The 57,544-nt window shown below is 30.8% G+C and carries 64 protein-coding genes (2 of these 64 only partly in view); 35 read left to right on the forward strand and 29 right to left on the reverse strand.

From position 1 onward, the window contains the following. Window positions 1–175: the 3' portion of a serine hydrolase gene (locus tag FHG05_RS14015; RefSeq protein ID WP_140998728.1), read on the forward strand. 1,688 nt of this gene lie to the left of the window's left edge; the window shows 175 of its 1,863 coding nt (coding positions 1,689–1,863); its start codon lies beyond the left edge, outside the window; its stop codon occupies window positions 173–175. Between the two features lie 50 nt (window positions 176–225). Here the strand turns inward: FHG05_RS14015 and FHG05_RS14020 are convergent, their stop codons facing one another. Further along, entirely contained in the window at window positions 226–2,922 is a 2,697-nt protein-coding gene (locus FHG05_RS14020) for a DNA gyrase/topoisomerase IV subunit A (protein WP_140998729.1), read from the reverse strand. 70 nt (window positions 2,923–2,992) lie between these two features. Beyond that, window positions 2,993–4,849: a DNA topoisomerase IV subunit B gene (locus FHG05_RS14025; RefSeq protein WP_140998730.1), complete on the reverse strand. Its 1,857-nt coding sequence runs from the start codon at window positions 4,847–4,849 to the stop codon at window positions 2,993–2,995. A 216-nt stretch (window positions 4,850–5,065) separates the two neighbouring features. Here FHG05_RS14025 and FHG05_RS14030 point away from each other — a divergent pair, with 216 nt between their 5' ends. Both FHG05_RS14030 and FHG05_RS14035 read left to right on the forward strand, forming a co-directional pair. After that, window positions 5,066–5,548: a hypothetical protein gene (locus FHG05_RS14030; protein ID WP_140998731.1), complete on the forward strand. Its 483-nt coding sequence runs from the start codon at window positions 5,066–5,068 to the stop codon at window positions 5,546–5,548. 270 nt (window positions 5,549–5,818) lie between these two features. Then, window positions 5,819–6,655, forward strand: coding sequence for a zinc-ribbon domain-containing protein (locus FHG05_RS14035; RefSeq protein ID WP_140998732.1), 837 nt, complete (start codon window positions 5,819–5,821; stop codon window positions 6,653–6,655). A gap of 77 nt (window positions 6,656–6,732) precedes the next feature. On the opposite strand, the gene FHG05_RS14040 is transcribed toward FHG05_RS14035, so the two are convergent. Beyond that, window positions 6,733–7,656: a winged helix-turn-helix domain-containing protein gene (locus FHG05_RS14040; protein ID WP_140998733.1), complete on the reverse strand. Its 924-nt coding sequence runs from the start codon at window positions 7,654–7,656 to the stop codon at window positions 6,733–6,735. Between the two features lie 109 nt (window positions 7,657–7,765). Here FHG05_RS14040 and FHG05_RS14045 point away from each other — a divergent pair, with 109 nt between their 5' ends. Then, window positions 7,766–8,335, forward strand: coding sequence for a hypothetical protein (locus tag FHG05_RS14045; RefSeq protein WP_140998734.1), 570 nt, complete (start codon window positions 7,766–7,768; stop codon window positions 8,333–8,335). A gap of 17 nt (window positions 8,336–8,352) precedes the next feature. Here the strand turns inward: FHG05_RS14045 and FHG05_RS14050 are convergent, their stop codons facing one another. From FHG05_RS14050 to ychF, 4 genes are all read right to left on the reverse strand, one after another. Next, window positions 8,353–9,039, reverse strand: coding sequence for a TIGR02117 family protein (locus tag FHG05_RS14050; protein ID WP_140998735.1), 687 nt, complete (start codon window positions 9,037–9,039; stop codon window positions 8,353–8,355). A 206-nt stretch (window positions 9,040–9,245) separates the two neighbouring features. After that, window positions 9,246–9,725: a hypothetical protein gene (locus FHG05_RS14055; RefSeq protein ID WP_140998736.1), complete on the reverse strand. Its 480-nt coding sequence runs from the start codon at window positions 9,723–9,725 to the stop codon at window positions 9,246–9,248. A gap of 68 nt (window positions 9,726–9,793) precedes the next feature. Beyond that, window positions 9,794–10,453, reverse strand: coding sequence for a response regulator transcription factor (locus FHG05_RS14060; RefSeq protein WP_140998737.1), 660 nt, complete (start codon window positions 10,451–10,453; stop codon window positions 9,794–9,796). Window positions 10,454–10,557: 104 nt separating this feature from the next. Next, entirely contained in the window at window positions 10,558–11,652 is a 1,095-nt protein-coding gene (gene ychF, locus FHG05_RS14065) for a redox-regulated ATPase YchF (RefSeq protein WP_140998738.1), read from the reverse strand. A gap of 165 nt (window positions 11,653–11,817) precedes the next feature. Between ychF and FHG05_RS14070 the strand changes: the two genes are divergently transcribed. Both FHG05_RS14070 and FHG05_RS14075 read left to right on the forward strand, forming a co-directional pair. Next, window positions 11,818–14,442 carry a TonB-dependent receptor gene (locus tag FHG05_RS14070; protein WP_140998739.1) on the forward strand — a complete coding sequence of 875 codons (2,625 nt, stop codon included), beginning with the start codon at window positions 11,818–11,820 and terminating at the stop codon, window positions 14,440–14,442. A 170-nt stretch (window positions 14,443–14,612) separates the two neighbouring features. Beyond that, complete coding sequence (locus FHG05_RS14075; protein WP_140998740.1) at window positions 14,613–15,152, forward strand: hypothetical protein; 540 nt, start codon at window positions 14,613–14,615, stop codon at window positions 15,150–15,152. A 47-nt stretch (window positions 15,153–15,199) separates the two neighbouring features. Here FHG05_RS14075 and FHG05_RS14080 read toward each other — a convergent pair whose 3' ends face one another. The 3 genes from FHG05_RS14080 to FHG05_RS14090 all read right to left on the reverse strand — a co-directional run bounded on the left by FHG05_RS14080 (window position 15,200) and on the right by FHG05_RS14090 (window position 17,327). Next, complete coding sequence (locus FHG05_RS14080) at window positions 15,200–16,381, reverse strand: hypothetical protein (protein ID WP_140998741.1); 1,182 nt, start codon at window positions 16,379–16,381, stop codon at window positions 15,200–15,202. A gap of 153 nt (window positions 16,382–16,534) precedes the next feature. Further along, a complete protein-coding gene (locus FHG05_RS14085; RefSeq protein WP_140998742.1) occupies window positions 16,535–16,984 on the reverse strand; it encodes a hypothetical protein in 450 nt (149 codons plus the stop codon). Beyond that, the gene (locus FHG05_RS14090; protein WP_140998743.1) at window positions 16,977–17,327 is read right to left on the reverse strand and encodes a 4Fe-4S dicluster domain-containing protein; all 351 of its coding nucleotides are present in this window, start codon (window positions 17,325–17,327) and stop codon (window positions 16,977–16,979) included. The genes FHG05_RS14085 and FHG05_RS14090 overlap by 8 nt, the downstream gene beginning before the upstream one ends. A 122-nt stretch (window positions 17,328–17,449) precedes the next feature. Between FHG05_RS14090 and FHG05_RS14095 the strand changes: the two genes are divergently transcribed. The 6 genes from FHG05_RS14095 to FHG05_RS14120 all read left to right on the forward strand — a co-directional run bounded on the left by FHG05_RS14095 (window position 17,450) and on the right by FHG05_RS14120 (window position 22,283). Next, window positions 17,450–18,508 (forward strand): acyl-CoA reductase, encoded by a 1,059-nt coding sequence (locus tag FHG05_RS14095; protein ID WP_140998744.1) that lies wholly within the window; start codon window positions 17,450–17,452, stop codon window positions 18,506–18,508. 143 nt (window positions 18,509–18,651) lie between these two features. Next, window positions 18,652–19,722 carry a 3-phosphoserine/phosphohydroxythreonine transaminase gene (serC, locus tag FHG05_RS14100; protein WP_140998745.1) on the forward strand — a complete coding sequence of 357 codons (1,071 nt, stop codon included), beginning with the start codon at window positions 18,652–18,654 and terminating at the stop codon, window positions 19,720–19,722. 68 nt (window positions 19,723–19,790) lie between these two features. Further along, entirely contained in the window at window positions 19,791–20,747 is a 957-nt protein-coding gene (locus FHG05_RS14105) for a D-2-hydroxyacid dehydrogenase (protein WP_140998746.1), read from the forward strand. A 41-nt stretch (window positions 20,748–20,788) separates the two neighbouring features. Then, window positions 20,789–21,418 carry a DUF937 domain-containing protein gene (locus FHG05_RS14110; protein ID WP_140998747.1) on the forward strand — a complete coding sequence of 210 codons (630 nt, stop codon included), beginning with the start codon at window positions 20,789–20,791 and terminating at the stop codon, window positions 21,416–21,418. 106 nt (window positions 21,419–21,524) lie between these two features. Continuing rightward, window positions 21,525–21,953: a DUF6146 family protein gene (locus FHG05_RS14115; RefSeq protein WP_140998748.1), complete on the forward strand. Its 429-nt coding sequence runs from the start codon at window positions 21,525–21,527 to the stop codon at window positions 21,951–21,953. A gap of 6 nt (window positions 21,954–21,959) precedes the next feature. After that, a complete protein-coding gene (locus FHG05_RS14120; protein WP_140998749.1) occupies window positions 21,960–22,283 on the forward strand; it encodes a DUF6787 family protein in 324 nt (107 codons plus the stop codon). Between the two features lie 26 nt (window positions 22,284–22,309). Here FHG05_RS14120 and FHG05_RS14125 read toward each other — a convergent pair whose 3' ends face one another. Genes FHG05_RS14125 through msrA form a run of 3 tightly spaced genes read right to left on the reverse strand, consistent with a single transcriptional unit; the run spans window position 22,310 to window position 23,991 of the window. Then, on the reverse strand, window positions 22,310–22,612 hold the full coding sequence (locus FHG05_RS14125) for a hypothetical protein (protein WP_140998750.1): 303 nt from the start codon (window positions 22,610–22,612) through the stop codon (window positions 22,310–22,312). 54 nt (window positions 22,613–22,666) lie between these two features. After that, window positions 22,667–23,335: a GTP cyclohydrolase I FolE gene (gene folE, locus FHG05_RS14130; RefSeq protein ID WP_140998751.1), complete on the reverse strand. Its 669-nt coding sequence runs from the start codon at window positions 23,333–23,335 to the stop codon at window positions 22,667–22,669. Between the two features lie 14 nt (window positions 23,336–23,349). Then, entirely contained in the window at window positions 23,350–23,991 is a 642-nt protein-coding gene (gene msrA, locus FHG05_RS14135) for a peptide-methionine (S)-S-oxide reductase MsrA (RefSeq protein ID WP_140998752.1), read from the reverse strand. 149 nt (window positions 23,992–24,140) lie between these two features. Here msrA and FHG05_RS14140 point away from each other — a divergent pair, with 149 nt between their 5' ends. Then, window positions 24,141–24,812, forward strand: a complete 672-nt coding sequence (locus FHG05_RS14140; protein ID WP_140998753.1) for an ABC transporter ATP-binding protein — start codon at window positions 24,141–24,143, stop codon at window positions 24,810–24,812. A gap of 5 nt (window positions 24,813–24,817) precedes the next feature. Then, complete coding sequence (locus FHG05_RS14145; protein ID WP_140998754.1) at window positions 24,818–25,582, forward strand: TIGR02757 family protein; 765 nt, start codon at window positions 24,818–24,820, stop codon at window positions 25,580–25,582. A gap of 6 nt (window positions 25,583–25,588) precedes the next feature. Here the strand turns inward: FHG05_RS14145 and FHG05_RS14150 are convergent, their stop codons facing one another. Continuing rightward, entirely contained in the window at window positions 25,589–26,119 is a 531-nt protein-coding gene (locus FHG05_RS14150) for a hypothetical protein (RefSeq protein ID WP_140998755.1), read from the reverse strand. A 249-nt stretch (window positions 26,120–26,368) separates the two neighbouring features. Between FHG05_RS14150 and FHG05_RS14155 the strand changes: the two genes are divergently transcribed. Beyond that, window positions 26,369–26,530 (forward strand): DUF1328 domain-containing protein, encoded by a 162-nt coding sequence (locus FHG05_RS14155; RefSeq protein ID WP_140998756.1) that lies wholly within the window; start codon window positions 26,369–26,371, stop codon window positions 26,528–26,530. A 69-nt stretch (window positions 26,531–26,599) separates the two neighbouring features. Here FHG05_RS14155 and FHG05_RS14160 read toward each other — a convergent pair whose 3' ends face one another. Next, the gene (locus FHG05_RS14160; RefSeq protein WP_140998757.1) at window positions 26,600–27,682 is read right to left on the reverse strand and encodes an endonuclease/exonuclease/phosphatase family protein; all 1,083 of its coding nucleotides are present in this window, start codon (window positions 27,680–27,682) and stop codon (window positions 26,600–26,602) included. A 150-nt stretch (window positions 27,683–27,832) separates the two neighbouring features. On the opposite strand from FHG05_RS14160, the gene FHG05_RS14165 reads away from it, so the two are divergent. The 8 genes from FHG05_RS14165 to FHG05_RS14200 are packed head-to-tail and all read left to right on the forward strand — an operon-like array spanning window position 27,833 to window position 35,820. Further along, window positions 27,833–28,732 carry an ABC transporter ATP-binding protein gene (locus FHG05_RS14165; protein ID WP_140998758.1) on the forward strand — a complete coding sequence of 300 codons (900 nt, stop codon included), beginning with the start codon at window positions 27,833–27,835 and terminating at the stop codon, window positions 28,730–28,732. 10 nt (window positions 28,733–28,742) lie between these two features. Then, window positions 28,743–29,582: an ABC transporter permease gene (locus tag FHG05_RS14170; RefSeq protein WP_140998759.1), complete on the forward strand. Its 840-nt coding sequence runs from the start codon at window positions 28,743–28,745 to the stop codon at window positions 29,580–29,582. A 31-nt stretch (window positions 29,583–29,613) separates the two neighbouring features. Then, entirely contained in the window at window positions 29,614–31,611 is a 1,998-nt protein-coding gene (locus FHG05_RS14175) for a T9SS type B sorting domain-containing protein (protein WP_140998760.1), read from the forward strand. A 3-nt stretch (window positions 31,612–31,614) separates the two neighbouring features. Then, window positions 31,615–31,986, forward strand: a complete 372-nt coding sequence (crcB, locus tag FHG05_RS14180) for a fluoride efflux transporter CrcB (RefSeq protein ID WP_140998761.1) — start codon at window positions 31,615–31,617, stop codon at window positions 31,984–31,986. A 1-nt stretch (window position 31,987) separates the two neighbouring features. Then, the gene (locus FHG05_RS14185) at window positions 31,988–33,010 is read left to right on the forward strand and encodes a DHH family phosphoesterase (protein ID WP_140998762.1); all 1,023 of its coding nucleotides are present in this window, start codon (window positions 31,988–31,990) and stop codon (window positions 33,008–33,010) included. Next, a complete protein-coding gene (gldI, locus tag FHG05_RS14190) occupies window positions 33,007–33,555 on the forward strand; it encodes a gliding motility-associated peptidyl-prolyl isomerase GldI (RefSeq protein ID WP_140998763.1) in 549 nt (182 codons plus the stop codon). Before FHG05_RS14185 ends, gldI begins: the two co-directional genes overlap by 4 nt. Before the next feature lie 40 nt (window positions 33,556–33,595). Further along, window positions 33,596–34,705 (forward strand): peptidylprolyl isomerase, encoded by a 1,110-nt coding sequence (locus FHG05_RS14195; RefSeq protein ID WP_140998764.1) that lies wholly within the window; start codon window positions 33,596–33,598, stop codon window positions 34,703–34,705. 11 nt (window positions 34,706–34,716) lie between these two features. After that, window positions 34,717–35,820, forward strand: a complete 1,104-nt coding sequence (locus FHG05_RS14200; protein ID WP_140998765.1) for a peptidylprolyl isomerase — start codon at window positions 34,717–34,719, stop codon at window positions 35,818–35,820. 53 nt (window positions 35,821–35,873) lie between these two features. Here the strand turns inward: FHG05_RS14200 and FHG05_RS14205 are convergent, their stop codons facing one another. Beyond that, window positions 35,874–36,395 (reverse strand): hypothetical protein, encoded by a 522-nt coding sequence (locus tag FHG05_RS14205; protein WP_140998766.1) that lies wholly within the window; start codon window positions 36,393–36,395, stop codon window positions 35,874–35,876. A gap of 56 nt (window positions 36,396–36,451) precedes the next feature. On the opposite strand from FHG05_RS14205, the gene FHG05_RS14210 reads away from it, so the two are divergent. Then, complete coding sequence (locus FHG05_RS14210) at window positions 36,452–36,895, forward strand: acyl-CoA thioesterase (protein ID WP_140998767.1); 444 nt, start codon at window positions 36,452–36,454, stop codon at window positions 36,893–36,895. On the opposite strand, the gene FHG05_RS14215 is transcribed toward FHG05_RS14210, so the two are convergent. Continuing rightward, window positions 36,887–37,234, reverse strand: coding sequence for an MmcQ/YjbR family DNA-binding protein (locus FHG05_RS14215; protein ID WP_140998768.1), 348 nt, complete (start codon window positions 37,232–37,234; stop codon window positions 36,887–36,889). The genes FHG05_RS14210 and FHG05_RS14215 overlap by 9 nt on opposite strands. A 132-nt stretch (window positions 37,235–37,366) precedes the next feature. On the opposite strand from FHG05_RS14215, the gene uvrA reads away from it, so the two are divergent. Together uvrA and FHG05_RS14225 are read left to right on the forward strand one after the other, a co-directional pair. Next, complete coding sequence (uvrA, locus tag FHG05_RS14220; protein ID WP_140998769.1) at window positions 37,367–40,198, forward strand: excinuclease ABC subunit UvrA; 2,832 nt, start codon at window positions 37,367–37,369, stop codon at window positions 40,196–40,198. A gap of 33 nt (window positions 40,199–40,231) precedes the next feature. Further along, window positions 40,232–40,957: an LOG family protein gene (locus tag FHG05_RS14225; RefSeq protein WP_140998770.1), complete on the forward strand. Its 726-nt coding sequence runs from the start codon at window positions 40,232–40,234 to the stop codon at window positions 40,955–40,957. A 35-nt stretch (window positions 40,958–40,992) separates the two neighbouring features. Here FHG05_RS14225 and FHG05_RS14230 read toward each other — a convergent pair whose 3' ends face one another. Then, entirely contained in the window at window positions 40,993–41,382 is a 390-nt protein-coding gene (locus tag FHG05_RS14230) for a rhodanese-like domain-containing protein (protein ID WP_140998771.1), read from the reverse strand. A gap of 55 nt (window positions 41,383–41,437) precedes the next feature. Further along, entirely contained in the window at window positions 41,438–41,758 is a 321-nt protein-coding gene (gene trxA / locus FHG05_RS14235; RefSeq protein WP_262710455.1) for a thioredoxin, read from the reverse strand. A gap of 163 nt (window positions 41,759–41,921) precedes the next feature. Between trxA and FHG05_RS14240 the strand changes: the two genes are divergently transcribed. From FHG05_RS14240 to FHG05_RS14270, 7 genes are all read left to right on the forward strand, one after another. Next, a complete protein-coding gene (locus FHG05_RS14240) occupies window positions 41,922–43,271 on the forward strand; it encodes a DEAD/DEAH box helicase (RefSeq protein ID WP_140998773.1) in 1,350 nt (449 codons plus the stop codon). A gap of 3 nt (window positions 43,272–43,274) precedes the next feature. After that, a complete protein-coding gene (locus FHG05_RS14245; RefSeq protein ID WP_140998774.1) occupies window positions 43,275–43,847 on the forward strand; it encodes a pentapeptide repeat-containing protein in 573 nt (190 codons plus the stop codon). 215 nt (window positions 43,848–44,062) lie between these two features. Next, entirely contained in the window at window positions 44,063–45,124 is a 1,062-nt protein-coding gene (locus tag FHG05_RS14250; protein ID WP_198172270.1) for a PAS domain-containing sensor histidine kinase, read from the forward strand. Beyond that, window positions 45,117–45,530, forward strand: coding sequence for a response regulator (locus FHG05_RS14255; RefSeq protein ID WP_140998776.1), 414 nt, complete (start codon window positions 45,117–45,119; stop codon window positions 45,528–45,530). Before FHG05_RS14250 ends, FHG05_RS14255 begins: the two co-directional genes overlap by 8 nt. A gap of 21 nt (window positions 45,531–45,551) precedes the next feature. Further along, entirely contained in the window at window positions 45,552–46,103 is a 552-nt protein-coding gene (locus tag FHG05_RS14260; RefSeq protein ID WP_140998777.1) for a DUF4256 domain-containing protein, read from the forward strand. 50 nt (window positions 46,104–46,153) lie between these two features. Next, the gene (locus FHG05_RS14265) at window positions 46,154–46,414 is read left to right on the forward strand and encodes a CBU_0592 family membrane protein (RefSeq protein WP_140998778.1); all 261 of its coding nucleotides are present in this window, start codon (window positions 46,154–46,156) and stop codon (window positions 46,412–46,414) included. 76 nt (window positions 46,415–46,490) lie between these two features. Then, window positions 46,491–47,147, forward strand: a complete 657-nt coding sequence (locus tag FHG05_RS14270) for a hypothetical protein (RefSeq protein WP_140998779.1) — start codon at window positions 46,491–46,493, stop codon at window positions 47,145–47,147. Between the two features lie 257 nt (window positions 47,148–47,404). Here the strand turns inward: FHG05_RS14270 and fabV are convergent, their stop codons facing one another. The 9 genes from fabV to FHG05_RS14315 form a co-directional block, all read right to left on the reverse strand. Further along, entirely contained in the window at window positions 47,405–48,595 is a 1,191-nt protein-coding gene (gene fabV, locus FHG05_RS14275) for an enoyl-ACP reductase FabV (RefSeq protein ID WP_140998780.1), read from the reverse strand. A 2-nt stretch (window positions 48,596–48,597) separates the two neighbouring features. Beyond that, window positions 48,598–49,128 (reverse strand): tetratricopeptide repeat protein, encoded by a 531-nt coding sequence (locus tag FHG05_RS14280; RefSeq protein WP_140998781.1) that lies wholly within the window; start codon window positions 49,126–49,128, stop codon window positions 48,598–48,600. Between the two features lie 9 nt (window positions 49,129–49,137). Next, a complete protein-coding gene (recN, locus tag FHG05_RS14285; RefSeq protein ID WP_140998782.1) occupies window positions 49,138–50,790 on the reverse strand; it encodes a DNA repair protein RecN in 1,653 nt (550 codons plus the stop codon). 28 nt (window positions 50,791–50,818) lie between these two features. Next, window positions 50,819–51,712, reverse strand: a complete 894-nt coding sequence (gene porD / locus FHG05_RS14290) for a type IX secretion system protein PorD (RefSeq protein ID WP_140998783.1) — start codon at window positions 51,710–51,712, stop codon at window positions 50,819–50,821. Then, window positions 51,702–52,919, reverse strand: coding sequence for a bifunctional phosphopantothenoylcysteine decarboxylase/phosphopantothenate--cysteine ligase CoaBC (gene coaBC / locus FHG05_RS14295; protein WP_140998784.1), 1,218 nt, complete (start codon window positions 52,917–52,919; stop codon window positions 51,702–51,704). The genes porD and coaBC overlap by 11 nt, the downstream gene beginning before the upstream one ends. Window positions 52,920–52,922: 3 nt before the next feature. Next, window positions 52,923–53,237, reverse strand: a complete 315-nt coding sequence (locus FHG05_RS14300) for a DNA-directed RNA polymerase subunit omega (protein WP_140998785.1) — start codon at window positions 53,235–53,237, stop codon at window positions 52,923–52,925. Window positions 53,238–53,245: 8 nt separating this feature from the next. Then, entirely contained in the window at window positions 53,246–54,052 is an 807-nt protein-coding gene (locus tag FHG05_RS14305; protein WP_140998786.1) for an outer membrane protein assembly factor BamD, read from the reverse strand. 98 nt (window positions 54,053–54,150) lie between these two features. After that, window positions 54,151–55,029, reverse strand: a complete 879-nt coding sequence (gene dapA / locus FHG05_RS14310; RefSeq protein WP_140998787.1) for a 4-hydroxy-tetrahydrodipicolinate synthase — start codon at window positions 55,027–55,029, stop codon at window positions 54,151–54,153. 1 nt (window position 55,030) lies between these two features. Next, window positions 55,031–55,549, reverse strand: coding sequence for a DUF6913 domain-containing protein (locus FHG05_RS14315; protein WP_140998788.1), 519 nt, complete (start codon window positions 55,547–55,549; stop codon window positions 55,031–55,033). A gap of 49 nt (window positions 55,550–55,598) precedes the next feature. Between FHG05_RS14315 and FHG05_RS14320 the strand changes: the two genes are divergently transcribed. Both FHG05_RS14320 and FHG05_RS14325 read left to right on the forward strand, forming a co-directional pair. Continuing rightward, the gene (locus FHG05_RS14320; RefSeq protein ID WP_140998789.1) at window positions 55,599–56,381 is read left to right on the forward strand and encodes a 5'-nucleotidase C-terminal domain-containing protein; all 783 of its coding nucleotides are present in this window, start codon (window positions 55,599–55,601) and stop codon (window positions 56,379–56,381) included. Between the two features lie 10 nt (window positions 56,382–56,391). Next, complete coding sequence (locus tag FHG05_RS14325; RefSeq protein WP_140998790.1) at window positions 56,392–57,309, forward strand: bifunctional metallophosphatase/5'-nucleotidase; 918 nt, start codon at window positions 56,392–56,394, stop codon at window positions 57,307–57,309. A gap of 6 nt (window positions 57,310–57,315) precedes the next feature. On the opposite strand, the gene FHG05_RS14330 is transcribed toward FHG05_RS14325, so the two are convergent. Next, window positions 57,316–57,544, reverse strand: the final stretch of a protein-coding gene (locus tag FHG05_RS14330) for a lysoplasmalogenase family protein (RefSeq protein ID WP_140998791.1). The gene runs 467 nt beyond the window's last position; the window shows 229 of its 696 coding nt (coding positions 468–696); the start codon falls outside the window, past its right edge; its stop codon occupies window positions 57,316–57,318.

The raw sequence follows: 57,544 nt of genomic DNA on the forward strand, positions 1-57,544 counted from the left end.
TAACGGAGCTCATGGTGGATCAAGATCTTGGTTGGCTGAAATAGGTGGTGGTTATAGTATTGCTATAATTGTAAATAACGCCCCTTCTAATGATTCTAGTTTAAGTAAAATGCTTAACGAATTATCAACGGCTGTGAAAAATGTATCGGCTTATCCGAATTATGATCTATTCTAAAATAAATATGAAAAATAAAAAAGCTGTATTGAGAAATACAGCTTTTTTTATTAGTCTAAACTTAAAGTAATTTGCCCGTCATCTTCCAAATCCGTTTTAATATCTTCAGAAACCGATTCTTCATCGTTTACTTCCATCTTTTCTGGTTCGGGTTCAACCGGTTCTTCAAATGATAAAGATTCCAACATATTAATTTGTTTGATTTTATCAGTGGTTAATTGGTTCCCCAACGCTTTAATACCTTTCACTGCAATAAATTCTTCTAAATTTACTTGAATGGTCTCTTTTTGGACACCTTTAACTTTGGCAAACACAACCTCAGCCATTGGTTTCCAATCGGTAGAAACAATTTCTAATTGAGATTTATCGTGCTCTGTGATAAAAATTTCTTCTTTATTCTCGTTTTCAATTACAAATCGTTTTACGTAATACCGTTCTTTTTCACCATCATAATAAATTGCAGAAATAGGTTTACTTGGTTTCCATTTTTCTAAAACAATCATATCTTCTTCAAAATGAGTTGACAACTCTGGAATAATAGTTTTTACTTTACCGGATTGATTGATGATTAACAAACGATCATTCGGTTTAAATTCGCCTAATAATTCGCCTCTTCCATCTACATTCAAACGTTGCACAGTATCGTCAAACCAAATCTTTCTAGGACGAAGGGTTGAAATTCCTTTTTCTTTTAATTCGATTTTTTTGATTGGATACTTAGAAACCGTATTTCCTTTAGAACCTCTTCCTTTGATTAAAATTTCAGAAAAGTCTAAATCCCATTTCAGTTTTTTGATGCTTCCCACCTGACGTAAAAGTATGGTTACCACTTCTGCTTCCCCATTTGGATTGTGTGAAAAATATAAAATTTGTGAACCAGGTTTTTCTTGGGTAACATGATATTCTTTATCTCTAGTTACACCCGAAACATTAAATCGTTTTATAAAGGTTGCACCGTTCTTTCCATCTCTATAAATTACATTATAAATGGTTCGTTTGTCATTTTTATCGAAAACAGCTATATGGATGATGTCTTTACCAATGAATTTCTTGTCGTCTACTTTAGTAATTACCATGCGACCATCTCTAAGGAAAACAATCACATCGTCGATATCAGAACAATCGGCAACATACTCATCTTTTTTCAATCCTGTTCCAAGGAACCCTTCTTCTCTATTGACAAATAATTTGGTGTTTCGCAAGACTACTTTGGTCGCTTCTATCGTATCAAAACTTCTTAATTCGGTTTGTCTTTCACGACCTTTACCGTATTTGTCTTTTAATTTGGTAAAGAATGCAATCGTAAAATCAATAATATGCTCCAAATCGTGTTTTACCTGTTCCATTTCTGCTTCTAATTTAGCGATAGCATCTTCAGCCTTATCAGAATCGAAACGCGTAATACGTATCATTGGAATTTGCGTTAATTTTTGTAAATCCTCATCATGAATATCACGTACAAAATCTTTTTTAAACGGTTCGAAACGCTTATATAAGTATTCATACAATGATTCTCTATCACCATACAATTTAAAATCGATGTACATTTCTTCACGAATGAAAATCTTCTCTAAAGTTGAAAAATGCCACTTGTTTTCCAATTCATCCAATTGGATCTCCAACTCTCTTTTCAATAACTCCACCGTTCTTTGCGTTGAAATTTTCAGCATATCTGAAACACCAATAAACAACGGTTTATTATTTTCAATTACACAACCTAAAGGTGCTACAGAAGTTTCGCAAGCAGTAAATGCATATAACGCATCAATCGTTTTATCTGGAGAAACACCTGCTGGAAGATGAATTAAAATTTCTACTTCAGCAGCTGTATTGTCTTCAATTTTTTTAATCTTAATTTTCCCTTTTTCATTGGCTTTCAAAATACTATCAATTAAGGTTGATGTATTCGTAGAAAAAGGAATTTGAGAAATGACTAAAGTGGTTTTGTCCAACTGACTGATTTTGGCACGAACTCTTACACGACCGCCACGCATACCATCGTTATAATTAGAAACATCAGCAATACCAGCGGTAGGAAAATCTGGATATAAGGTAAACGGTTTTCCTTTTAATATTTTTATCGAAGCATCGATCAATTCGTTAAAATTGTGTGGCAATACTTTGGTTGACAAACCTACCGCAATACCTTCTGCTCCTTGTGCTAAGAGCAAAGGGAATTTTACGGGTAAATTAATCGGTTCTGCTCTACGACCGTCATAAGAAAGTCCCCATTCAGTAATTTTTGGAGAATATAAAATATCGTGACCTAACTTAGAAATTCGTGCTTCAATATAACGAGAAGCTGCAGCACTATCTCCTGTAAGAATGTTTCCCCAGTTTCCTTGCATATCAATTAACAAGTCTTTCTGACCAATTTGCACCATGGCATCACCAATACTCGCATCACCATGCGGATGATACTGCATGGTATGTCCAACAATGTTCGCCACTTTATTGTAACGACCATCGTCTAACTCTTTCATGGAATGCATAATTCTGCGTTGTACAGGTTTAAAACCGTCTTCAATAGCTGGAACAGCACGTTCTAAAATTACATACGAAGCGTAATCTAAAAACCAATCCTTGTACATACCCGTTACTTTTGTAATGGTATCTTCTGGATTTTCGTTGTTTTCGTAGAAATGATGCCCTGATGTTTTGATGTCATCAAAGCCTTCCGTTTCTTGAGATTCGTTTCCTAATTCGTTTTGCTCGTCTGGGTTTACGTTTTCTTCTTCGTCTTTCATTTATATTTTGGTTAACGGTTAACAGTTAAAAGTTGACAATAAATTGCACTTTTAAACTGTAAGCTGCGAACTATTCCTTTTCAATTACATCCAATTCCACTTTCAAATTATTGATAATAAAATCTTGTCGGTCTGGTGTGTTTTTCCCCATATAAAACTCTAGTAAAGTTTCAATGGAAGTGGCTTTATCCAACATAACAGGATCTAAACGAATATCGTCTCCAATAAAATGTTTGAACTCGTCGGGTGAAATTTCTCCCAATCCTTTGAATCGGGTAATTTCTGGTTTTGGTTTTAATTTTTCAATCGCATTAACCCTTTCTTCATCAGTGTAACAATAAATGGTTTCTTTTTTGTTACGCACACGGAATAATGGCGTTTGTAAAATATACAAATGACCGTCTTTTATTAATTCTGGAAAAAATTGTAAAAAGAAGGTGATTAATAACAAGCGAATGTGCATTCCATCGACATCGGCATCGGTTGCAATAACAATATTATTATAACGCAAATCACCCATATCTTCTTCAATGTTTAAAGCAGCTTGCAACAAATTGAATTCTTCGTTTTCGTACACAATTTTTTTGGTCATTCCATACGAATTCAAAGGTTTTCCGCGCAAACTAAAAACCGCTTGTGTATTCACATCTCGTGATTTCGTAATTGATCCAGAAGCCGAATCTCCCTCCGTAATAAAAAGCGTACTTTCTAAACTTCTTGGATTTTTAGCATCGGTTAAATGCACGCGACAATCACGTAGTTTTTTATTGTGTAAACTGGCTTTTTTGGCTCTGTCTTTGGCCAACTTACGAATACCAGAAAGTTCTTTTCTTTCGCGTTCTGCTTGTAAAATCTTACGTAACAAGGCGTCTGCCGTTTCCGGATTTTTATGTAAGAAATTATCTAGTTTGGTTTTTACAAAATCATTGACAAACGTACGCACTGTAGGTCCTTTTGGTCCCACATCAGTAGAACCTAATTTGGTTTTGGTTTGCGATTCAAAAACGGGTTCTTCTACTTTTACTGAAATCGCAGAGACAATGGATTTTCGGATATCGGAAGCTTCAAAATTTTTATTATAAAATTCTTTAATTGTTTTTACAATCGCTTCTCTAAAAGCACCTAAATGCGTTCCACCTTGCGTCGTATTTTGTCCGTTTACAAACGAATGATATTCTTCAGAATATTGTGATTTACTATGCGTTAAGGCGATTTCAATATCATTACCTTCCAGATGAATAATGGGATACACCATATCTTCTTCTGCAATGTTTTCGTCAAGTAAATCTTTTAATCCATACTCCGATACAAATTTCTCTCCATTGTAATAAATCGTTAAACCGCGATTTAAATAACAATAGTTTTTAAGCATTTTAATGATATATTCATTACGATACTTATAGTTTTTAAAAATAGTCTCATCGGCAACAAATGAAACTTTAGTTCCCTTGCGTTTTGTAGTTTCAACTACTTCTTCTTCTGTTGTTAAATTACCAGCTGAAAATTCTGCTGCTTTTTGCTGGTTATCACGTACCGATTCCACTCTAAAGTAGTTGGACAAGGCATTCACCGCTTTGGTACCCACACCATTTAAACCAACCGATTTTTTAAAGGCTTTAGAATCGTATTTACCTCCAGTATTCATTTTAGAAACTACATCCACTACTTTTCCTAAAGGAATACCACGACCATAATCACGCACGGTCACTAATTTATCTTTTATGGTTACCTCAATGGTTTTACCAGCACCCATAACAAATTCATCGATACAGTTGTCGATAACTTCTTTGAGTAAGATATAAATTCCATCGTCTGGTGAGGATCCGTCTCCCAATTTTCCAATGTACATACCTGGACGCATACGGATATGCTCTTTCCAGTCGAGTGAACGAATATTGTCTTCGGTATATTGATTTTGCTCTAGCATAAACAGATTTTGGATTTTGTGCAATATACTATTTCTCTTTAAAAAATGAAAGTCTGTATTTTATAAGTTATTGACAAAAGGGTTTTAAAACAAAAAAGAAAAAAGAGAAAAGAAAAAAGAGGAAAGAGAAAAGAATTACAATTTGTTTTTTTAATACTTTTGATCAACACTACTGGAATTTGTACCAAGTTTAAGAATGGCAAAAACAGCTTTAAAATGCAGAAAGATTTTGATAAATTAATAAAACTAATTAGTAGTAATAATAATCCAATTGTTATTGAATTACTTTCACATTGTCTAGAAACTGAAATAACGTATTCCACATTTCATAAAGAATCTTGTCAAAACAATAGAGCATATTTAGCAAAGCTCTATCAAGAAAGATGGGATTTTATAAAAATTATGCGTAACAATGAATTCGTCAAAGGATTTGAAGAAGTCGTTCCAGAACTTAACCAAACCAAATTTAACAACATTGGCATCTCAAATATCACTTCAAATTATGGAAGTTATTTAGTATTTACAGATGATAATAAAAAGAATTTTATTGGAATTTTAAAATCAAAAAGAACATTAACAGAGATTAGAGATAAATATCGTCATCATAAAAAATTAGTAGAACAAATGGGCGAGAGTGTATTATATGATTATGAAGAACATGAAATAGTCTTTTATAAAGGGATTATTCAAAAAAAGTAACCTATTAAATTTTTAATTAATCTCCAACTTATATCCTACACCATGAAAATTAAGCAATTTAATTGAAGCATCTTCTTTCAATTTAAGGCATAATTTAGAAATATTGGTATCTAACCTTTTTGCAAAAAACTAAGCGACTTATTATTTATTTTTAACTTGAATGTAGTTTTGTCTTTTACTAGGCATACCCTTTTTGTATCTCACTTTTACAAATAAAAATTTTTTTGTACTATTTTTTTTCTATTTTAGCTAAAATTAAGCCCCTTATTTATGTTATTTCTTTTTGGAACCAGAGCTACAAGAATTCACAGAAAAGTTCTTGAAGACAACACAGAATGTGTCAATTGTAACAATCAAAACACATTAATTGCAACTACCTATTCACGCTATTTTCATATTTTTTGGATTCCGTTTTTACCTGTTGGGAAAACCACCATTTTAGAATGTAGCCATTGTAAAAAATCGTATGCTGAATCAGATTTAAATGAAACTATTAAACAAAGTCTCGTTAAAAGTCAAGAAGCTGATCCACCAAAATCGCCAACGTGGCAAGGCTGTGGCTGTTTACTTATTTTTGCTTTTGTAATATTTTCTACACTATCCATGTTAATTGGTTATCTTTTCAATAAAGATGAAATTGACGAATCTATGGATGATGTTCGATCTGAATATTTACAAGATGATATTGCTAAAACTAGAAACAATCCAGACAAAAAAACCGATTCTCTTTCCTTTTATATAAAGACTTGTGTCGATATTTCAATAGAAGGTATTGATATGGATCAGATTAGATATTACTCTAAAATTAATGAAGACAAGTTACTCATTTTACTAAAAGTAGGAGACATGAAAAAAATTGAACCTTCTTCTCGAAAAGAATTGGTTTATGCCGTTCAGAACTGTCTTGATTTTATCACAAAGGAGAAAAAATATCAAACTTACATAGCTGTTGATGGCAAATGGAATATGCTTTTAGTAAAAACCCCTCAAGGATCAGATTTAGGCGGTAAATTTGCTGATTCTAAACTTTTATTACCTTTTTATGATACAAAATTGAAAGTAAAAGAAAAGAACCAAGATACAGCAACAGAAGATACTGAGGAATAAAATTAAGAGAAACACCAAAATGAATCCTTTTAAAAAACACCTTTTTCTGAAATGCTTAGAAAAAGGTATTTTTTTATTTAATTGATTTCTAATTTATATCCTACGCCATGAATATTCAGTAATTTAATTGTAGCATCCTCTTTCAGTTTTAAACGTAATTTGGAAATATAAGTATCTAAACTTCTTCCTACAAAAACACCATGGTCTTCCCAAACTTTTTTAGTTAATTCCTCACGTTTAATAATTTGATTCGGTTGAGCCATAAAAATAGTCAACAACTCACATTCTTTTTTGGAGAGGCTTATTTCTGTAGTTTCTTTAATCAGTTTGTTTTGTCCATGATAAAATTTATATTTTCCAATGATTGTATAATTTTCATCCTCTTCAAAAGAAACAAGTTTAGCTTTGCGTTTGAAATATACAAGTGCTATAATTCCAAAAAACACGAAAAAGAAACTATACAAAAAGCTAACAAAAGAATTATTGCTATTTGCTTTTTCAGTTTTTTTGGTAAATCGAACATTTATATGATAACAGCTTTTTTTTAATTGTCTTCCACCGCAAGGAATAATGCTTTTTTCTATATTTTGTTCCATTTGGTAACTGTAAGCCACTTCTCTATCTTTACATTGAAGCACTTCAACTAAATAGTTTTTTGGCAAATTGGCTTTTAAAAAACTATTCTTAATTAAGTTTACTAAACTATCAGGTTGTATCGTTAATTCTTCTTCAAACGACAATTGATATTCAAAACTATCTAGAGTAACTACTGGTTTTATTACAGATATTGTATCTTGATTACTTAATAATAATTGATGGCCCACATCGCGTAAAGCCACTTTTATCAAACTAGAAGTATCTCCATTTGATTCCTTTGTACATGAAACCAAACTTAGAAGCAATCCAATTACGATTAAAAATTTAAGGAAATAGGGTGTACAGTTATTCATCATGGGATGCAAATAACATATAATTTTACGAAATTTTACAGCTATTGACACTTTTTTGACATTTTTTTGACACTTTTGGTCTTGTTGAGTTTTAGTTTTACAATATCAATCTTAAACAAATTAGGTTGGTTCAATTTTAATCACTTTAAAAAAATAAAAAATGAAAACATTATTATCTTGTTGCTGCTTTTTGTTATTATTTAGTTGTAAAACAGATCCTGCTAAAACAGAAGCTACTTTAGCATTAGTTCCTAGTGAAGAAATAAACTCTCAAAAAGATTCCGTATTTAATTTTGGTCCAAAACCCGCACCAAATTCATATGATATAAAATTAGATGCCCATCAAACGAGTAACCAAATTTATGAGTTAGAGATTCAAATGCTACTCTATAATAATGCGTATTACGCTTCCACAAATAGTAAAAAAGATTTCAAGGGTAAGTTTACTTTTTTTCTAGATGAAACTCCTTTCTTTTCATTAAAAAGTAATCTTATAGAAACACCTCTTCTAATTACAGAAAATGATTCAGAAGCAACAAATAATCAGTCATCTGATTGGATTCGTCAAAATACCTATTACAAACAACAGTTAGAAATAAAGACTTCAGAAGATTTTATGGTAAGAGGTTATATTCAGTTTACGATTGAACCTCGATGTACTTTAGAAAAAATTCCAGTTATGATTAAATCTGAAAAAGGCAATGTAAAATTTGAAATAGATAGATGTTAAAATAATAGTAAAGGAGTTTATTCATAATGATAAAAGATTCCTTTATCTATAACTGTCCAAAGCGCTGCCTTTTGATTACCCGATTTTAAGGCTTGGTTTGCCCAAGTATTGCACGTGTAAAACAAACTATAACTGCCTTTCGCTTCATAGAAAACATCATATTTTCCGTAAGAATGTGTTCCAATGCGTTGTATATTTTGATTTGTATCAACTGAAAAGCTATCTTCTATGTACGCAATTAACAGTTGGTAATCTTTATCTGTAATTAATATTTTTTTACAATTTTCATTTTCTTCTAATTCTTTATAGAAAGTGATATGCATTGCAGAAGAACTCATTCCTGTTACGGCTTTTATGGCTGTGGATGCTTTTAAGTCTGCCCACGTAGGTGTGTCTAGATAAAATCCTTTATCTCCCCATCCAAAAGCGAGTAACTGTCTTGTACTATCTTGAGCTTTGGTATGTAAATAAGAAATAGATGTGGACCAATTTTTAATACTATTATTTAAAGGTACAATAATATCTGTATGCACTCCATTAGAAAGTATATAAACCGGAATAGTATTATGAGTATCTAAAGATTTATTCTTATTCACAGGAATAATTGAAGTAATAAAAACAATCAAGCCATACAACAATAAAAAAACTGCTATACCTAGGGCTGTTTTTAATAGGAATCGTATGCTTTTTTTGACTACTTTCATTATTCGAATATTTTTTCACAAAACTAAACTAAAAAAACACACTATATTTGAAAGTAATATTTTAAATATAGTGTGTTTTAATAGATATATTATTTTTAGTCGTTAATTCATTACTATATTCTTTACATAATAAAAGAGTATTTTTTTTCTTAATACTATTAAAAAGAAAATTCCATAAGATGGCAGTTTTCTTAAAAATTATTTCCTTAACTTTTAATTCCAAAGTAAAGTACACAAATTGCATTACTACTATCAACAGTTATGAAACGAAATGGAGATGTGTTAGTATCTTTAGCCCAACGCAAAGGATTCGTAAATTTCATAAACTGAAATTTCTTGCTTTGATAGCCATTTTTTGTAAGTTGCTCTACTGCTTCTAAAAAATGTTCCCTATCAAACTGAACATAAATCATTTTAAGCATTTCTGTTTCTTCACAAAAATAGAACCTCATAAAGTCTGCTTTTTCATCTGAACCTTCTGGCTTTATGAAGTTTTTGTTGTAGACGCTTTCAAAATTTCCAGCAAACTCATAATTAAAACTTTTCATCAATTCTGCTACATTATAATACGTAATTTCACTAATTATTCCTGTAGCTATTTCTAGTTTTCCATTAAAAGCTTCTTGCGCTTGAAATTGCATTTGAAAACTTAGAAATAATGTGGTAATAAGTAATTTTTTTCTCATATTGAATCATTTTATATTTAAATGTAAGTTTCAATAATCTGAAAAACAATACCCACAAGTGATGATTTTTATATTAAACGAAAAGCGCTGGCATATTTATGAAGTTCAATAGTCGTTTCTGCTTTTAACTTTTCCTTTATTTTTTTACGATGTGTTTTTGCTGTATTTATAGAAATAAATAGAGTTTTCGCAATTTCATCATTGGTTTTACCTAATGCTAAAAGTTTTAAAACTTGTTTTTCTCTTTCGCTAATTAAAGAAAATTTATGAAGACTTTCCTTCAAAAATAGATGCTCTTCCATCAATTTATCCAAACGATTCACTACGCTGGTTAATTCACTAACGGGTTGTGCTAATGTTAAAACTAAAGAAGGCAATCCATTTTCTTGAAGTATTATTTTATTAACTGATAAATACCAAACCCAAGGTTCGTTATTATTTTTTCTCACTTGTTGAAAATAGGTAAGCGTTGTAGAAATATCATTTTTGGCTATAAACTGCAAATAATCCAAATAATTTCTTCCTGCTTCCTCTTCATTGAAATATTTATAATAATACGTACTCCCTAATTTTTCAAGCTCTTCAAGGGTAATTTCAAAATTATCTAAGCCTTTTTGAGACATATAAACGACCTTTCTAGTAGCTACATCGTTGATAATGACAATACCTGGAATAGCATCAGCTACTTTATGAATATCTATTATTAATTGTTTTTGAATAGCATTCATAGTTTTAAGATAATTTTAACAAATATAAAAAACCGCTGTATCACTACAACGGTTTTTCTATATAATTTCTTAAATTATTTTAAATATCGAAATAAATTTAGATTTTATACATTAAATCTAAAATGCATTACATCTCCATCTTTTACAATATATTCTTTTCCTTCTACTCTTAATTTTCCAGCTTCTTTAACTTTAGCTTCAGAACCATAGTTGGAATAATCTTCAAATGAAATAACCTCAGCTCTAATAAATCCTTTTTCAAAATCTGTATGAATAACTCCAGCAGCTTTAGGAGCTGTATCACCAATTTTTATAGTCCAAGCTCTTACTTCTTTCACTCCTGCTGTAAAATAAGTTTGTAAATTTAATAGTTTATAAGCGGCACGTATTAAAACTGCTGAACCTGGTTCCGACAATCCCATATCTTGTAAAAACATTTGACGTTCTTCATAACTTTCTAATTCTGTAATATCAGCTTCTGCACCTACAGAAAGAACAATCACCTCTGCATTTTCGTCTTTTACTAACTCTTTTACTTGTTCAACATATTTATTTCCTGAAACGGCTGATGCTTCATCCACATTACACACATATAAAACAGGCTTTAAAGTAATCAACTGAAATTCTTCCATTAATTCCGCTTCATCTTGATTTTGAGCCACAACAGTACGAGCCGATTTACCTTGTAATAAGGTTTCACGAATACGATCCAATAAGGCTTTTTCTGCTTGAGCTTCTTTATTTCCTGTTTTAGCAGCACGATTGGTTTTTTCTAATCTTTTTTCAACTGTTTCAAGATCTTTTAATTGTAATTCAATATCTATTGTTTCTTTATCACGAATCGGATTTACATTTCCGTCAACATGCACAATATTATCATTATCAAAACAACGCAATACGTGAATAATAGCATTACACTCTCTAATATTTCCAAGAAATTGATTCCCTAAGCCTTCTCCTTTACTTGCTCCTTTTACCAATCCTGCAATATCCACAATATCAACAGTAGCCATTTGTACTCGTTCTGGTTTAACCAACTCTTCTAAACGAACAATTCTTGGATCAGGCACATTTACAACACCAATATTAGGTTCAATTGTACAAAATGGGAAGTTTGCACTTTGTGCTTTTGCATTTGATAAACAATTAAAAAGTGTTGATTTTCCAACATTAGGTAAGCCTACAATTCCTGCTTTCATAGTATATTTTTTATAACTAATTCATTTTAAAGTTTGCAAATATACTTTAAAAGTTATAAAGTCTCAAAGTTGCTGTTATTTTAATAATTTATTATTTCAATTACAAAAAAGAATTCCGTTTTTTTTAAACTATATTTACACTTACAAACAAATAAACAGATTTTTATGAAAAAACTAACATTATTATTAATGTTTACAGGATTTCAATTGCTCTTTTCTCAGAAAGAAATCTCTGGAACTGTAACGGATGAATTTGGCGAACCTATTATTGGAGTTAACGTGATTGAAAAAAACACTTCGAATGGTGTAGTAACCGATTTTAGTGGTAAGTATAACATTACGGTCAACGAAGGTGCTGTATTAGTATTTAGCTACATCGGATTCAAAACGACGGAAAAAACGACGGAAAAAACTATTGTCGATGTCATTTTAATGGAAGGACAACAATTACAAGAAGTTCAAATTGTAGGTTCTAGAAGTCCCAAAAGAACTGTCACCGAATCGGCTGTAGCTATCGATGTTATTGATGTAAAAGACGTAACTACCCAAAGTGGTAAAATTGAAATTAATCAATTGCTTCAATATGTAGCACCTTCCTTTAACGCAAATAAACAGTCGGGTTCTGATGGTGCTGACCATGTTGACCCTGCTTCTTTAAGAGGATTAGGACCTGATCAAACATTAGTGTTAATCAATGGAAAAAGAAGACACCAATCTTCTTTAATTAATCTTTTTGGAACTCGTGGAAGAGGAAACACAGGAACCGATTTAAATGCCATTCCTGCAAATGCAATAAAGAGAATTGAGATTCTTAGAGATGGAGCTTCAGCGCAATATGGTTCCGATGCCATTGCTGGTGTAATTAATATTGTATTAAAAGATAATACCGAAGGAGTTTCTGGAAATATTACCTATGGTGCTTACAATACAAACGCACAAGGCGATTTTTTACCTGGAACTGCTAATACAGAAGGATACCGTTTGGATGAAAACGGGAATGGAAATTCCTTTGGAAAAGACAAAAAACTAGATGGTGAGTCTTTAAAAGTAGCAACTAATTATGGAGTAAAACTAGGTGAAAAAGGTTTTGCAAATTTTACTTTAGAATATTTAGACAAAAATAAAACCTTACGTCCTGGATACGATTTTAGAAAAGGTTTTGGTGAAGCCGAAATTAATGGTTTTAATTTTTTTGGAAATATAGCTACCCAACTTTCTGAACGAACAGAATTATACATTTTTGGTGGAAGAAATTATAGAAATACCGACGCGTATGCATTTACTAGAAACGATGGTGAAAGAGTCGTAGAGAGCATTTACCCTGGTGGTTTCACGCCTAGAATTACTTCAGTAATCTTTGACACTTCGATTGCAGCTGGAATAAAGACCAAAACCAATAACGGCTGGAATATCGATATTAGTAATACTTTTGGTAAAAACCTTTTTCATTATACTATAAAAGGAACCCTAAATGCTTCTTTAGAAGAGGCTTCTCCAACTGAGTTTGATGCAGGTGGACATAGTTTAAGCCAAAATACGTTAAACTTCGACTTTTCAAAAAATTATGAAGCAATCTTAGAAGGTTTGAACTTTGCTTTTGGAGCAGAATACCGTACAGAGCAATTTAGCATATTTGCGGGGGAAGAAGGTTCTTATGCTACTTATGATGTAAACGGACAAGTAGTAACAGATCCTGCGAACCAAACTATTCCAGTGGATCCTATTTCAGGTAATCCAAGACCAGGTGGTTCACAAGGTTTTCCAGGTTATAGCTTGGCTAATGAATTAGTAAAAGACAGAAGTAACATTTCTTTATATGTTGATTCAGAACTAGATGTTACACAGTCATTTTTAATAAGTGGTGCCTTACGCTTTGAAAACTATAGTGATTTTGGCTCCACAATAAATGGTAAATTAGCTTCTCGATTGAAACTTACTGATAAAATCAATCTAAGAGGATCAATAAGTTCAGGCTTTAGAGCACCTTCTTTAGCGCAAATTTATTATAATTTAAGGTTTACCAATTTTAATTCTTCTGGAGCAACAGAAGTATTATTATCACCAAATAATAGTCCGGTAACAAGAGCTTTTGGAATTGAAAAATTAAACCAAGAGAAAGCCATAAATAGCTCTTTAGGAGTAACAGCTAATTTTGGTGATTTCACCACCACAATTGATGGTTACCTTATTAATGTAAAAGACCGCATCATTTTAACTGGTTATTTTGATGCTTCAGCTTTAAATATTGGAGTTTCTGAAGCGCAGTTTTTTGCCAATGGGGTAGATACAAAAACATTAGGCTTGGATTTAGTTGTTGCTTGGAAAAAAAATATAGGCAATGCTTTTTATACGGCAACATTAGTAGGTAATATAAATGACATGAAAATTGATCGTGTTAACAATGGCTCTTTAGACGAAGAAACTTTTTTTGGTAAGAGAGAAAAAGCGTTTCTACTAGCTTCAGCTCCTTCCAACAAGTTTGCATTAAATCTAACCTATAAAAAAAATAAATTTGACAGTGGACTCGCTTTTACTCGTTTTAGCAAAGTAGTTTTAGTAGATTACTCAAATGAAGATGATGTGTATGATGCAAAAATTGTTACAGATGTTACATTAGGATATCAATTTACAAAAAACTTAAAATTATCAATTGGTAGCAATAACTTATTAAACGTATACCCAGATAAGCAAGATGAAATTGGAGACACGGAAGCTGGAGGGTATTGGGATTCTGTACAAATGGGTTTTAGTGGCGCTTATTATTATGCAAGATTAGGTTTTGATTTTTAAAAACCTTTTCCATAACTATTTAAAAGGTTACTTCATAGAAGTAACCTTTTTTGTTACATATAAGAAATATAGTAGCAATCTAATAATTATATAAAAAGGAAAAAAAATGATGTAACACAGTTAGCATGAGTTCATAGTAGCTTTGTACCATAACATTAAAAAATGAAATCATGAAAAATCTATTTTTAACATCGGTATTTTTAGTAGCCACTTTATCGATATCGGCTCAAAATAAAAACGTGCAAAAGGAAACGGAAACAGTAGTAACTACTGTAAAAGATTCGAAAGGAGAAAAGAAAATTGTAAAAACTGTTGAAACAAAAGAAGTTCAAAATGTAGAACTTGAAATGTCAGAACAAAAAGGAATTAACATTCCAATGAAAGAGGAAGCTAAAGTAGATGTTACCAAAACTACTAAAGTAAAAGTTGACGGAGAAACTAAATATGTAGATGTTGATCGCTCTGCTTATTACAACAGTGAAAATGGAAAAAAATACCAAATTATTCAAAAAGGTAATGGATATACAATGCTAAATCCTTCTCAAAATGAAGCCGGTGTTTTAAGAAAAACTTCTAACAACAATTATATTTACAGAAGCGATGATAGAGTATCTTTTGGGTATTTTGACGCAGATGGCAATCTAATTTTAGAAACTTTTGATTACAAAAATGATAAAATTACGATGGAAAAATTTGTGGTTCAAAGATAAAATTGAATCCATAGAATAAAAAAAGCGAATCGTTTGATTCGCTTTTTTTATTGTGTCTCTTCGTATGCTCCAGTTAAACCATCAATAAAGTCTTGTTCTTCTTGGGTTAAAACCAAACCAGAGTCGATATTCCAAAAATCAGTAAGAATAGTATTAGAACGATTTAACAAGGTTTTATCTTTAAAAACTTGTTTTGCATCATAAGTGAACAATCGTTTTGTAAATTTATTGGTTACAAAATAATTTCTCACTTCTGTTTTTATCATTTCTTTATCTTGTTTCGCTAAAAAACCAATTTCTTCTTTGGCATAAACCAAATAATACTCTTCATTTCCTTTTACTCTGTAAGTCATTTTAAAGGCAGACTTATAAACATTTTTCTTCCCAGAAATACTATAATCAGCATATTGCTCAGCTCTTTCAGGTTCAATAAAATTATCTATTTCTATAATAATTCTTTTGGTATGATCGTATAAAATAGTATAGTGAAACAAATATCCTTTAGCTTCTTCCAAAGGTTTTATAATTAACTGATAATAATTTTCATTTTCTGGATATGACTTAATTTGAAAATCATATATTTTTTTTACTTTATTATCCAGAACCTCATCTAGATATTTAAACTGGTAATAATTCTCCATTAAATTATTCAAATTATACCCATAAATATCTTTATCTGTTTTTTCATTAAGAATTCCCAAAACCCTATTTTGCTCGACTAAAATATCGGTTTTAATAGACGATTTATCTTTTAAAATTTGAAAATTAACCAAGCCATCATTATATAAAATATTAGCATCGTTCTTCTTAAAAAATTCTCTAATATAAACTCTCAAATTAGAGGGAACTGACAATTTCTCTTTCGAATTATCTACAATTTTCTTTAAAATATCTTGGGGATGATCTTTAGTTAAAATAATTTCGGGTAATTTATTTACCGTATTCTCCAAATAAATAACATTCTCTTCCTCATTAAGCGTAATAGACTTTACAATAAATTTTTTATAAGAGGAATGACTCACTTCTAAATAAGAAGGCCGTTTTAATAAAATTTTTACCATTCCATCTGCATTCGAAATAAAACTTTCCTTTGTACGAAGAATGGTAAGCGTAACTTCATCTACTGGAAGTTGACTCTCTATATCTCTAAATACAATGGTGATTTCTTTCTCTTGAGAAAAAGATTTTAGACAGCATATAATCAAAAAAAGAAAATAAATTCTTCTCATCGGCAATAACAATTTTAACAAAAATAGGAATATTTAAATAAACGCAAGCTTTTTAAATCTAAAAACAACATTTTCTGCTTTTTAGTATACAGCAATTAAACTTTGAATTCAAATTAATTTTTAAAGTTATTATACAAAATATTTTATCAAACATCATTTAAAAAAAACCTTAATAGTTCCTGTCATAATTAATAACAGTAATCCAATTAATATTAAATCAGGGATTTGTAACCAATAATAAAATAATTTATTTATTTTCACTTTATAACAATTATTAGTATCTACAAACAACTCAACCTTATCTCCTGCATTTAAGGAATTAAATACAATTTCTCCTCCTTCACTAAATTCCATTTTTTTATCTCCACAATAAAACGCTATGACTGGTAAATATTTATCTACATATTTACATCCTCCACCTCTTGACGAACATTTTTTTAAGGTAATTTTTTCAATTGCTATTACTTTTCCTTGAATTAAATTAAAGTCTTTTATTTTTATATATTTATACAAGGAAAAAAGAAAAAAAACTAGAAAATAACCTATTAGGAATTTTCTTCTAAAAAAGAAAAACTCCTCATGAGAGGAGCTTCTTTTATTCATTATGTAGAAAAGATTGCCTATTTAACAAGGTTTCTTCCGATTCTACGTAGTCTTCATCAGGCACACAACAATCTACTGGACATACTGCCGCACATTGTGGTTCTTCATGAAATCCTTTACATTCCGTACATTTACTTGGAACAATATAATATACATCATCCGATAATGGAATTTGAGCCGCATCTGCATCAACTTCAGTTCCATCCGGTAAAATTATTTTACCTGATAATTTAGTACCATCTTTATATCTCCAATCATCTGCACCTTCATATATAGCTGTATTTGGGCATTCTGGTTCGCATGCTCCACAATTAATACACTCGTCTGTTATTTTTATTGCCATATTTTTAAAACTTAAAAGTTAGTAACCTACAGTAGAAGTTTTTATAAATCTAACTAAATAGTCTAACTAAATCATTATTTTTGTGCAAAAATACAACGTAAACCCTTAAAAGCAAAAAACAAATGTTACAAAATGAAATAAAAGAATGTTTTATTGAATTAGGCCTATTTTTAGAACAATTTTCAACTGAAAATTTTACCAAAAATGATACTGTAAAAAACAACTCTTTATTTTATAATCAAATGGTAGATTTAATTGATTTATCGCAATCTCATAACGGTTGGTTTACCAAAGAAAATGTTTGTTTTTCATTAGCTTCATGGGCGAAAGCGTTAACTAAAGAAAACATTGAAAAATGGTTATCTGCTTATAACTTTAGCAATATAAAAGTAAAAAAAGTAGGCCTCATTTTAGCTGGAAATATCCCTTTGGTTGGTTTTCATGACTTTTTAAGTGTTTTAATTACCGGACATAAAGCCTTAATTAAAACTTCTTCAAATGACCAACATTTAATTCAATTTTTATCGAAGTACTTAATAAGCTTAGACCAAAGATTTCAAGATAGAATTACTTTTGTGGAAGGCAAATTAGAAAATTTTGATGCTGTAATCGCTACAGGAAGTAATAATACAGCACGTTATTTTGAATTTTATTTTAAGGAAAAACCAAGTATTATCAGAAAAAACAGAAACTCTGTAGCGATTCTAACTGGTAAAGAAACACCAGAAGATTTAACACACTTGGGAGAAGATATTTTTAAATATTTTGGTTTAGGTTGTAGAAATGTTTCTAAAATTTTTATTCCAAAAAATTATTCGTTTGATTCTTTTTTTAACGCCATGTTTACATATCAGGACGTTATAAAATATGACAAATACGCCAATAATTACGATTATAATAAAGCCGTTTATTTAATGAGTAACTACAAATTATTAGATAATGGCTTCCTGACTTTAAAAGAAGATGAAAATTATGCCTCCCCCATTTCATCTGTATTTTATGAACATTACGAAAACGAAAATGAGGTCGCTGAAAAACTTCAAAAAGATGTCGATAAAATTCAATGTATTGTGAGTAAAAATCCAATTTTGAAAAGTATTCAATTTGGTCAAACTCAAAAACCAAATCTTTGGGATTATGCCGATAACATTGACACAATTGCGTTTTTAACAACAATATAATACATTTACTACAACGTTATTGTTAATAACATTGCGTAATTAATAATAAAAAGAAATGCTATTATAATCTGTATTTCCGAAATTTGCTAACACTATAAAATCACAACTATTTTCAAATTCATTTTGAAATAAAATTATTACCAATGAAAAAACACAATTACAGTGCAGGTCCTTGCATTCTCCCTCAAGAAGTATTTGAAGAAGCTTCAAAATCAATTTTAAATTTCAACGAAAGTGGCTTATCCATTTTAGAAATTTCCCATAGAAGTAAAGATTTCGTAGCTGTAATGGAAGAAGCAAGAGCTTTAGTACTTGAGTTATTAAATTTAGAAGGCAAAGGATATCAGGCCTTATTTTTACAAGGCGGTGCTAGTTTAGAATTCTTAATGGTTCCTTATAACCTAATGAAAACTAACGGAAAAGCTGCTTATTTAGATACTGGAACTTGGGCAAGTGGAGCAATTAAAGAAGCCAAAGCCTTTGGAGAAACTGTAATTGTAGCTTCTTCCAAAGATGCTAATTACAATTACATCCCAAAAGACTATAGTATTCCAACAGATGCTGATTATTTCCATTGTACTTCCAACAATACAATTTTTGGAACTCAAATGAAATCTTTTCCTAACACAACTATTCCTGTGGTATGCGATATGAGCTCTGATATTTTTTCAAGATCGCTTGATTTTTCAAAATTTGACTTGATTTATGCAGGTGCTCAAAAAAATATGGGTCCAGCAGGTACAACATTAGTGGTTGTTAAGGAAGAAATTCTTGGAAAAACAGGAAGAGCTATTCCAAATATCTTGAACTACGAACAACATATTGCTAAAGAGAGCATGTACAATACGCCAGCGGTTTTTGCCGTTTACACTTCTTTATTAACTTTAAAATGGTTGAAAAAATTAGGTGGCATCAGTGCTATTGAGAAAATAAATGAAGCAAAAGCAAATTTATTATATACTGAAATTGACAGGAACCCGTTGTTTAAAGGAACAGTCTTAAAAGAAGATAGAAGCGCTATGAATGCAACATTCTTATTGGAAAATCAAGACCATCAAGAACTTTTCGATAGCATGTGGAAAAAAGCAGGTATTTCTGGAATTAATGGTCACCGTTCTGTAGGTGGTTATAGAGCTTCTATGTATAATGCTTTACCTTTAGATAGTGTACAAGTATTGGTAGACGTAATGAAAGAGTTAGAAAAAAACAGTTAATAAATTACATATCTGATTTTTACATTTATTTGAAAAGTAAAAATCAAAATTATAAAAGAATAAAAACAATGAAAGTATTAGCGAATGATGGTATTTCAAAAGCAGGTATTAAAGTTTTAGAAAAAGCAGGATTTGAAGTCATTACCACAAAAGTAGCCCAAGAACAAGTAGCAACCTTTATCAACACGCATGATGTTAAAGTAATTTTAGTACGCAGCGCGACTAAAGTAAAACAAGATATAATTGACTCCTGTCCAGGTTTAAAAATCATTGGACGAGGTGGTGTTGGTATGGACAATATAGATGTTGATTATGCTAGAAAACAAGGAATTCATGTGATTAACACGCCTGCTTCTTCAAGTGAAAGTGTTGCTGAACTTGTATTTGCGCATTTATTTACTGGAGTACGATTTCTTCATGACTCTAATCGAAACATGCCTTTAGAAGGAGATACTAATTTTAATGGCTTGAAAAAAGCGTATGCCAATGGTATCGAATTAAAAGGAAAAACTTTAGGAATTATAGGTTTTGGAAGAATTGGTCAAGCGGTTGCTAAAATGGCTTTAGGATTAGGTATGAAAGTTATTGCTTCAGATAAATATGTGGGCGAAGCTGTTATTCGTGTTGATTTCTATAACGGTCAGTTTATTAATGTGGATATCAAAACTGAACCTATGGACGAGCTTTTAAAGCATTCAGATTTTATCACGTTACATGTACCTGCTCAAGATGGATATGTTATTGGTCGCGAAGAATTAAAACTAATGAAAGAAGATGTGGGTATCGTAAATGCTGCTCGTGGTGGAGTTATTGACGAGGTAGCTTTAGTAGAAGCTTTAGACGAAGAAAAAGTTTTATTTGCAGGATTGGATGTTTTTGAAGACGAACCAACACCCGCAATGAAAGTATTGATGCACCCAAAAATCTCTTTAACACCTCATATTGGTGCCGCTACTATGGAAGCACAAGATCGCATTGGAACAGAATTAGCGGAACAAATTATCAGCTTGTTGAAAAACAATTAAAAAAATCACTAACTTTAACATCCAACTCAAATAACAATAACATGTCTGGAATTTTAGATTTATTAAACAGCGATTTAGGAAAACAAATTGTAAGTAACGTTAGTGAAAAAACAGGAATAAATCCTTCTCAAGCGAGCAATGTAGTTTCTTCTAGTTTACCTGCTCTATTAGGAGCTATGCAAGGAAACTTGCTTTCTGGAAACGGTGCTGAAGGGCTAATAAATGCTGTAACTAGTGGAAAACACGACGGAAGCATTTTAGAAAACTTAGGAGGTTTTATTAATGGAGGTGATTTCACTGATGGATCTAAAATTTTAGGTCACTTATTAGGAGACAAATTAGGTGCAGTTGAAACGGGTATTAGTGAAAAAACAGGTGTTTCTAGCAGTATTATTTCAAAAATATTACCCATGTTAGCTCCAATTATTATGGGTTATTTGGGAAAACAAACTAAAAACAAAGGTGTATCTGACGGTGAAGGTTTAGGAGGTATTTTAGGAAGTTTATTAGGAGGAAGCACCGATGGCAGCTCTCTTGGTGGTAGCTTATTAAATTCGGTATTGGATCAAAATAACGACGGAAAAGTAGATGTTAACGACGCCATTTCTGCCGTAACTAAGAAAAAAGGTGGCTTAGGCGGTTTATTAGGAAGTTTATTTGGCAAAAAATAACATATGAATCATTCAAATATGTTAAAAGCATCGACTATGTCGGTGCTTTTTTTTATCTTTATAACAGAATAAGGAGTAATTCTCCCCTTTTTAATAACTATTTATCTTGAAACAATATTTTATCATATTAGTTGGTATTTTAGGAATTGCAATTGCTTGTGATACTACTAAAGATATTGCTTCAACAGATAAACCAAAATTAGAAAGTGACACCATTCATATTGCAAATGATAAAATTGAATATGAAGTAACGATTATTGATGCTGGATTTCAATCTTGGTTCAATACAAATGCCAGACCAAGAAATTTTTATTCACAAAATTATTTGGAAGCTAGAAATAGAGTTTGGGTACTAGAATGGAATCGCAGAGCCATGAATCCCTATCAATTCAATCCCAATTTATACGAATTACAAATTAATTACGATAGCAACATCGATTATGGATATGAAGTAAATTACATGATTTACAACTATCTTGTCTATTTTCAATTAAAAAACAAGCAACGTCTTGGAATGTTTATGCCACGAATTTAACACTACATGAATAAACTGAAACAACGCTGGAATATCACTTCCAATTGGCAACTTCTTATCATTTTTATTGTATTTGCTATAACGGGTTCAACTGCTGCTTATATTTCCAAACCTATTACAAATGCCTTAGGAATTACTAAAGAAAATATGTCCTTATGGTTGTATTGGCCTGTTCGATTGCTGCTTATTTTTCCTTTATACCAAGTCTTGTTAGTTTTAATTGGTACGCTTTTCGGACAATTTCAGTTCTTTTGGTGGTTCGAAAAAAAGATGCTCCGTGGAATGAAATTAGGCTTTATTGCCAATTTTTTAGATAATAAATTGAAATAAAAAATCCCGAATAATTCGGGATTTTTTTATTCTTCTTTTTTTATTACATATTGATAAATCCAAGTAATGGTAAACGTAGGAATAAAATCGATAAAAGGAAATGCTTCTTCTATAAATCCAATAATTCCCGCTACTTTTCCCGTCATTCCTTTGTACATATATAGTAAAAGTAAACCTGAAATAGGTGCCCAAATTACATCTGTAATTTCAGCAAATAAAGGAACAATGTAGGAAAGCATGCCTATTAAATCAAATAAAATACTCAAGAGTAATTTTGATTTTTTGCTAGACGTTTTCGGTTTAGTTATGATTTGAGCTTCTTCAGCCATTTCAAAAAAATTAAAAATTAATCTATTGAAAGATAACAAAATAAATGCCAAAAACTATTCTTTCTTAATTAATTTATAAAAATCATCTCGAAACGCTTTCTCTTTAAAAACGCCTCCATATTGCAACGTAGAAGTAAAACTACTTTCATCTTTAATCCCTCTACTAGAAACACATAAATGGGTTGCTTCAACCACAACAATAACATCTTCTGTATTTAGAACCGTTTTCAATTCATTAAAAATTTGCATAATCATGCGTTCCTGAACTTGTGGCCTTTTTGCATAATAATCTACAATTCTATTCAATTTAGATAATCCAATTACTTTTCCTGAAGATACATAACCAATGTGTGCTTTTCCTACAATAGGTAAAAAATGATGCTCACATGTTGAATTAAAACTAATATTGGCTTCCACTAACATCTTATCATAATGATAGGAATTATCAAAAACCGAAATTTTTGGCTTATTGGCTGGATTTAATCCTGAAAATATTTCCTGAACAAACATTTTAGCTACTCGATGCGGAGTGCCTTTTAAACTATCGTCTGTAAGATCTAAACCTAATTCTTTCATGATTACAGCAAAATGCTCTTCAATAACTTCCATTTTCGCTTCGTCTGATTTATCAAAAGCATCTTTTCTTAATGGCGTTTCAGCCGAAGTCATTTGATGATTATCTCCTATAATCTCAAATATTTCTTTTTCAAGTTGCGTATTCATTTTCTTTTCCTTTCTTATTTCAATTTCGATTTGTAATATTTTCTCAATTTCTCCAATTTTGGAGCAATTACCATTTGACAATATCCTTGCAATGAATTTTGGTTGTAATAATCTTGATGGTATTCTTCTGCTGGATAAAACTCACTTGCAGCGGTTACTTGGGTCACAATGGGATTGGTATATAATTTCTCTTTGTTAAGCCATTCAATATAATGCTCTGCTTTTTGTTTTTGTTCCAAAGAGTAATAAAAAATCTCACTTCTGTATTGGGTTCCAGAATCAGCTCCTTGCCTATTCAAAGTAGTAGGATCATGTGTGCCAAAAAATATTTCTAATAAATCTTGATAAGCAACTTCTTTGGGGTTAAAAGTAATTTGAATGGCTTCTGCATGGCCAGTCGCACCACTACACACTTCACTGTAAGTTGGATTTTTCGTCTTTCCTCCTATATATCCAGAAGTTACTTTCTGAACTCCTTTCACTTCTAAAAAAATGGCTTCGGTACACCAAAAACAACCACCCGCAAATGTGGCAACTTCTAAATTTTCGTTCATAGTAACGGCTATTGGTTCTTTAAATTCTTTTGGTTTAAACTTCCCTTCTTGAGAATGGCAAGCTTGTAAAATAAAAAAACTAACTAAAATTAAATATTTCATGTAATTCTTTTTTTTGTTTAACAAATATACTAAATAAGTTAAACAAACATGTATTTTAACTTATATTTATTATTTACGAAAATAAATTGTATCAGGTTTAAAATTCAGAATTAGAAAAAAAATAGTTTCTTTGTACAAATGATTGAAAGATGATTAAGGCAACAAATTTACATAAATATTACGGCAGTCTTCACGTACTCAAAGGAGTTGATTTACATATTAAAAAAGGAGAAATTGTATCTATAGTGGGAGCTTCAGGAGCAGGAAAAACCACTTTATTACAAATTTTAGGAACTTTAGATAAACCGGATGCAGCATCTGGAACTTATTTAGAAATTAATGGTGAGGAAGTAACTCCAATGAAAGACAAAAATTTGTCACGCTTTAGAAACCAACACTTAGGTTTTATTTTTCAATTCCACCAACTTTTACCTGAATTTACAGCTTTAGAAAATGTTTTCATTCCTGGGTTAATTGCCAAAAGAGATAAAAAAGAAGTAGAATCGGAAGCTAAAAAATTATTGGATTATTTAGGTTTATCGCATCGTTTGCATCACAAACCCAGTGAACTTTCTGGAGGAGAACAACAACGCGTTGCAGTCGCTCGTGCTTTAATTAACAAACCCGCTGTAATATTTGCTGACGAACCTTCTGGAAACTTAGACACTAATTCAGCAGAAAATTTGCATCAATTATTCTTTAAGTTGAGAGATGAATTTGGGCAAACCTTTGTAATTGTAACTCACAATGAAGATTTAGCCAATATGGCAGATCGTAAATTAACTATGGTGGATGGTAATATTAAGGCTACCAATGAATAACAATAATGACAAAAGAACAGCTTAAAGAATTTCTAGACGAAAAAGTAACCTTATACAACAATCCTAATTTTATTGAATCAGATCCTATACAAATTCCGCATGCTTTTACCAGTAAAGAAGATATTGAAATTGCAGGATTTTTAGCAGCTACGATTGCATGGGGAAACCGAAAAATGATTATTAAAAGTGCCCAAAAATTAATGGATGCAATGGGTAATGCTCCTTTTGATTTTGTCATGCATCACACTACAACAGATTTAAAAACGTTAGATCATTTTGTACATCGTACCTTCAATAACTTAGATGCAATTACGTTTATTCAATCCTTACAAAACATTTATAAAAATCATAACGGATTAGAAGCTGTTTTTCACAAATTCAGCGAAAAACATTCGATGCAAAAGGGAATTTCTGAATTTAAAAAAGTGTTTTTTGAAATTCCACATGCCTCTAGAACTACTAAACACATTTCAGATCCTTTAAATAATTCAGCCGCTAAAAGAATCAACATGTTTTTAAGATGGATGGTTCGAAATGATAACAAAGGTGTTGATTTTGGAATCTGGAAAAGTATTTCCCCCGAAGCCTTATCTTGTCCACTAGATGTACATTCTGGTAATGTTGCAAGAAAGTTAGAACTCCTTACTCGCAAACAAAATGACGCAAAAGCATTAGCCGAACTAGATACTAATTTAAGAGTACTAGATCCAAAAGACCCTGTAAAATATGATTTTGCTTTATTTGGATTAGGTGTATTCGAAAAATTCTAAGCGATATTATTCTTCATCTTCTTCTTTACTAACCAAAGGATGATCCAAAATTCCTAGCCCTACAATTTTAATAATGTTTACAATAGTATTGTATAACATTAGCACCACCATAATCAATAACGAACTTAAGATACTAGAAATTCCTAAAGAAATATAATACACAAAATTAAACCAGTTGTAAGGCACGCTCTCCGATTCTGTTATAGGTAAATTAAAAATCAAAAAAGTAATTACTGCCGCAACAAACACAAAAGTATCTAGCTTCGCTATTTGCAAAATATGTCGGTAATGATCTTTTTTTAATTTCGATTTGGAACTCGAACTAATTCCTAATAAGGTAAGTAATAGAGCTAGAATCGTAGCAGAAGCTAAAGCGATCGTATTGCATAAAGTATTCATTCCTGTTAGCGAATTACGAATTAAAATTTTGGCCTCATAACCACTTAATTTTCCTAATAGAAAAGTTCCACTTAATATAATAGCTAATGAAATTGCACCTCCTAATAAAGCTCTCTTGGTATATGTACTGATTTTCATCGTTAATAATTTAAGATATTTTACCAACAAAAGTAATGGCTCATTGTTTAAATTCTTTTATACAATATACGCTTTATATTGCAAAATCTTCATTTAAAACCCTAAATAACAACAATATGGTAATAGTATAACGGATTTCAAAAATCTTATAAGGCAGAAGTAGGAGCTTCATTCTAAATTTGTAATAGAAAATGAGAAGAACAATTTCTCATTTTATTTAAACGATTTACAAACTAAAAATTTATTATTATGTTACGTTGGACTATCACATTTATTATTTTAGCAATAGTTGCTGGAATATTCGGTTTCGGAGGAATTGCAGCTGGTGCTGCTAGTATAGCAAAAATTTTATTCTTTATTTTTATTGTACTATTTATTTTATCACTTATTAGTGGGAGAAGCAGAGTTTAAGAAAAAAGAAAAATATTACCTATCCTGTAGATAAATTACTATAAACTAAATTTATCTACAGGATTTATTTTATTCTGTAGCTACAGCATCTCTATCGCCTTCTTCTTTTTTACCTTCTTCAATAATCTCTTCAATTTCTCCATCTTCTGCTACATTAGTATTCTCAGATAGATTTTCCGATTTATTTTCGGTAACGATACAAAATTTACAAAATAAGGGCAAATGATCCGAACCTATTGCTCGCAAAGTTTTAAATTCATTCACTTGTATGGTTTCAGAATGAAAAAATAAATCAATTGGAAAGCGCAATAATCGATATTTCGCATGGAAAGTAGACACAAAACCTCTTCCAATTCGAGGATCAATTAATTGTGATTTTTTCTTAAATAAAACAGAAGAATTGGCCCAAGCTACATTATTAAAATCTCCTGAAACAATAACTGGATAGTTACTTTCTTTTACTTTTTTAGCAACCGATAACAATTCTCCATCTCGTTCCTTAGAATTCTCTTCTTCCGTTGGACTTGGAGGTGGTGGATGAACTCCAAAAAAAGTAAACCGTTTTCCTGAATTCGTTTCTAAGATAATTTCAAAACTAGGAATATCATCTGCTACAAAATAATTGGTTTTAGATTGAATGACATTTAAATGCGTGTAAAAATGCATTCCATAGGTGTTTTCTAAAGTAACTTTATGTGTATTCGGATAATTCGTTTCAATTTTCCTTAAATGTTCTTCCCAATCTTTGTTAGATTCCATAGTTAGAACAATATCTGGATTTACTTCCTCTATTAAACGAATTAATTTATCGTATTCGTTATTAAATTGGTACACATTCACAGAAATAATACTTACTGAATTTTCTTCATTGCTACTATTACATTTATTTTCTTGACTGTATAAAGGAGTGTACGGCAACAATACTTTTAAATTATACCCAATAAAAAACAGCAACAAAAATTGTACTATTCTTGAAAAAACAGTAAAATCCGAAAAAACAAATATGCTTAATAAGAATAAAATAATTAACAAGAAAAGAAGCTGAATTCTACCAAAATCCCATACTCTAAAAAACCAATGTTGGTGCGGAATAAAAGGCAAAATATTAACCACTAAGACAATACAACAAAGTATATATATAACAAATTCCATAGCATATGTGTCTATTGTAAGACTTTATAAAAATACTCATATTTACGACTAAAAAAAATAAAATAAAAGAAATACCTTTTTTTAATCCAAGCTCTTTTTTTGTAACAAATTTTGCGAAGTATCGTCTACTTTTTAATAAAACTTTATATTTTGGAAACAATACTTACAATTACCAATCTCAATAAAATTTTTAATAAGCGCGTACATGCTGTTAAAAATGTGTCATTTGAAATCAAAAAAGGAAATGTCTATGGTATTTTAGGTCCGAACGGTTCTGGAAAGTCAACAACCTTAGGAATTGTCTTGAATGTGGTAAATAAAACTTCTGGTGATTACCAATGGTTTAATGGAAGTTTACCTACACATGAAGCACTTAAAAAAGTGGGAGCCATTATTGAACGTCCCAATTTTTATCCGTACATGACAGCAGAAGAAAACTTGAAATTGGTTTGTAAAATCAAAGGCATTCCTTATTCAAAAGTTTTTGAAAAATTAGAGTTGGTTGGACTTTTAGAACGAAAAGACAGCAAGTTCAGAACCTTTTCTTTAGGAATGAAACAAAGACTAGCTATTGCTTCTGCATTATTAAATGATCCAGAAATTTTAATTCTTGACGAACCTACAAATGGATTAGATCCTCAAGGAATAAGACAAATTAGAGATTTAATTAAATTAATTGCCTCACAAGGCACTACCATTTTATTAGCCTCTCATTTATTAGACGAAGTTGAAAAAGTCTGTAGTCATGTCGTTGTATTACGATATGGTGAAACCTTATATCATGGTGCAGTTGATGGTATGTTATCTAACGAAGGTTTTTTCGAATTAAAATCAGACAATATCGTATTATTAAAAGAACGTTTACAAAAACATACCGCTGTTAAGGATATAAAAATTGAAGAAGATAAGGTATTTGTTTACCTAAAAGACCATTTAGAAGCAGATGAATTGAATCAATATTTATTTGAAAATGGCATTATTCTCCAACACTTAGTAAAAAGAAAAAACAGCTTAGAGGAGCAATTTTTACAACTAACAAAAACCAACTAAAAACTAAAAAATGAAACGTTTACTCCTAATAGAATTTCAAAAATTATTAAAAAATAGAGCCAGTAAGTTCCTCATTATCTCCTATTTTGTCTTACTCTCTTTTATCGCTTTAATTGCTTCCATTAAGTTTGATTTTGGCAAACTAAAATTTCATATTGCAGAGCAAGGTATTTTTAATTTTCCATACATATGGCACTTTAACACCTATATTGCAGGTTATTTTAAATTATTTTTAGCCATTGTAATTGTTTCCATGATGGCTAATGAATATACCTATGGTACTCTAAAACAAAATTTAATTGACGGATTAAGTAAAAAAGAATTCATTCTTTCCAAATTTCTAACTGTTGTAACTTTTGCTCTCGTTTCAACCGTATTCATTTTTTTAATGTCTTTAATTTTAGGATATTCTTTTTCATCTTACACAGAATTTGGTATTGTCTTTTCAGATTTAAACTATTTAATAGCTTTCTTCTTTAAACTGATTGGTTTCTTTTCATTTTGTTTATTTCTTGGAATTCTGGTAAAAAGAAGTGCTTTTGCATTAGGTTTCTTGCTAATTTGGTATTTTTTTGAATGGATTGTATATGGAATTATGGGAAAATTCATTCTTAAAGATTTTGATTTAATGGATAAAATTTCAAATTTTTTCCCATTGCAATCCATGAGTAATTTAATCAAACAACCTTTTTCAAGATTATCTGCCATTAAAAACATTGAAACTACAATAACAGGTGAAGATGTAGCAAGAGACTATGGTGTTCATTTTTCAGAAATAGCCATTGTTTGTGTTTGGACTTTCATATTCATATATTTATCGTATTATATATTGAGAAAAAGAGATTTATAGTATCTTTGCCTTTGCTATTAAAAAGTAAAGAATGAGGTATTTTATAATTGCAGTTTTTTTATTGATTATTCAAAAGAATCAGGCACAAAGTATCAGTGTAGATCAAAATACTTACACACCACAACAATTAGTTGAAGATATATTAATTAATAGTGGTTGCGCATCGGTAACCAATGTGACTGTTTCAGGTGGAAATTTCCCTTCAGGAGATAAATCCTATGGCTATTTTAATCGAGACGGATCTTCTTTTCCTCTTGAAGACGGAATTATTCTAAGCACAGGTAGAATATATAACGCTCCAGGACCTAATGCCTATATTTCAGATGACGGAAATGGAATTGGATGGAATGGTGATAGTGATTTAAATCAAGCGTTAAATATTTCCAATTCAATTAATGCGACAATACTTGAGTTTGATTTCACCCCTTTAGGAAATCGTATCAGTTTCGACTATATTTTTTCTTCTGAAGAATATCATGGAACCGCAACTTGTCAATATTCTGATGGATTTGCATTTCTACTAAGGGAAGTTGGCTCAACAAATTATCAAAACTTAGCCTTAATACCAAACACTAATATCCCAGTTAAAGTAACCACTGTACACCCAAATATTCCTGGAGGTTGTGGACCACAAAATGAACAATATTTTGACAGCTTTAATGACATCAATCATCCCACAAATTTTAATGGACAAACGAAAACTTTGACGGCCCAAGCAACGGTTACACCTGGCCATCAATACCATATAAAATTAGTCATTGCAGATGAAGGAAATTATCGTTATGATTCTGCTATTTTTCTTAAAGCAGGTAGTTTCAATACTAGTGTAAACCTTGGAGAAGATAGAACTATAGCCAATGGAAATCCTGCTTGTGGAGCTATACTTTTGGACACCCAATTAAATGGTACCCATCAATGGTTTTTAGATGGGAATGAAATTATTGGAGAAACGACTTCCACTTTAACGGTAACGCAAGATGGAACATATACCGTTATTGTTTCTATTCCTGGTTGTTCTCAAGCTCCAACAGACGACATTATTATTGAATTTGCACCAACGCTTGTTCAAAATACCAATGATCCTTTTACAGAATGTGACGCAGACGACATACAAGATGGAATAACCATGTTTGATTTGAGTCTCCTATTACCTCAAATTATTAGTAACCTTCCTTCAAATTATGAATTGGCTTTATTTGAAAGCCCCACTGCTACAACTCCAGTTCCTTTATTATATCAAAACTCGGTTCCCTATCAACAGCCTTTATATGCAAAAGTCATCAATATTGCTGATTGCTATGACAATGAAGTATATCCAATATTATTAGAAGTAGCTACTTTTACGGAAGATTATAGCGATGAAACCTTAGGGCTTTGTGAAAACAATAGTATCGTTCTTGATGCAGGAAGCGGATTTAGTTCCTACAGTTGGAACACTACACCTATTCAGACCAGTCAATCTATAGTGGTATCTACAGAAGGAGATTATGCAGTTACCTTAGAAAATGCTTCAGGCTGCTTTAAAACAAAAACTTTTCACGTTATTGGATCTCAAATAGCTACCATTGAAAATATCGTAATTAATGATTTTTCCGAAAATAATACCGCAACAATTTTTGCTTTAGGAAGCGGACTATATGAATATTCTCTTAATGGATTAGATTACCAAGACAGTCCCATTTTTGAAAACTTACTTCCTGGGAAATACACAGTTTATGTTAACGATAAAAACAATTGTGGTTTTGTTACTGAAACTTTTTATATCTTAGATTATCCAAAATTTTTCACACCTAATGGAGATGGATATAATGATACTTGGCAGATTGAAAATTTAGATAAAAATGGTTTAGAAAATAGTAATATCTATATTTTTGATAGATTTGGTAAACTATTAAAACAAATTAATCCACTTGGAAATGGTTGGAACGGAACTTATAATGGCGAATTATTACCCTCATCTGATTATTGGTTTGTCCTTGAACTAAGTAATGGTAAAACGATAAGAAACCATTTTTCAATGAAACGATAAAACATGTTAAAAAATCTTCTTTTTATTGCTTTAGGAGGTGGCATTGGAAGTTCACTAAGATATCTATGCAATATCTATCTTGCTAAAACATATCCAAATAAAGCGTATATTGCTACGTTTTTAGTAAACATGTTAGGGTGTTTACTAATAGGATTGTTTGTGGGGTATTTCCAAAAACACCAAACCGAAAATGAAGCTTTTAAACTTTTATTAATTACTGGTTTTTGTGGAGGTTTTACTACATTTTCAACTTTTGGATTAGAGAATTTCAACCTTTTACAATCCCAAAATTATATACTAACCCTAGGCTACATTTTGCTGTCAATTGTAATTGGTATCACTTTTGTAGGCATAGGCATATATCTAACAAAATAAAATGCTTTCAACTACCGAATTAACTGAAATACAATCGTTACTAAGTACACCCAAAAAAATCACAATTGTGTGTCATCGAAATCCAGATGGTGATGCTATGGGGTCTTCATTAGGGTTGTTACTTTTTTTAAAACAACTTCAGCATCAGGTTACTTTCATTTCTCCAAATGAATATCCTGATTTTTTAGCTTGGTTACCCAATGCAACTCAAACTGTTATTTTTGAAAGAGAATATGACAAAGCATTACCTCTTTTACAAAATAGTGACTATATTTTCACTTTAGATTTCAATGCCTTACATCGAACAGGTGATGCTATGCAAAAGGTACTTGAAACTTTATCGAATCCAATGATTATGATTGATCATCATCAATTACCAGATTCTTATGCTAAGTATACTTTTTCAGATGTAAATTATGGTTCTACTTGTCAAATGGTATATGATTTCATCAATGCCTTAGGCTATAATCATCTTATTAATAAAGATGTTGCTAGTTGTTTATATACAGGAATTGTAACTGATTCTGGTAGTTTTCGTTTTCCAAAAACCACACCTCAAACACATCAATGTGTGGCTGATTTAATCGACAAAGGAATTAACAATAGTGAAATTCATAATTTATTATTTGACAATTCGAGTTACGAACGCTTACAATTACTTGGAAAAGCATTACAAAATTTAAGAATAGTACCACAATACAAAGCTTCTTATATTACACTAAGTCAAGAAGAATTAAATGCCTTTAATTATAAAAAAGGAGATACTGAAGGAATTGTAAACTATGGTCTAAGTATTCAAGGCGTAATTGTAACGGCTATTTTTATAGAAAACAAAGAAGAAGGAATCATTAAAATTTCATTCCGTTCACAAGGCAATTTTGATGTAAATGAATTTGCCAGAAAGTATTTTAACGGTGGTGGACACATAAATGCTGCTGGAGGAAAATCTTTTTCAAGTTTAGAAGAAACAGTCAATCAATTTATTACTATTTTAGCGGAAGAAAAAGAAAGAAAAGAGAAATGAAAAAATTCTTTATTATCATTACTACATTAGTAATTGCTACAAGTTGTTCAAAACAACAAGCCAGAAAACCTATATCAAAAACAGATGGGAATTTTATAAAAGAGTCTATCGAACGAAATAAAAAACTTATTGCAAGTGAAGAACTCTTAATAGATTCCATCATAAAAAAGGATACTTTAAAAGAATATATAGCTTCTAATAAAGGATATTGGTACAAATACATTACAAAAATAGAAGAAGAAACTGCTTCTCCAGTAAAAGGAGATATTGCCTATTTCAACTATGAAATTAATGATTTGAACAACCAAATAATTTATTCTAAAGAAGAACTAAAACTACAAGCCTACTTGGTGGATAAACAAAACATCATGATGGGACTTCGCGATGGTATTAAATTAATGAAAAAAGGAGAAACAGTTACCTTTTTATTTCCTTCTCATATGGGATTTGGTTATCATGGAGATGATAATAAAATACAATCCAATGTGCCTCTAATTTGCACCGTTGAATTAAAAGACATTAAAAAAGACACTACTCCAAATTAAGTTGAAACATACAAACTATAAAACAAATAAAAACAGTTCTATGAAACATCTTTTGACATTTTCAGCAAGTTTATTGCTTTTTTTTACTTCCTGTAACGATAAATTTTCAAAATTCGATGACGGAATGTATGCGGATATCGAAACAAATAAAGGAGATATTCTTGTAAAATTAGAGTTTGAAAAAACACCTATTACGGTTGCCAATTTCGTATCCTTAACAGAAGGAAAAAATCCGTTTGTTGCTGATGAATATAAAGGAAAACCTTATTATGATGGATTAACCTTTCACCGAGTTATACCCGATTTTATGATTCAAGGAGGTGATCCAAATGGTGACGGTTCTGGTAATCCAGGTTATAAATTTAAAGATGAATTTCACCCTGATTTAAAACACAATAAAGGAGGAATTCTTTCTATGGCAAATGCAGGTCCAAAAACAAATGGAAGTCAGTTTTTTATTACACATAAAGAAACGCCTTGGCTTGATAATGTACACACTGTTTTTGGCGAGGTAATGGAAGGAAAAAATGTAGTGGATTCTATCCAAATGAACGATACGATTCGCAAAATAACAATCATTAGAAAAGGGGCTGAAGCTAAAAAATTTGATGCTGTAAAAATCTTTAAAGACTATTACACTGTGGAAGCAGAAGTACAAAAGAAAGAAGCGGAAGAACAACGTTTGGCAGCTTTAAAAGTGGAAGCTACTGAAAAACTAAAAGCAGACCAAATTGCGAAACTGAAAGAAGAAGGTACCAAAACAAAATCAGGATTAATCTATCAGTTTTTGAATAAAGGAAATGGAGCAAAACCTAAAAAAGGAACTAAAGTATATGTAAATTATGCTGGTTTTCTTCAAAACGGACAATTATTTGATTCAAACTATGAAGAAGTATCTAAAATGTATGGAAAATTTGATTCTATGAGAGCACAACAAAACGGATATGTACCTTTCCCATTTGAATTTGGAAACAAACAAGGCTTAATTCCTGGTTTTATTGAAGGAATCGAATTGTTATCTTTTGGAGATAAAATCATGGTTTACATTCCTTCAAATTTAGGATATGGTGCTCAAGGAGCAGGTCATGTAATTCCACCTAATACAGATATCATTTTTGAAATAGATATTGTTGAAAATATGCCTAATTAATTTTAATACACATGAACACAAAAAAAATAGTAGTACTATTCACTTTATTATTTAGCTTCTTCTCTATAAATGCACAAAAAAATGAAGGATTATTTGCTGAACTTACTACTTCAAAAGGAAAAATATTATTACAATTAGAATTTGAAAAAACACCGGTTACAGTTGCTAATTTTGTTTCTTTAGCCGAAGGAAAAAACGCTTTTGTATCTGAACAATACAAAGGGAAACTATATTATGATGGTTTAAAATTTCATCGTGTTATAGCTGACTTCATGATTCAGGGAGGTGACCCACTTGGTACTGGTGGTGGTGATCCTGGTTATAAATTTGAAGATGAAATTGTTAGCGATTTAAAACACGACAATACAGGTATTTTATCTATGGCTAATGCTGGACCAGCGACCAATGGAAGTCAGTTCTTTATTACACACAAAGCAACTCCATGGTTAGATGGTAAACACACCGTTTTCGGACATGTAATCGAAGGACAAGAAGTTGTTAATAGCATCGCACAAAATGATGTAATTGAAAAAGTAACCATTATTCGTAAAGGTAAATTAGCTAAAAAATTTAAAGCTGAAAAAGTCTTTGAAAATTACATGAAAGAAAAAGAAGAAAAAGACAAAATAGAAGCTGAAAAAAGAAAAGCATTAGAAGCTAAATTTGCACAAACTATAGCCGACAAAAAGGCGTTTTTCGAAGCAAAAAGCAAGGAAGCAATAACTTTGCCTTCTGGTTTAAAATATGCCGTTATTCAAAAAGGTACTGGAGTAAAACCAGCTGAAGGAACACAAGTATTCATTCACTATGCCGGTTATTTTGAAGACGGTCGTTTATTTGACAGTAGCTACGAAGATATTAGTAGGGCGAATGGAAAATTTGATCAAAATAGAGCCAACGCAAATGGTTACGCACCTTTCCCTTTTCAATATGGAAACAAAAGTGGTTTAATTCCAGGGTTCCTTGAAGGTGTAAACTCGATGAGTTTAGGAGATAAAGTAATTCTTTTCATTCCTTCAGAACTAGGTTACGGAAAAACAGGTGCTGGTGGTGGTATCATTCCACCGAATACCAACTTAATTTTTGAGGTTGAATTATTAGAAAGTCAACAATAAATAAAAAAGCTCCAATCAAAAAATTGGAGCTTTTTTATTGTATTTCAAAACTACTACTTCGATTTTTCACCTACGAAATAATCACTTTGGTTTTTAAATAAAACATTAAAAGTGGTTAAACTACCATAAATTCTAGTAATATATTGTTGTAATTCAATCTTTTCATTTTGCTCCAAATTACTAGAATTAATTTTTTGTTCCATTACGCGTACTCGATCTCTCACCATTACAATTTTATTAAAAAAAGTATCAATAGGTACTTCTTTATTTTGAGTCGCTGTTCCTGGTTCTAAGATTAACTTACCACCTTTCCATTTGTCAGCTATAGAAACTTTAGGACCTATATCGCTATATTTTTCAAGAATTCCTTTTAGCATTTTTTCTACTTCAAACAAACTAACAGTATCTACCTCATCCTCTACTGCTTCAATTATTTCAATAGTTTCATCTAATCCAATAGTCTCTACTCCTTTTTCTATAAAGGTTACCCAATAATATTTTGAGGTTACATTTGTAACAACGCCTATGCCATGATCTTCGTGCTTAATTCGAGAACCAATTCCTAATAATTTCATAATATAAATAACTTTAAAACTCAAATATATTAAATTTGCAAGATAATTTTTATAAAATGAATTCAATAAACACAACCGATTTCAGATTTTCAATGACACTTCCTATTCGTTGGAATGATTTAGACCCTTTAAACCATGTTAATAATGTATTTTATTTTGAATATTTTCAAGTTGGTCGTGGCCACTACATGTTAGAAGCAAGTAAACAATGGGATTGGACTAAAAACATGTTTGTAATTGCCCACATTGAATGTGATTATTATAAAGAATTAAAGTTAACTGCTAAAGAACCAACGATTAAATTACGAACCTCATCTATAGGTTCAAAGAGTTTCGAAATTGAATATCTAATCACGAGTTTAGATAAGGAAAACAATGAAATTATTCATGCAAAAGGAAAAAGCGTACAAGTTTTAGTAGACATTTCTGTTGGAAAATCTGTTGAAATACCCAATTGGTTACGTGAAGACCTTACTCAATACGAACCCGTTTTAAGCTAATTTTTTTTGTACTAATTGCACTAATTTCTTTGGTGCAATAGTACAATATGCAGTAGTAATTGCATCATGAAATAAATCTTCATGTACGCTACTTAAATCTACAACTGTCCAACCTTGCTTACCCCATTCGTTTGGAACAGGAAAAATAGCATTGTCTTTTCCTGATGAAAACACATCTTGTTCTTCTAAGGATAATTTTAGTGTTATAGTATGATTCGAATGAGAATACGTTACAAAGATTTTCTTTTGTACTCGAAAAGAAATTTTCTCAAAATGTGGTGCTTCTTCTACTTCTGGAAAAGAAAAAACGTATTTACGTAAGCCTTCAATAGTAATCATCTTTGTTTAAATGTTTTTTTAAATTTACAAAAATTCGTTTATTCATTATACAAAGTATTAACATTTAATTCTGAATAAGGCTATTAGCTTTTATCCTTACAAATTGGTATCTTTGCGTTTTGCCAAAAAATTATGCTAAACACAGAAGAAACTATAGAAATTATTGGTGCGAGAGCGCATAATCTGAAAAATATTGATGTTGTTATTCCTCGTGAAAAATTAGTGGTTATAACCGGTTTATCAGGTTCTGGTAAATCTTCCTTAGCTTTTGATACTATTTATGCAGAAGGACAACGCAGGTATATTGAAACCTTTTCTGCCTATGCACGCCAATTTTTAGGTGGTCTAGAAAGACCTGATGTAGATAAAATTGACGGACTTTCACCTGTAATTGCTATCGAACAAAAAACAACCAGTAAAAGTCCGCGTTCTACTGTAGGTACGATTACAGAAATCTATGATTTTCTCCGATTATTATATGCGCGTGCTGCGGATGCTTACAGTTACAATACTGGAGAAAAAATGGTTTCCTATTCCGATGAGCAAATTAAAAACCTCATCATTGAAGATTTTCAAGGAAAAAGAATCAATATTTTAGCTCCTGTAGTGCGTTCTAGAAAAGGACATTATAGAGAGTTATTTGAACAAATTTCCAAACAAGGCTTTCTAAAAGTTCGTGTAGACAGACAAATTCGTGATCTAGAATTTGGCATGAAAGTCGACCGTTATAAAACCCATGATATCGAAATTGTAATCGATCGAATGGCAATTGAAAACAATGAAGAAACTGAAAAAAGATTAGCAGAAAGCATTAATACTGCCATGTATCATGGTGATGATGTTTTACTGGTAATCGAACAAGAAAGTCAAGAAGTACGTTTTTACAGTAGAAGTTTGATGTGTCCTTCTTCTGGAATATCCTATCCCAATCCTGAACCTAACAATTTTTCTTTCAACTCACCCAAAGGAGCTTGTCCAACATGCAATGGTTTAGGTGTTATTAATGAAATTAATTTAACTAAAATTATTCCTAATCCGAAAGCATCGATCAAAAGTGGTGGTTTTGCACCATTAGGAGAATATAAAAACTCTTGGATTTTTAAACAATTAGAAATTATTGCCCAAAAGTATAATTTCAAATTAACAGATGCTATCGATACCATTCCTGAAGAAGCCATGCAAATGATTTTGTATGGTGGAAATGAAAAATTTTCGGTAGTTTCCAAAGTAATGGGAATAACCAAAGATTATAAAATTGATTTTGAAGGTATTTCTAATTTTATAAAGAATCAATATGATGAAAGTGGCTCTTCTTCTATTAAAAGATGGGCTAAAGATTTTATGGATGAAAATACTTGTCCAGAATGTGAAGGTTCGCGTTTAAAAAAAGAATCACTTTACTTTAAGATTAACGGAAAGAATATTGGTGATTTAGTACAAATGGATATTTCTGAATTAGCTATCTGGTTTGCTGATTTACCCAAACATTTGTCGGAGAAACAAAGTACTATTGCTACTGAAATCTTAAAAGAAATTACAGCTAGGCTTCAATTTTTATTGGATGTTGGTTTAAATTATTTATCACTAAATCGCGGTTCAAAAACACTTTCTGGTGGAGAAGCACAACGTATTCGTTTAGCAACACAAATTGGTTCCCAATTAGTTGGAGTATTATATATTTTAGACGAGCCAAGCATTGGTTTACACCAAAGAGACAATGAAAGATTAATAAAATCTTTGGAAAGCCTTCGTGATTTAGGAAATTCAGTCATTGTTGTAGAACATGATAAAGACATGATTTTAGTAGCAGATCATGTAATTGATATTGGCCCAAAAGCGGGTCGTTTTGGTGGTAAAATTATCAGTGAAGGCACACCTAAAGAAATTTTATCGCACAATACCATTACAGCTCAATATTTAAATGGAAAAATGGAAATAGAAGTTCCAAAAACCAGAAGAGAAGGTAATGGAAAGGTTTTAAAATTAACAGGTGCTTCAGGGAACAATTTAAAAAATGTAACCGTAGAATTTCCATTAGGAAAATTAATCTGTGTCACTGGTGTATCAGGTAGTGGAAAATCTACTTTAATTAATGAGACTTTGTACCCCATTTTAAACGCTCATTTTTTCAATGCCGTAAAGAAACCTCAGCCTTACAAAAAAATTGAAGGTTTGGAACATATTGATAAAGTGATTGATATCGACCAAAGCCCGATTGGAAGAACTCCAAGAAGTAATCCTGCGACTTATACCGATGTCTTTTCAGAAATCAGAAACTTATTTACTTTAACTCCAGAAGCACAAATTAGAGGTTACAAACCCGGTCGTTTTAGCTTTAATGTAAAAGGAGGTCGTTGTGAAACCTGTGAAGGTTCTGGAGTACGAACTATCGAAATGAGCTTTTTACCAGATGTATATGTAGAATGTGAAACCTGCCAAGGAAAACGTTTTAACCGAGAAACTTTGGAAATTAGGTACAAAGGAAAATCCATTTCTGATGTATTAGAAATGACGGTTGACGAAGCGGTTGATTTCTTTGAAAATATACCTAAAATTTACCGTAAAGTAAAAACCATTCAAGATGTCGGTTTAGGCTATATTACCTTAGGACAACAAAGTACTACTTTATCGGGTGGTGAAGCGCAAAGGGTAAAATTGGCTACCGAATTATCAAAAAAAGACACTGGTAACACTTTTTATATCTTAGACGAACCTACAACTGGATTGCATTTTGAAGACATTCGAGTTTTAATGGATGTGATTAACAAATTAGTAGACAAAGGCAATACTGTTTTAATTATCGAACACAATCTAGATGTGGTAAAACTAGCCGATTATGTAATTGATATTGGCTACGAAGGTGGTAAAGGTGGCGGACAATTAGTAGCCAAAGGAACACCCGAAGAAATTGTTACAAATAAAAAAAGCTACACGGCTCAGTTTTTGAAAAAAGAATTATCTTAGCAGGCTTGTTTAATTTTAAAATACGAAAAGAAGATGGCAATAGATCAATACGAAAACGACGATCACAGAATACAAGAAAAGTTTAAACAAAAAACTTGGAACGAAATAAGAACGAATGACTCTTGGGCAATTTTTAAAATCATGTCTGAATTTGTAAATGGATATGAAGCCATGGGAAGAATAGGCCCTTGTGTATCAATATTTGGATCTGCACGTACAAAACCAGAAGACAAATACTATTTGTTAGCAGAAAAAATTGCTTATAAAATTAGTAAAGGTGGATATGGTGTTATTACAGGTGGTGGTCCTGGTATTATGGAAGCAGGTAATAAAGGAGCACATCATGGTGGTGGAACTTCTGTAGGTTTAAATATCGATTTGCCTTTTGAACAACATTTCAATCCATACATCGACAGAGATAAAAACTTAAATTTCGATTACTTTTTTGTTCGAAAAGTAATGTTTGTAAAATACTCCCAAGGATTTGTAGTAATGCCTGGTGGTTTTGGAACTTTGGATGAATTATTTGAGGCAATTACATTAATTCAAACTAAAAAAATTGCCAAATTCCCTATAATCTTAGTAGGTACCGAATTCTGGACTGGATTAATGGATTGGGTGAAAGCTACCTTATTAGATAAATTCCATAATATTAGTCCTGGTGATTTAGACTTGTTTACAATTGTAGATAACGAAGATGAAGTATTAGAAGCTTTAGATACTTTCTATAAAAAATACAATTTATCTCCTAACTTCTAAAAAATAAAGCCGACATCAAGTCGGCTTTTTTAATTTTAATTTTCTATAGGTTTCCCACTTGCTTGCCAATCGGTTATACCTCCATCTAAATCTATTATGGTAGTAAATTCCAAATCTTTTAATTGACTGCAAGCTCTACCACTTCTTCCACCCGATTTACAATATACTAATACAGGCTTGTTCTTATCTAAACCTTGCATTTTTTTTTCAAAATCTGGATCGCTAATGTTAATATTTATAGCATTTGGTAAATGACCAGAAGCAAATTCTTGTGGTGTTCGTACATCTATAAGTTGTACACCATCTTCTTTCATTTTTTCTTCAAAAATAGTTGCATTTACAACTTGAACCTTGTCGGTTTGTGATTTCACACAAGAAGTTGCCATAAAAAACAATAGCATAACCACACCAAATTTTATTTTCATCTTTGTATTGGAATTAAATTAATTAATGACCTATTAAAACCCGAAAATACAAAAATCAATTGAAATGAGATTGTATAATACTTACTAAATCTCTAGAAGAAACCACTCCCGATTGCCTCCACAACATTTTTCCTTGCTTGAATAAAATTAAGGTAGGCACTCCTCTTACACTAAATTCATTCGCTAAATCTTGGTATTGATCCACATTGATTTTTATAATTCGTACGGCATCTTTTAAAACACCTTTGGCTTCTTGTAATATTGGCGACATTGTTTTACATGGACCACACCATTCGGCATAGAAATCAACTAGAACCAATTCGTTTTGATGAATCAAATTAGAAAATTTTTCTATCATTTCTTTTTTTTGTAAAATTACTAAATCTTTCCCATTGTGGTTGTAATCAATGTTACACAAAACATTTCATGCTACATCTTACTTTTATTTTCAACCTTTTTTCAGTTGTATTGCATTCGAGAAAGAAAAGCTATAAATCAATAAAAATAGATTACGTACCTTTGCCAAAATTACAATTGCAATGAAGACATTTCTAGATTTCGATTTACCAAAATCACTACAAAAAGCTTTAGATGAATTGGGCTTTGTTAACCCAACACCCATTCAAGAAAAATCCTTTTCAGTGATACTTTCCGGACGAGATATGATGGGAATTGCGCAAACGGGTACAGGGAAAACATTTGCCTATTTATTACCTATTTTAAAACAATGGAAGTTCCAAAACACAGAATCTCCACGAGTTGTAATTTTAGTTCCAACCAGAGAACTTGTAGTTCAAGTAGTGGAAGAAGTAGAAAAACTAACGCAGTTTATGTCGGTTCGAACACTTGGTATTTATGGTGGAGTGAATATTAATACCCAAAGAAAAGACTTAGCACAAGGAGTTGATATTTTAGTTGGTACTCCAGGAAGAACCATGGATTTAGCTTTAGATGGTGTTTTGCGTTTTGATGCTTTACAAAAATTGGTTATAGATGAATTTGACGAAATCCTAAATTTAGGTTTTAGAATACAATTGACTTCTATTTTATCGATGATGAAAAGTAAAAGACAAAACATTATGTTTTCGGCAACCATGACAGAAGATGTAGATGATGTTTTAGATGAATTTTTTGAATTTCCAGAAGAAGTATCTTTAGCTCCAAGTGGAACACCATTAGAACAAATTACACAAAAGCTCTATCATGTTCCTAATTTCCTTACGAAAATGAATTTGGTGAAACATCTTTTAGCGACGGATGAAACAACCGAAAGAGTCTTACTTTTTGTGAATAACAAAAGAATTGTAGATGTTGCTTTTGAAATTTTAGAAGAAGAATTTCCTGGTCAATTTGGTGTGATTCATTCTAATAAGTCTCAGAACTATCGTTTGACCACCATGGCAAATTTTCAAAATTCTGAAATAAGAGGTATAATTACCACAGATGTTATGGCAAGAGGTTTAGACATTTCAGATATTACTCATGTTTTCAACTTACAATTTTCAGAAATTCCAGAACAATATATTCACAGAATTGGACGAACAGGTCGTGCCGATAAAGAAGGAATGGCAATTAGTTTAGTTGCCCCCTATGAAGAAGAGCAATTGTTAGCTGCTGAAATGCTTATGGATATGGAAATTGATGTTTTGAAAATGCCAGAAACTGTTGTTGTCGAAGAAAAGAAACTTGAATTTGAAAAAGACAAACGTAGATTTAAATCCATTGGTAAAAAAATAAATCTTGAAAACAAAGGAGCTGCATTTCATGAAAAGAAAGACAAAAATAAAAAAGTCAATTTAGGTGGCCCAAGCAAGACAAAACCAAGAAAAACGGCACCTAGAAACAGAGCAGCAGAAGCAAAAAAAGCAGCAAAAAGAAAGAAAAAATAAGAGATGGCTAACGATTTTTTTCAAGACCAACAATTTGCCGATATCGTTTTTCAAGAAGAGGATATTAAATTTAAAGAATACGAAAATTGCAATTTTATAGATTGCGATTTTAGAAGTTGCTTTTTTACAAGTGTCTATTTTATCGATTGTACTTTTACCAATTGCAACTTTAATGATACCAAGATCAACTATGTTTCATTAAGAGGTGTCGAATTTATGAAATGCGACTTTACGAATGTTAATTTTGCAATGACAGACCAAGTTATTTATGATTTCAACTTCACCGACTGCCTTTTAGATTACACCAAATTTTATACTTTAAAATTAAAACAAATTCGTTTTTCAGGCTGTAGTCTTGTTGCTGCAGATTTCATGAAAACCGACTTAACTGAAGCCATTTTTGATCATTGTGATTTAAGAAGAGCCGTTTTTATTGAAACCAATTTAAGTAAAGCTGATTTTACCACGAGTTTTAATTATGTTTTAGATCCGGAATTGAATAAGATAAAGAGAGCCAAATTTGCTCAAGAAGGTTTATCAGGTTTATTAGCCAAATATGAAATTATCATAAAATAATTTTTATCAAAATTTAGTTTCAATCTATTTATTTCTATTGATTTACGTTTGTACTGATTAAATTGTATGTTCTAGTAGTAAGTTATCAATTTTTTTTTTGTTAAATTTGAAAGAATAAGAGTTTAAAAAGTTGCTTTAACCCCAGACTATTTTTTAACTTTTCTTATAATAACATGCACTTAACCGATAAGAACAAGGTTTATACTCTTTTGAAAATGATTGAAGAAGTTCAGGATTATGCCATTATCCTTTTAGATAAAGAGGGTATAATTCAAAACTGGAATTCAGGAGCTAAAAAAATAAAAGGGTATCATTCCGATGAAATCATTGGTAAGAATTTCAGTCTCTTTTACACTCATGAAGACCAATTAAACAAAAAACATCTTAAATTATTAGAACAAGCTACAAAGAATGGCAGAGCATCCGATACAGGTTGGCGTGTAAAAAAAGACGGCACATGGTTTTGGGGTAACATCACCATCACGGCAATTCATAATGAAATGAATGAGGTTATTGGTTTTGGTAAACTAACTAGAGATTTAACCGAATTCAAAAAAAATGAATTGGCAAAAGCATTAAAAGCAAGAGAATTAAAAATAAAAGAACTGGAGCAGTTTACCTATATTGCCTCTCACGATTTACAAGAACCTCTTCGCACCGTTAGCAATTATATCCAAATTATCGAAGAAGATTATGGAGCATTCTTAGACCAACAAGGGAAAGAATATTTATCGATAATTGATCAGGCTGCCATGCGTATGAAAGCACTTGTAAGTGGCTTATTAGACCATTCTAGATTAGGTATAAAATCAAAAACTACTTCAGTAGACTTAAATGAAATCCTCAAAGCGACTTTAACCGATTTAAAATCTTTAATTGAGTCTAAAAAAGCAACGGTCCATTATCCAAAAAATTTACCCAATATAATCGGTTACAAAGTTGAATTACATCAATTATTTCTTAATTTAATAACCAATGCAATTAAGTTCACTAATGACAACATAGCACCTATAATTATCATTGGTTGCGAAAAAAGAATGAACCATTGGGAGTTTTCAATACAAGATAATGGCATTGGTATAAATTCTAAAAACTTTGATAAAATTTTCAATATCTTTCAACGTACAGAAGAAACTTTACATTATAAAGGTTATGGTTTAGGATTAGCCCATTGTAAAAAAATTGTTGAACTACACAATGGCAGGATTTGGGTAGAATCTGTAATTGACCAAGGTAGCACATTTTATTTTAATTTATTATCTCAAACCAATGAATAGACAATTAAACAGCATCATGCTAATTGATGACAGTAAATTTGATAATTTTTTTCATGAAAGAATTATTAAAAAAAGTGAGTGTGCCAAGGAAATCATTACCTATGAATCTGCAACTAAGGCTTTAGAATATTTAAAAAATGAGACTATTCCACCCGATTTAATTTTTTTAGATATTAATATGCCAACTATGAATGGTTGGGAATTTTTGGAAGCTTATGAAAAGTTAGAAAACGAATACAAAACAAAAGTTATTATCTCCATGCTCACAACCTCTTCTAATCCAGAAGATATTGCAAAAGCAAAAGAATTTAATCCTCCATTAAAAGAATTTAAAACTAAACCTCTAACTTCAAAAATTTTATCAAAAATTATTGAAGATTATTTTGAAAACGAAAAAGCAATTTAACCCATATAAAGTAAAAAAATAATGAGTTTCAATAAAGAGCAACAAGAAGAATTATTACAAATTCTAAAAAAACGTTTTGATAAAAATAAGCAACGTCATAAAGGAATGGCTTGGCAAGATGTTCAAGATAAGTTAGCCAAAAACCCTCAGAAATGTATTGCTTTACAGGCTATGGAAAGCACTGGAGGAGAACCAGATGTAGTTGCTTTTGACACTAATACAAAAGAATTTATCTTTTTTGATTGTGCTGCCGAAAGTCCAAAAGGCAGAAGAAGTGTTTGTTATGATAAAGAAGCACTTGATGCTAGAAAAGAATTTAAACCCAAACACAATGCAATTGATATGGCTTTAGAAATGGGAATTGAAATTTTAGATGAAGAACAATACCATTTTTTACAAAAATTAGGAGATTTTGACCAAAAAACTTCTAGCTGGTTGAAAACACCAAATGAAATTAGAAAATTAGGTGGTGCAATTTTTGGCGATTTTAGATACAACCATGTATTTATTTATCATAATGGAGCGCAATCTTATTATGCTGCTAGAGGTTTTAGAGGTTATTTAAAAGTGTAAAACTATTTTTACAACAGTACAATGTATATTAAATATTTAAATTACTATTTATGAATACAACTGATTGGATAGGGTTTATCGGTGTAAGTATATTGTTAGTTGCCTATTTTTTAAACTTAAGTAACTATTTAAAAAAGAAAAGCATCGTTTATCTTTTCTTAAATTGCTTGGGTGCTGGTTTAGCTTGTTTTGCTTCCATTCTTCTCGATTATTTACCTTTTATTCTACTCGAAGCTTGCTGGACGTTAGTCTCATTAGTTGGCCTTTTAAAGGTTTTTTTTAAAACCAACGAGCCAAAAGATTTTTTCTAATTTAGAAAGCCTTTAAATTAAATAACTCCTGTTTTTTGAACAATAATAAAATATATTTTTGTTAAAACTTAACCATATGACAAGAAAAGAACAATTACTTTTTTGCGAAAAATGCACCCATCGTAAAATGGATCTTAACCAAGGTATTTTATGTAATTTAACTAATGAAAAAGCAACATTTACTTCAACTTGTACCGATTACAACGAAGACCTTTCGATTGAAGCAGCCAATCAAGAAGAAAGAATTATTTATCATTCTGATTTAAGTGAAAATTTTTCAGAAAAACACATTGAAAGATTTAAATCAGAGCAAAATTTTTCACTTGGTGTTATTTTATCCTTATTAGCAGGAACCATTGGAGCAATACTTTGGGCTTTAATTACAGTCGCTACCAAATTTCAAATTGGCTATATGGCAATTGCAATTGGAGCTGGAGTTGGGTTTACTATGCGATACATTGGTAAAGGAATTGATCAAAAATTTGGAATTGCTGGAGCAATAGTTGCTGTTTTTAGTTGTGCTTTAGGAAACTTACTCAGTATTATTGGCTTTATTTCTGAATACCAAGAACTTTCCTTTTTGAATACTTTATTGTATATGGATTATTCCTACATTCCTCAGTTAATGAAAGAGGGTTTTAGTTTTATGGATGTATTCTTTTATGCTATAGCTGGTTATGAAGGTTATCGATTTTCATTCCGAGTATTTAAAAATGAAGATTTTATCAATTAAAATAAAAAAATCCCAAGGAGATCTTGGGATTTTCATTTCTCATTACTGTCTGTTTGTTTATAATGAAAATTTAATTTTAGATAATAACTAACTCTAAAAAAATATTGTAAAAAGTTTTATTAATCGCTTTGATGAGTATTAAAACGTATTTTTTTTATATTTATTTTATTGAAATGTATTTTTTTTATATTTTTTTTTAGAAATAAAAAAAGTTGCAAGAAATTCCTTGCAACTTTTAAGGATTTTAAATAGATAATTTATTTTATACTAGGCACTTGAACCATTTCATCAACATCTGCTAAATAATCTACTCCATCAAAACCAAAACCAAATAAATTTAAAAAGTCCTGTTTATAACCTGATAAATCTCCTAATTCAACTAAAGTTTCTGTTGTTGATTCGTCCCATAATTTTGCAATTCGATCTTGAACATCACTTCTCATTTCCCAATCATCAATACGTATTCTACCTTCTCCATCTGTAGGTACAGGTTTTCCAGTATACAATCTATCTGCATACAAACGTTGGATTTGTTCAATACAACCTTCATGAATTCCTTCCGCTTTCATGATCTTGTATAATAATGAAATATATAACGGTATTACGGGTATAGCTGAACTAGCTTGAGTAACCAAAGCTTTGTTTACGGAAACATAGCCTTTACCGTTGTAATCTTTTAATTTTTCAGTTATTTCGAAAGCGGTTGCTTCTAAATGGTCTTTTGCTCTACCAATAGTTCCTTTTCTGTATACTGCTTCAGTAACTTCAGGTCCAATATATGAATAAGCAATAGTTGTAATTCCATCAGCCAAAACGTCAGCTTCTTTCAAAGCATCGATCCACATGGCCCAATCTTCACCACCCATTACTACAACTGTATTTGCGATATCTTCTTCTGTAGCAGGTTCAATAGATACTTCACTTACTTTTCCAGTATGAAAATCAACAGTTTTATTTGTAAATGTTTTACCAATTGGCTTTAAAGTTGAACGATGTAAAACTCCTGTATCTGGATGTAAACGTACTGGTGATGCCAAACTATAAATAATTAAATCTACTTGACCTAAATCAGATTTAATCATATCTATAGTTTGTTGCTTCACTTCTTTTGAAAAAGCATCTCCATTAATACTTTTAGCATACAAACCTGCTTTATGTGCTTCCTTTTCAAAAGCAGCAGAATTATACCATCCAGGAGAAGCAGTTTTACCTTCCATAGGCGGTTTTTCAAAAAAAACACCTATAGTAGAAGCGTTTGAACCAAAAGCACTTGTAATTCTTGAAGCTAAACCAAAACCTGTAGAAGCACCAATTACTAAAACACGTTTAGGTCCATGAATTGCTCCTTTAGACTTAACATAGGCTATCTGATTTTTTACATTTTGCTCACAACCCACTGGATGAGCTGTTAAACAAATGAATCCTCTCATTCTAGGTTCTATTACCATCTTTATATTTTTTTATTGAATTTAATTTTTAACTTTTCAAAAATAGACATTTTATCACAAACTCTCCTTGAATTGATCTTCATATTTTCTATAAACTGAGTGTTAAATGCTAAGTCTCTTGATTTTTTATAATATTGATAGGCCAATATGTATTCTCCTTCTAATTCAGCGATTCGACCTAATTCACTATAAAAATTACAATAGTCAATATTATCTCCAGTTGCAAAAGTAAGACGAATATGTTCTTTCGCTTCAGAATACTTTCCTAAATCGACTAATAAGTAAGCATAATTAAGATATGGTGCAGGATATTTTGGATCAAATTTCATGGCTAATTTATAGTGATACATCCCTTTTTCATGATTACTCAACTTATTATAGTGTATCCAACCTAAATGATTGTGCGCTTTACCAAAATCGGGACATTGCTCTAAAATATCTTCTAATAACTCTTTAGCTTCAGACACTTTCCCTTCACTAATTAAGCTATCTGCTTTAATAAAGAGATTTTCATATAGGCTTAAATTTTCCATGAAGTCATTTTAATTTAATAATTCTTTGGCATGATTAATAGCTGAATCAGAAATGTTTTTACCCGAAAGCATTTCTGCAATTTCCACAATACGTTGTTCTGCCGTAAGCAATTTTAATTCAGAAAGCGTATCATTCTCAACATTATATTTAAATACTTTATAATGTTGATCTCCTTTGGCTGCAATTTGAGGTAAATGAGTAATCGCGAAGACTTGCATATTTTTACTCATTTCTTTCATTATTTCTCCCATTTTTATTGCAATTTCACCAGAAACTCCTGTATCTATTTCATCAAAAATAATAGATGGTAATTTCGAATAATTAGCCAAAACAGCTTTTACTGCAAGCATTATACGAGACATCTCTCCACCTGAAGCCATCTTTTTAATAGGTCCCATAGCCATTCCTTTATTAGCTGAAAACAATAAAGAAATAGTGTCTTTTCCAAATTTTGTATAGGAATCAGTAGGCTGAATCTCAAATATAATTTTAGCATCTGGCATGCCTAATTGTGTTAAAATATATTGAATTTGTTCTGATAAAGTTGGAATAGCCTCTAACCTAGCTTTAGTTAGCAAATTAGCTACTTGATCTAACTTTTCAATGATATCAGCTTGTTCTCGTTTCTTTTTAACAATTTCTGCATCTAAATCATCATAACGAACTAATTTACCATCTAAATCATTTTGAATTGCGAGCAATTCTTCTACAGAGGTAACATTATGTTTTTTTTGTAAGGTGTAAATTGTTTGCAATTTCGTAGAGACCAATTCCAAACGTTCTGGGTCGTTTATAATTTTTTCTGCACTCGAAAAACATTCATCAATAACATCTTGCAATTCAATTGAAATACTAATTATACGTTCATGATACTCATGATAGTCTTTTGAAAAAACAGCAATTTTTTGAAGCGATTGTTTTATTTCATTTAGAGTTACTAATGTTCCTAATTGCTCCTCATTAGCTATACTTAAAACTTTATCTAAATTTTCTTTAATGAGTTCAACATTACTCAACTGATCCAATTCTTCTTCTAAATCCTTTTGTTCGCCTTCTTTTAATTTGGCAGCAACTAATTCTTCTAATAAAAAATTATTGTATTCTTGTTCTTTAGATAATGCTTCTTTTTCAGTAATAAGCTGTGATAATTCCTTTTTGGATTGATGTAAAACTTCCAATCCCTTTTTATAACTCGTAAGTCTTTTTTCGTTTTGAGCAACAGCATCTAAAATATCAAATTGATAGGCTTCATTTAGCAGTTCTCTCGTTTCATGTTGGGAATGAATATCTATTAGAAAAACACCTAATTCCTGCAATTCATTTAAATTTACCGGACTATCATTAATAAATGCTCTTGATTTACCAGACGGAAGAATCTCTCTTCTAATAATGGTTTGTTCTTCATAATCCAAATCATTGTCTTGAAAGAATCGCTCTAGATTGTAATTAGCTAATGAAAAAGTAGCTTCAATAATACATTTTTGATCCTTATCTTTAAGCACTGATAAATCAGCCCTATTCCCTAAAACGAGACCTAAAGCACCTAACAAAATAGATTTTCCCGCACCAGTTTCACCTGTTATAATAGAAAATTGATTCGAAAAAGTAATATCTAATGATTCGATTAATGCATAATTTTTTATCGAAAGAGATAAAAGCATAATTTTTGATGTAAATAGGTTTAAGAAACTATCTTATTTTATTCCATTTCATAGAATTCAAAGGAGAAATTCTATTAAGATTTGCTAGTAAATTAGCATTATTGGTTAGTGGACCACCCGTAAAAATTTGCACAATTTCATCAGTTTTAGCGTCAAAAAATGTTCTCGTTAAAAGAGCATTTGGACGTGATCTTTGAATTTGTGCTAATATATCAATTGACTCCGCAACACCTTCTTTCCCTTTTTTTAAATCATCAGCCATTATATCTAATCCTTTCAAGTGATACTGAAACAATGCTTTTCTGTAAGGTGAGTAAGTATTTGACAACAAATCAGAAATTAGAAAATATCGATTGTTATTATTTCCCTCTGATTGTGACCAACCTTTATAACCACTTGATTGAGAAAGATTCATAATATTTGCTGCAATTTCCAAGTATTTTGTTCCTGCTAACTCTCCATAGGTATCCATATCTACTCCAATAATAATATTTGCATAATATGCTAAAACGGAAGTAAGATTTGAATTAAAAGAGTTTTGGTCATAAATTAATTGTTCAAATTCGATAAAACGAAAACCAAAATCTTTATCATTTAAATTAAGTACAGGAGCACTGTAACTAGAATTAAAAACAATTCTAGAAGATTGTATTTGTAAGGTGGCAACTATATTATTAGAATTAAATTCTGATACATTTATAAAAAAATTACAGGCAATTTTTTCATGCTGTTGGTATTCTCTATTGGTCCATTTGGTATTATTTAAAAATTCACCAACTTGTTTTTCTAAATTTTTAAATATTTGCGGGTTAACATCGGTCATTCTATCTGCATTGACTGAGACTGTTGCATTTAATTCTTGTGATTTTACCATTTGTAAGGCAAAAAAAAGAAACACTATTGTTAACAATTTACGCATCATAATGTAGAATAATTTTATTGATAATATCTTGAGCTACAGCTTCTTTCGACTTTAAATCCATAGCTTCAATTGTAAAATTCTTATCTATAAAAGTTACTTTATTGGTATCATGACCAAAACCAGCTCCCTTATCATTTAAAGAATTTAAAACTATCAAATCTAAGTTTTTTTTCTGAATCTTCAATTTAGCATGCTCAATTTCATTTTCAGTCTCTAGAGCAAAACCAATTAAAAATTGGTCTTTTTTGACTTTACCTAAGGAAGCCAAAATATCTTTTGTTTTTTCTAATTCTATTATAAACGTCGTTTCGTCTTTCTTTATTTTTTGATTTGCAACATTTTTTGGTTTATAATCAGCAACTGCAGCGGCAGCAATAGCTACATCCACACTAGAAAAGTAAGAAAAACAAGCATCGTACATCTCTTGTGCCGATTTTACACGCTTTAAAGAAACTGAAGAATGTTGTAAATCTAAATGAGTAGGTCCAGAAACTAAAATAACCTCTGCTCCATTTTGTGCCGCTATTTTAGCAATGTCAAATCCCATTTTACCTGAAGAATGATTCCCTATAAATCGAACAGGATCAATCGCTTCATAGGTTGGACCTGCTGTAATTAAGATTTTTTTTCCTATCAATGGCAACTTTGACACAATATCATTTTCAATAAAACGAATGATATTTTCGGGTTCAGCCATCCTACCTTCTCCAGAAAGCCCACTTGCTAATTCACCACTTTCAGCAGGAATAATAGTATTCCCAAATTTTTTTAATTTTTGAAAACTATCTAAAGTAGATGGGTGTTTATACATATCTAAATCCATAGCTGGAGCAAAGTAAACAGGACATTTTGCAGACAGATAGGTAGCAATTAACAAATTGTCGCAATTTCCATTTGCCATTTTAGATAATGTATTTGCAGTAGCAGGTGCAATAATCATGTAATCAGCCCAAAGCGCTAATTCAACATGATTATTCCAAATCCCATTATCAGCTTCTTCTTCAAAAAAAGAAGAATATACAGGATTTTTTGAAAGCGTAGATAACGTTAAAGGAGTAACAAAATCTTTAGAAGCAGGTGTCATCACTACTTGTACTTGAGCACCTGCTTTAATAAAAAGTCGAACTAAATGTGCTGTTTTATAAGCGGCAATTCCTCCAGAAACTCCTAGCAAGATTTTTTTACCACTTAATACAGAACTGTTCATGTATTATTTTGCTTCTCTGTGATAAATTTTACCTTCTAACCATTCTTGAACTGCTAATGCATGAGGTTTAGGTAATTTTTCATAGAATTTTGAAACTTCAATTTGTTCTTTATTTTCGAAAATTTCTTCTAAACTATCATTGTAAGTTGCAAATTCTTCCAATTTTTCAATTAACTCCTTTTTAATTTCAGAATTAATTTGACTTGCTCTTTTAGCCATAATTGTAATGGCTTCATATATATTACCCGTTGGCTCTTCAATTACATTTTTGTTATACGTAATTGTATTCACTGGAGCAGTCGTCTTTTTTAAATCCATGATTTAACTTATTTAGAAAATTGTTGTAATTCTTGATTAATTGTTGCTAACATAGCATCAGCTTTATTTTTAAATTCAGAATCTGATTTAAATTTTGTAAAAGTTGCATACGCATTTTTAGCAAAAATTAAACGATCTTCTTTTTTATATTGTACACTATTCATCGCTAATTTATAAGCGGTACTAAATTTCAAAAACAAAGCTTCTTCTTTAAAAGGAGTACCTGGATAATCTGAAATAAAGTTATCCAAAGCAGTTAAAGCAGCATTGTATTCTAATCTATGGTCAGAAATAGTATAATATTGTTTTGCTATTTCGAAAGCTTTCTTTTCTAATTTCTCACGCAATTCTTTTACATATTCATTAGCTTTTGGCAAATATTCAGAATCCGGATAAGTGTCAATAAAAGCTTGCAATTTATTTAAAGCTTTATCCGTATCTGTTTGATCTAAACTATACCTTGGAGATAATCTGTAAAAACATTCCGCAGATAAAAAGGCTGCTTCTTCTCTTTTTTCACTTTTAGGATAATTAGATGCAAAACTCTCGAATTGATACCCTGCTAAATAATATTGCTTGGTATTGTAATAGGATTTTGAATACAAATAAAACAACCTTTCAGCATTAGGTTTCCCTCTATAAGCTGGAGCTATTTGCTCATACAATCGTAAGGCTTTATTATATTTCCCTTTATCGTACATTGCATTTGCTACTTTATTTTTCACACTTAAATCTTCACTCTTTAGTGCTTTTTGATATTCACTACAGGAGCTAAGAAAAATTACAATAAGGATAAAACTGATAATCTTATTCATCTATTTATTTATTTTTACTCTTTTAAATTCAAAACATTACAGACCTAAAAAAGCAACTGCAAATTTAGGTATTATTTATATACTACGAAAATCTTTTTTTAGCTATTTTTAATAGTAAAATCAGACAATCTTTCCGCTAAATTTTTATCTACATTTACTAAGGGTAATCGAACCGTATTTTCAGTTATTGCTTTAATTTTAAATATCTCTTTAATGCCTGCTGGATTACCTTGCTCAAAAATCATATCTATTGAATCTGCTAATTGATAATGAATTTCATAAGCTTCACTTACTTTTCCTTGTAATCCTAAGCGAACCATTTCAGAAAATGCTTTTGGAAACCCTTGTCCGATAACCGATATAACCCCTGAACCGCCTGCTAAAACCATTGGTAAAGTAATCATATCATCTCCTGAAATTACTAAAAAATCATCTGGCTTATGTTGAATTAAGCGCATTGCTTGAACAATGTCACCAGCAGCTTCTTTAATAGCAATAATATTTTTAAAATCATTAGCCAAACGCAACACTGTCGCTGGTAGCACATTACTTGCAGTTCTTCCTGGAACATTATACAATATTACTGGAACTGGAGAAGCTTTTGCTATTTCCTTAAAATGCTGATAAATACCCTCTTGTGTTGGCTTATTATAATAAGGTGAAACTGAAAGTATTGCATCAAATTTAGAAAAATCTCTAGTTTTCAATTCTTCTACTACTTTCATGGTATTATTTCCTCCTACACCTAAAACTAATGGCAATCTTCCAGCATTTACTTCTACCACCGTAGTAATCACTAGTTCTTTTTCTTCTTGAGTCAAAGTAGCTGTTTCTGCTGTCGTTCCTAAGACTACTAAATATTCCACTCCACCGTCAATTACAAATTCCACCACTTTTTTTAATCCTTCAACATCAACTGAAAAATCCTTTTTAAAGGGTGTAACAAGTGCAATACCGGTACCAGCAAATTTTTTCATTCTATAATTTATTAAGTATTTTTAAATATTTAAACAGTTCGGAGATAAAATCACGATAGACTTTAATATCAGATTTAATTATTAAATGATTACCCACATTTGTTGTTACATTTTCAAATCCAACTTTAAATTTTGCTTTTGAAAATAGCGATACATATAATAAGGGTAATTTTTCTTTATCATAAAAATTAATCAACAAATCAAAAGGATAAGAAACAAAATCTTGCACTTCAATGACTTTAATTTTTCCTGACCAACTAATATCTCTGTATGAAAAACTCAATTGTGACAAACTGTCTTTATGACTAACACTATCATTATAATACAAAACTTTAATCTCTTTAAAATTCAATTGCTTTGATTTAATTTCTTCCACTACTTTCTCTGTATCAAAGAAGTATGTCGAATCAATCAATATTCCAATAGTATTTATTTTTTCATTTGAACCTTCTGTAATTTTTGTTAACCTTTTATTAATATCTTTTTTTAGGAAAAAGTCCTTTATAATTCTAGAAAACATAGTAATTTTACGTGTTTGACAAAAATAAATATTTAAACCTATTTAAAGGATGGTAAATGTAAAAAAGAAAAGAGTAAATACTAGTTATTTTGTTATATTATTAACATTAATAACTTTAGCTTCTTGTAAAACAAATAAGAATACTATTTATGAAATACAAGGTAAAAGAATAAACATTAATGAGCAATACGCTACCGATGATGCAATTGAAAAATTTATAGCTCCCTATAGACAACATATTACCAATGATTTAGATAGTGTTTTAGCATACAATCCTGTAACACAAGAAAAAAGTAAAGGAAAATGGCAAACTAATATTGGTAATTTTTTTGCTGAAACCACATTAGAATTAAGCAACCCTATTTTTAAAAAAAGAGAAAATAAAAACATAGATTTTTGTTTATTGAATCATGGCGGAATTAGATCTATTATTGCTAAAGGAAATGTAACTACAAGAACTGCATTTGAAATTATGCCATTTGAAAATAGCGTAATGATAGTGGGATTAACAGGTAAAGAAGTGAAAACATTAGCTAGTTATTTTTTAAAAGAAAAAAAACCGCATCCTTTAGCAGGTTTAACCATTTTTACAGATGAGAACGAGACTACTTTAAAAAATGTTTTAGTAAATGGAAATACAGTCGATGATTCAAAAATATATTATGTGGCTACTTCCGATTATTTAGCTAATGGAGGTGATAATATGACATTTTTTAGAGACAGTTCTATTAAATATGACTTAGATTATAAATTACGAAATCTATTTATTGATTATTTCAAAAAAGTAGACACCTTACCTAATATAACCACAGAAAGAGTAGTAATTCAATAAAGTATACCTTATGAAAAGAAGAGATTTTTTACAAAAGACAGTTGCGAGTTCCGCTTTATTGTCATTAGGAGGAATAACATTAAGCAGTTTTTCAGCTTTAGAAACTAAAAAAATAACTGTTTTACATACGAATGATGTACATAGTCATATTGACCCTTTTCCTGCTGATCATCCAAGAAATCCAAATATGGGTGGTGCTGCTAGAAGAGCTAGCATTATTGAGCAAATCAGAAAAGAAGAAAAAAACGTTTTACTTTTAGATGCTGGAGATATTTTTCAAGGCACCCCTTACTTCAATTATTATGGTGGCGAACTAGAATTCAAACTAATGAGTATGATGCAATATGATTTAGCTACTATGGGAAATCATGATTTTGACAATGGTATTGATGGATTTCATGCGCAATTAGGTCATGCCAGTTTTGATTTTGTCTCAGCAAATTATGATTTTAGAAATACGGTTTTAGACGGCATTGTTAAACCTTATAAAATTATTACTAAAGACGGGATTAAAATCGGTATTTTCGGACTTGGTGTAGAACTAGATGGTTTAGTTGACAAAAAACTATATAAAGAAACGGTGTACAACAATCCTATTGAAGTAGCTCAAAGCATGACCAAAAAATTAAAAGAAGATGAAAAATGTGATTTAGTAATCTGTTTATCACATATTGGCTTTAAATATAAAAACGAACCGGAAAAAGTTTGCGATATTATGTTGGCACAACAAACAAAAAATATCGACTTGATTATTGGCGGACACACTCATACTTTTTTAGACAAACCTATTTTAGAAAAAAATCTAGAAGGCAAAGACGTTATCATTAACCAAGTGGGTTGTTTTGGAATTAATTTAGGACGCATCGATTTCTATTTAACGGATGATGTTACTTATGATAGCACTACAAAAAACATCATTCTAGGGTAAAAAGATTTATTTGAGGTACCTTCTTCTTAAAGAAGTGCGCTCCAAAAAATACATCACATAAAAATAATAGGAAATCGTTTGGGTTAACGTGTTGACCAATTTAAAAACGACTAAGTTAAATTGCTTATCTAGCATAAAAAAAACGTCTGACAAAATAAAAGAGACGATAGTAAAAGCTAGATAAGCATTTTTTCTATAACTCGAATAGAGAAAAACGAGAGCAGTAAGTAAGGTC

The organism is Flavobacterium profundi (assembly GCF_006491645.1).
GTDB lineage: Bacteria > Bacteroidota > Bacteroidia > Flavobacteriales > Flavobacteriaceae > Flavobacterium > Flavobacterium profundi.

Coding starts and splice junctions, on each gene's coding strand:
- FHG05_RS14120 (WP_140998749.1), top strand. CDS start 21,960: ATGAATAAACTGAAACAACGCTGGAATATCACTTCCAATTGGCAACTT.
- FHG05_RS14080 (WP_140998741.1), bottom strand. CDS start 16,381: ATGAGAAGAATTTATTTTCTTTTTTTGATTATATGCTGTCTAAAATCT.
- FHG05_RS14205 (WP_140998766.1), bottom strand. CDS start 36,395: ATGAAATTATTAGGAATTGGTTCTCGAATTAAGCACGAAGATCATGGC.
- FHG05_RS14090 (WP_140998743.1), bottom strand. CDS start 17,327: ATGGCAATAAAAATAACAGACGAGTGTATTAATTGTGGAGCATGCGAA.
- FHG05_RS14195 (WP_140998764.1), top strand. CDS start 33,596: ATGAAACATCTTTTGACATTTTCAGCAAGTTTATTGCTTTTTTTTACT.
- FHG05_RS14225 (WP_140998770.1), top strand. CDS start 40,232: ATGGCAATAGATCAATACGAAAACGACGATCACAGAATACAAGAAAAG.
- FHG05_RS14160 (WP_140998757.1), bottom strand. CDS start 27,682: ATGGAATTTGTTATATATATACTTTGTTGTATTGTCTTAGTGGTTAAT.
- folE (WP_140998751.1), bottom strand. CDS start 23,335: ATGAATACGCAACTTGAAAAAGAAATATTTGAGATTATAGGAGATAAT.
- FHG05_RS14250 (WP_198172270.1), top strand. CDS start 44,063: ATGATTGAAGAAGTTCAGGATTATGCCATTATCCTTTTAGATAAAGAG.
- FHG05_RS14155 (WP_140998756.1), top strand. CDS start 26,369: ATGTTACGTTGGACTATCACATTTATTATTTTAGCAATAGTTGCTGGA.
- FHG05_RS14210 (WP_140998767.1), top strand. CDS start 36,452: ATGAATTCAATAAACACAACCGATTTCAGATTTTCAATGACACTTCCT.
- FHG05_RS14125 (WP_140998750.1), bottom strand. CDS start 22,612: ATGGCTGAAGAAGCTCAAATCATAACTAAACCGAAAACGTCTAGCAAA.
- FHG05_RS14255 (WP_140998776.1), top strand. CDS start 45,117: ATGAATAGACAATTAAACAGCATCATGCTAATTGATGACAGTAAATTT.
- FHG05_RS14020 (WP_140998729.1), bottom strand. CDS start 2,922: ATGAAAGACGAAGAAGAAAACGTAAACCCAGACGAGCAAAACGAATTA.
- FHG05_RS14025 (WP_140998730.1), bottom strand. CDS start 4,849: ATGCTAGAGCAAAATCAATATACCGAAGACAATATTCGTTCACTCGAC.
- FHG05_RS14320 (WP_140998789.1), top strand. CDS start 55,599: ATGGTAAATGTAAAAAAGAAAAGAGTAAATACTAGTTATTTTGTTATA.
- FHG05_RS14030 (WP_140998731.1), top strand. CDS start 5,066: ATGCAGAAAGATTTTGATAAATTAATAAAACTAATTAGTAGTAATAAT.
- porD (WP_140998783.1), bottom strand. CDS start 51,712: ATGATGCGTAAATTGTTAACAATAGTGTTTCTTTTTTTTGCCTTACAA.
- FHG05_RS14055 (WP_140998736.1), bottom strand. CDS start 9,725: ATGAGAAAAAAATTACTTATTACCACATTATTTCTAAGTTTTCAAATG.
- gldI (WP_140998763.1), top strand. CDS start 33,007: ATGAAAAAATTCTTTATTATCATTACTACATTAGTAATTGCTACAAGT.
- FHG05_RS14260 (WP_140998777.1), top strand. CDS start 45,552: ATGAGTTTCAATAAAGAGCAACAAGAAGAATTATTACAAATTCTAAAA.
- crcB (WP_140998761.1), top strand. CDS start 31,615: ATGTTAAAAAATCTTCTTTTTATTGCTTTAGGAGGTGGCATTGGAAGT.
- FHG05_RS14300 (WP_140998785.1), bottom strand. CDS start 53,237: ATGGATTTAAAAAAGACGACTGCTCCAGTGAATACAATTACGTATAAC.
- FHG05_RS14170 (WP_140998759.1), top strand. CDS start 28,743: ATGAAACGTTTACTCCTAATAGAATTTCAAAAATTATTAAAAAATAGA.
- FHG05_RS14245 (WP_140998774.1), top strand. CDS start 43,275: ATGGCTAACGATTTTTTTCAAGACCAACAATTTGCCGATATCGTTTTT.
- FHG05_RS14060 (WP_140998737.1), bottom strand. CDS start 10,453: ATGAATGCTATTCAAAAACAATTAATAATAGATATTCATAAAGTAGCT.
- FHG05_RS14265 (WP_140998778.1), top strand. CDS start 46,154: ATGAATACAACTGATTGGATAGGGTTTATCGGTGTAAGTATATTGTTA.
- FHG05_RS14085 (WP_140998742.1), bottom strand. CDS start 16,984: ATGAATAAAAGAAGCTCCTCTCATGAGGAGTTTTTCTTTTTTAGAAGA.
- FHG05_RS14280 (WP_140998781.1), bottom strand. CDS start 49,128: ATGGAAAATTTAAGCCTATATGAAAATCTCTTTATTAAAGCAGATAGC.
- FHG05_RS14315 (WP_140998788.1), bottom strand. CDS start 55,549: ATGTTTTCTAGAATTATAAAGGACTTTTTCCTAAAAAAAGATATTAAT.
- fabV (WP_140998780.1), bottom strand. CDS start 48,595: ATGGTAATAGAACCTAGAATGAGAGGATTCATTTGTTTAACAGCTCAT.
- FHG05_RS14240 (WP_140998773.1), top strand. CDS start 41,922: ATGAAGACATTTCTAGATTTCGATTTACCAAAATCACTACAAAAAGCT.
- FHG05_RS14095 (WP_140998744.1), top strand. CDS start 17,450: ATGTTACAAAATGAAATAAAAGAATGTTTTATTGAATTAGGCCTATTT.
- FHG05_RS14175 (WP_140998760.1), top strand. CDS start 29,614: ATGAGGTATTTTATAATTGCAGTTTTTTTATTGATTATTCAAAAGAAT.
- FHG05_RS14150 (WP_140998755.1), bottom strand. CDS start 26,119: ATGAAAATCAGTACATATACCAAGAGAGCTTTATTAGGAGGTGCAATT.
- FHG05_RS14305 (WP_140998786.1), bottom strand. CDS start 54,052: ATGAATAAGATTATCAGTTTTATCCTTATTGTAATTTTTCTTAGCTCC.
- recN (WP_140998782.1), bottom strand. CDS start 50,790: ATGCTTTTATCTCTTTCGATAAAAAATTATGCATTAATCGAATCATTA.
- serC (WP_140998745.1), top strand. CDS start 18,652: ATGAAAAAACACAATTACAGTGCAGGTCCTTGCATTCTCCCTCAAGAA.
- FHG05_RS14045 (WP_140998734.1), top strand. CDS start 7,766: ATGAAAACATTATTATCTTGTTGCTGCTTTTTGTTATTATTTAGTTGT.
- FHG05_RS14185 (WP_140998762.1), top strand. CDS start 31,988: ATGCTTTCAACTACCGAATTAACTGAAATACAATCGTTACTAAGTACA.
- FHG05_RS14050 (WP_140998735.1), bottom strand. CDS start 9,039: ATGAAAGTAGTCAAAAAAAGCATACGATTCCTATTAAAAACAGCCCTA.
- coaBC (WP_140998784.1), bottom strand. CDS start 52,919: ATGAACAGTTCTGTATTAAGTGGTAAAAAAATCTTGCTAGGAGTTTCT.
- FHG05_RS14200 (WP_140998765.1), top strand. CDS start 34,717: ATGAACACAAAAAAAATAGTAGTACTATTCACTTTATTATTTAGCTTC.
- FHG05_RS14270 (WP_140998779.1), top strand. CDS start 46,491: ATGACAAGAAAAGAACAATTACTTTTTTGCGAAAAATGCACCCATCGT.
- FHG05_RS14215 (WP_140998768.1), bottom strand. CDS start 37,234: ATGATTACTATTGAAGGCTTACGTAAATACGTTTTTTCTTTTCCAGAA.
- FHG05_RS14325 (WP_140998790.1), top strand. CDS start 56,392: ATGAAAAGAAGAGATTTTTTACAAAAGACAGTTGCGAGTTCCGCTTTA.
- FHG05_RS14070 (WP_140998739.1), top strand. CDS start 11,818: ATGAAAAAACTAACATTATTATTAATGTTTACAGGATTTCAATTGCTC.
- uvrA (WP_140998769.1), top strand. CDS start 37,367: ATGCTAAACACAGAAGAAACTATAGAAATTATTGGTGCGAGAGCGCAT.
- FHG05_RS14110 (WP_140998747.1), top strand. CDS start 20,789: ATGTCTGGAATTTTAGATTTATTAAACAGCGATTTAGGAAAACAAATT.
- FHG05_RS14145 (WP_140998754.1), top strand. CDS start 24,818: ATGACAAAAGAACAGCTTAAAGAATTTCTAGACGAAAAAGTAACCTTA.
- ychF (WP_140998738.1), bottom strand. CDS start 11,652: ATGAAAGCAGGAATTGTAGGCTTACCTAATGTTGGAAAATCAACACTT.
- FHG05_RS14035 (WP_140998732.1), top strand. CDS start 5,819: ATGTTATTTCTTTTTGGAACCAGAGCTACAAGAATTCACAGAAAAGTT.
- FHG05_RS14230 (WP_140998771.1), bottom strand. CDS start 41,382: ATGAAAATAAAATTTGGTGTGGTTATGCTATTGTTTTTTATGGCAACT.
- dapA (WP_140998787.1), bottom strand. CDS start 55,029: ATGAAAAAATTTGCTGGTACCGGTATTGCACTTGTTACACCCTTTAAA.
- msrA (WP_140998752.1), bottom strand. CDS start 23,991: ATGAAATATTTAATTTTAGTTAGTTTTTTTATTTTACAAGCTTGCCAT.
- FHG05_RS14075 (WP_140998740.1), top strand. CDS start 14,613: ATGAAAAATCTATTTTTAACATCGGTATTTTTAGTAGCCACTTTATCG.
- FHG05_RS14140 (WP_140998753.1), top strand. CDS start 24,141: ATGATTAAGGCAACAAATTTACATAAATATTACGGCAGTCTTCACGTA.
- FHG05_RS14105 (WP_140998746.1), top strand. CDS start 19,791: ATGAAAGTATTAGCGAATGATGGTATTTCAAAAGCAGGTATTAAAGTT.